The 56822-nt window shown below is 66.4% G+C and carries 48 protein-coding genes and 1 riboswitch (2 of these 49 only partly in view); of the genes, 16 read left to right on the top strand and 32 right to left on the bottom strand.

The features are described from left to right. From EJO66_RS20045 to EJO66_RS20020, 6 genes are all read right to left on the bottom strand, one after another. Positions 1 to 568, bottom strand: partial view of a primosomal protein N' gene (locus EJO66_RS20045; protein WP_125965907.1) — the 5' end (the start) only. Its footprint begins 1535 nt before the window's first position; only the first 568 of its 2103 coding nucleotides appear in the window; its start codon is at positions 566 to 568; its stop codon lies beyond the left edge, outside the window. Positions 569 to 1043: 475 nt separating this feature from the next. Further along, positions 1044 to 2150, bottom strand: a complete 1107-nt coding sequence (gene hemE / locus EJO66_RS20040; protein ID WP_125965881.1) for a uroporphyrinogen decarboxylase — start codon at positions 2148 to 2150, stop codon at positions 1044 to 1046. 20 nt (positions 2151 to 2170) lie between these two features. After that, complete coding sequence (gene tcuC, locus EJO66_RS20035) at positions 2171 to 3535, bottom strand: MFS transporter (protein ID WP_125965880.1); 1365 nt, start codon at positions 3533 to 3535, stop codon at positions 2171 to 2173. A 105-nt stretch (positions 3536 to 3640) separates the two neighbouring features. After that, positions 3641 to 4333, bottom strand: coding sequence for a thioredoxin family protein (locus tag EJO66_RS20030; protein ID WP_206168864.1), 693 nt, complete (start codon positions 4331 to 4333; stop codon positions 3641 to 3643). Positions 4334 to 4425: 92 nt separating this feature from the next. Next, positions 4426 to 6636: a protein-disulfide reductase DsbD family protein gene (locus EJO66_RS20025; protein WP_206168863.1), complete on the bottom strand. Its 2211-nt coding sequence runs from the start codon at positions 6634 to 6636 to the stop codon at positions 4426 to 4428. Positions 6637 to 6687: 51 nt separating this feature from the next. Continuing rightward, positions 6688 to 7437 carry an alanyl-tRNA editing protein gene (locus tag EJO66_RS20020; protein ID WP_125965879.1) on the bottom strand — a complete coding sequence of 250 codons (750 nt, stop codon included), beginning with the start codon at positions 7435 to 7437 and terminating at the stop codon, positions 6688 to 6690. Between the two features lie 163 nt (positions 7438 to 7600). Between EJO66_RS20020 and EJO66_RS20015 the strand changes: the two genes are divergently transcribed. Further along, on the top strand, positions 7601 to 8959 hold the full coding sequence (locus EJO66_RS20015; protein ID WP_125965878.1) for a PQQ-dependent sugar dehydrogenase: 1359 nt from the start codon (positions 7601 to 7603) through the stop codon (positions 8957 to 8959). Between the two features lie 10 nt (positions 8960 to 8969). On the opposite strand, the gene EJO66_RS20010 is transcribed toward EJO66_RS20015, so the two are convergent. Together EJO66_RS20010 and EJO66_RS20005 are read right to left on the bottom strand one after the other, a co-directional pair. Continuing rightward, on the bottom strand, positions 8970 to 9539 hold the full coding sequence (locus EJO66_RS20010) for a GNAT family N-acetyltransferase (RefSeq protein WP_125965877.1): 570 nt from the start codon (positions 9537 to 9539) through the stop codon (positions 8970 to 8972). 14 nt (positions 9540 to 9553) lie between these two features. Continuing rightward, a complete protein-coding gene (locus EJO66_RS20005) occupies positions 9554 to 10564 on the bottom strand; it encodes a zinc-binding alcohol dehydrogenase family protein (RefSeq protein ID WP_125965876.1) in 1011 nt (336 codons plus the stop codon). Between the two features lie 97 nt (positions 10565 to 10661). Between EJO66_RS20005 and EJO66_RS20000 the strand changes: the two genes are divergently transcribed. Next, a complete protein-coding gene (locus EJO66_RS20000; RefSeq protein WP_125965875.1) occupies positions 10662 to 11588 on the top strand; it encodes a LysR family transcriptional regulator in 927 nt (308 codons plus the stop codon). Here EJO66_RS20000 and EJO66_RS19995 read toward each other — a convergent pair. The 5 genes from EJO66_RS19995 to pgaA form a co-directional block, all read right to left on the bottom strand. Beyond that, positions 11572 to 12369: an SDR family oxidoreductase gene (locus EJO66_RS19995; protein WP_124959841.1), complete on the bottom strand. Its 798-nt coding sequence runs from the start codon at positions 12367 to 12369 to the stop codon at positions 11572 to 11574. The genes EJO66_RS20000 and EJO66_RS19995 overlap by 17 nt on opposite strands. Positions 12370 to 12451: 82 nt before the next feature. Continuing rightward, entirely contained in the window at positions 12452 to 13003 is a 552-nt protein-coding gene (locus EJO66_RS19990; RefSeq protein ID WP_125965874.1) for a PgaD family protein, read from the bottom strand. Then, positions 12987 to 14270, bottom strand: coding sequence for a poly-beta-1,6-N-acetyl-D-glucosamine synthase (gene pgaC / locus EJO66_RS19985; protein WP_125965873.1), 1284 nt, complete (start codon positions 14268 to 14270; stop codon positions 12987 to 12989). Before pgaC ends, EJO66_RS19990 begins: the two co-directional genes overlap by 17 nt. Further along, a complete protein-coding gene (gene pgaB, locus EJO66_RS19980; protein ID WP_124959838.1) occupies positions 14267 to 16330 on the bottom strand; it encodes a poly-beta-1,6-N-acetyl-D-glucosamine N-deacetylase PgaB in 2064 nt (687 codons plus the stop codon). The genes pgaC and pgaB overlap by 4 nt, the downstream gene beginning before the upstream one ends. After that, positions 16330 to 18657 (bottom strand): poly-beta-1,6 N-acetyl-D-glucosamine export porin PgaA, encoded by a 2328-nt coding sequence (gene pgaA, locus EJO66_RS19975; RefSeq protein ID WP_164547861.1) that lies wholly within the window; start codon positions 18655 to 18657, stop codon positions 16330 to 16332. The genes pgaB and pgaA overlap by 1 nt, the downstream gene beginning before the upstream one ends. A 339-nt stretch (positions 18658 to 18996) precedes the next feature. On the opposite strand from pgaA, the gene EJO66_RS19970 reads away from it, so the two are divergent. After that, positions 18997 to 19824, top strand: a complete 828-nt coding sequence (locus EJO66_RS19970) for a creatininase family protein (RefSeq protein ID WP_125965871.1) — start codon at positions 18997 to 18999, stop codon at positions 19822 to 19824. Between the two features lie 421 nt (positions 19825 to 20245). On the opposite strand, the gene EJO66_RS19965 is transcribed toward EJO66_RS19970, so the two are convergent. Continuing rightward, the gene (locus EJO66_RS19965; protein WP_125965870.1) at positions 20246 to 20521 is read right to left on the bottom strand and encodes a hypothetical protein; all 276 of its coding nucleotides are present in this window, start codon (positions 20519 to 20521) and stop codon (positions 20246 to 20248) included. 817 nt (positions 20522 to 21338) lie between these two features. On the opposite strand from EJO66_RS19965, the gene EJO66_RS19960 reads away from it, so the two are divergent. Beyond that, positions 21339 to 22547, top strand: a complete 1209-nt coding sequence (locus EJO66_RS19960) for an MltA domain-containing protein (RefSeq protein WP_338067580.1) — start codon at positions 21339 to 21341, stop codon at positions 22545 to 22547. Between the two features lie 159 nt (positions 22548 to 22706). Here the strand turns inward: EJO66_RS19960 and EJO66_RS19955 are convergent, their stop codons facing one another. The 11 genes from EJO66_RS19955 to EJO66_RS19905 are packed head-to-tail and all read right to left on the bottom strand — an operon-like array spanning position 22707 to position 30532. Beyond that, positions 22707 to 22985, bottom strand: coding sequence for a hypothetical protein (locus EJO66_RS19955; protein WP_125965869.1), 279 nt, complete (start codon positions 22983 to 22985; stop codon positions 22707 to 22709). Further along, entirely contained in the window at positions 22973 to 23440 is a 468-nt protein-coding gene (locus tag EJO66_RS19950) for a chloride channel protein (RefSeq protein ID WP_125965868.1), read from the bottom strand. Before EJO66_RS19950 ends, EJO66_RS19955 begins: the two co-directional genes overlap by 13 nt. 33 nt (positions 23441 to 23473) lie before the next feature. Continuing rightward, complete coding sequence (locus EJO66_RS19945; RefSeq protein ID WP_125965867.1) at positions 23474 to 24106, bottom strand: LysE family translocator; 633 nt, start codon at positions 24104 to 24106, stop codon at positions 23474 to 23476. Position 24107: 1 nt separating this feature from the next. Then, the gene (locus tag EJO66_RS19940; protein ID WP_125965866.1) at positions 24108 to 24800 is read right to left on the bottom strand and encodes a VOC family protein; all 693 of its coding nucleotides are present in this window, start codon (positions 24798 to 24800) and stop codon (positions 24108 to 24110) included. 11 nt (positions 24801 to 24811) lie between these two features. Then, positions 24812 to 25735, bottom strand: coding sequence for a PhzF family phenazine biosynthesis protein (locus tag EJO66_RS19935; RefSeq protein ID WP_206168862.1), 924 nt, complete (start codon positions 25733 to 25735; stop codon positions 24812 to 24814). Positions 25736 to 25740: 5 nt separating this feature from the next. After that, entirely contained in the window at positions 25741 to 26382 is a 642-nt protein-coding gene (locus EJO66_RS19930; RefSeq protein ID WP_125965864.1) for a glutathione S-transferase family protein, read from the bottom strand. Between the two features lie 5 nt (positions 26383 to 26387). Beyond that, positions 26388 to 27059, bottom strand: a complete 672-nt coding sequence (locus EJO66_RS19925; protein ID WP_125965863.1) for a LysE family translocator — start codon at positions 27057 to 27059, stop codon at positions 26388 to 26390. A 22-nt stretch (positions 27060 to 27081) separates the two neighbouring features. Beyond that, positions 27082 to 27714 (bottom strand): DJ-1/PfpI family protein, encoded by a 633-nt coding sequence (locus tag EJO66_RS19920; RefSeq protein ID WP_125965862.1) that lies wholly within the window; start codon positions 27712 to 27714, stop codon positions 27082 to 27084. 23 nt (positions 27715 to 27737) lie between these two features. After that, positions 27738 to 28940: an aminotransferase-like domain-containing protein gene (locus EJO66_RS19915; protein ID WP_125965861.1), complete on the bottom strand. Its 1203-nt coding sequence runs from the start codon at positions 28938 to 28940 to the stop codon at positions 27738 to 27740. Positions 28941 to 28970: 30 nt separating this feature from the next. After that, the gene (locus EJO66_RS19910) at positions 28971 to 29936 is read right to left on the bottom strand and encodes a DMT family transporter (RefSeq protein ID WP_125965860.1); all 966 of its coding nucleotides are present in this window, start codon (positions 29934 to 29936) and stop codon (positions 28971 to 28973) included. Then, entirely contained in the window at positions 29933 to 30532 is a 600-nt protein-coding gene (locus EJO66_RS19905) for a LysE family translocator (protein WP_125965859.1), read from the bottom strand. The genes EJO66_RS19910 and EJO66_RS19905 overlap by 4 nt, the downstream gene beginning before the upstream one ends. A 104-nt stretch (positions 30533 to 30636) precedes the next feature. Between EJO66_RS19905 and EJO66_RS19900 the strand changes: the two genes are divergently transcribed. The 3 genes from EJO66_RS19900 (at position 30637) to EJO66_RS19890 (ending at position 34204) form a co-directional block, all read left to right on the top strand. After that, complete coding sequence (locus EJO66_RS19900) at positions 30637 to 32052, top strand: aminotransferase-like domain-containing protein (protein WP_125965858.1); 1416 nt, start codon at positions 30637 to 30639, stop codon at positions 32050 to 32052. 87 nt (positions 32053 to 32139) lie between these two features. Next, positions 32140 to 32874 carry a PhaM family polyhydroxyalkanoate granule multifunctional regulatory protein gene (locus tag EJO66_RS19895; RefSeq protein WP_125965857.1) on the top strand — a complete coding sequence of 245 codons (735 nt, stop codon included), beginning with the start codon at positions 32140 to 32142 and terminating at the stop codon, positions 32872 to 32874. A 49-nt stretch (positions 32875 to 32923) separates the two neighbouring features. Continuing rightward, positions 32924 to 34204, top strand: coding sequence for an FIST signal transduction protein (locus tag EJO66_RS19890; RefSeq protein WP_124959821.1), 1281 nt, complete (start codon positions 32924 to 32926; stop codon positions 34202 to 34204). A 26-nt stretch (positions 34205 to 34230) separates the two neighbouring features. Here EJO66_RS19890 and EJO66_RS19885 read toward each other — a convergent pair whose 3' ends face one another. Continuing rightward, positions 34231 to 35532 carry a D-amino acid dehydrogenase gene (locus EJO66_RS19885; protein WP_125965856.1) on the bottom strand — a complete coding sequence of 434 codons (1302 nt, stop codon included), beginning with the start codon at positions 35530 to 35532 and terminating at the stop codon, positions 34231 to 34233. 91 nt (positions 35533 to 35623) lie between these two features. Then, a riboswitch (glycine riboswitch) is annotated at positions 35624 to 35730 on the bottom strand. A gap of 228 nt (positions 35731 to 35958) precedes the next feature. Between EJO66_RS19885 and rfbB the strand changes: the two genes are divergently transcribed. The 7 genes from rfbB (at position 35959) to EJO66_RS19850 (ending at position 45235) form a co-directional block, all read left to right on the top strand. Further along, positions 35959 to 37041 (top strand): dTDP-glucose 4,6-dehydratase, encoded by a 1083-nt coding sequence (gene rfbB / locus EJO66_RS19880; RefSeq protein ID WP_125965855.1) that lies wholly within the window; start codon positions 35959 to 35961, stop codon positions 37039 to 37041. Further along, entirely contained in the window at positions 37038 to 37928 is an 891-nt protein-coding gene (gene rfbD / locus EJO66_RS19875; RefSeq protein ID WP_125965854.1) for a dTDP-4-dehydrorhamnose reductase, read from the top strand. Before rfbB ends, rfbD begins: the two co-directional genes overlap by 4 nt. 66 nt (positions 37929 to 37994) lie before the next feature. Then, positions 37995 to 38894, top strand: a complete 900-nt coding sequence (gene rfbA / locus EJO66_RS19870; RefSeq protein WP_125965853.1) for a glucose-1-phosphate thymidylyltransferase RfbA — start codon at positions 37995 to 37997, stop codon at positions 38892 to 38894. Next, positions 38891 to 39439, top strand: a complete 549-nt coding sequence (gene rfbC / locus EJO66_RS19865; protein WP_125965852.1) for a dTDP-4-dehydrorhamnose 3,5-epimerase — start codon at positions 38891 to 38893, stop codon at positions 39437 to 39439. The genes rfbA and rfbC overlap by 4 nt, the downstream gene beginning before the upstream one ends. Before the next feature lie 69 nt (positions 39440 to 39508). Further along, the gene (locus EJO66_RS19860) at positions 39509 to 42421 is read left to right on the top strand and encodes a glycosyltransferase (RefSeq protein ID WP_125965851.1); all 2913 of its coding nucleotides are present in this window, start codon (positions 39509 to 39511) and stop codon (positions 42419 to 42421) included. Further along, entirely contained in the window at positions 42411 to 44360 is a 1950-nt protein-coding gene (locus EJO66_RS33015) for a glycosyltransferase (protein WP_164547860.1), read from the top strand. The genes EJO66_RS19860 and EJO66_RS33015 overlap by 11 nt, the downstream gene beginning before the upstream one ends. Beyond that, complete coding sequence (locus EJO66_RS19850; RefSeq protein ID WP_125965849.1) at positions 44357 to 45235, top strand: hypothetical protein; 879 nt, start codon at positions 44357 to 44359, stop codon at positions 45233 to 45235. Before EJO66_RS33015 ends, EJO66_RS19850 begins: the two co-directional genes overlap by 4 nt. A gap of 335 nt (positions 45236 to 45570) precedes the next feature. On the opposite strand, the gene EJO66_RS19845 is transcribed toward EJO66_RS19850, so the two are convergent. The 3 genes from EJO66_RS19845 to gmd form a co-directional block, all read right to left on the bottom strand. After that, positions 45571 to 46992, bottom strand: a complete 1422-nt coding sequence (locus EJO66_RS19845; protein ID WP_125965848.1) for a hypothetical protein — start codon at positions 46990 to 46992, stop codon at positions 45571 to 45573. A 111-nt stretch (positions 46993 to 47103) separates the two neighbouring features. Then, the gene (locus tag EJO66_RS19840; RefSeq protein WP_125965847.1) at positions 47104 to 47985 is read right to left on the bottom strand and encodes an NAD-dependent epimerase/dehydratase family protein; all 882 of its coding nucleotides are present in this window, start codon (positions 47983 to 47985) and stop codon (positions 47104 to 47106) included. Further along, entirely contained in the window at positions 47982 to 49019 is a 1038-nt protein-coding gene (gene gmd, locus EJO66_RS19835; protein WP_125965846.1) for a GDP-mannose 4,6-dehydratase, read from the bottom strand. The genes EJO66_RS19840 and gmd overlap by 4 nt, the downstream gene beginning before the upstream one ends. 408 nt (positions 49020 to 49427) lie before the next feature. Between gmd and EJO66_RS19830 the strand changes: the two genes are divergently transcribed. Next, complete coding sequence (locus EJO66_RS19830; protein ID WP_240648617.1) at positions 49428 to 53477, top strand: glycosyltransferase; 4050 nt, start codon at positions 49428 to 49430, stop codon at positions 53475 to 53477. 56 nt (positions 53478 to 53533) lie between these two features. Here EJO66_RS19830 and EJO66_RS19825 read toward each other — a convergent pair whose 3' ends face one another. From EJO66_RS19825 to EJO66_RS19815, 3 genes are all read right to left on the bottom strand, one after another. After that, positions 53534 to 54283, bottom strand: a complete 750-nt coding sequence (locus EJO66_RS19825; protein WP_125965845.1) for an ABC transporter ATP-binding protein — start codon at positions 54281 to 54283, stop codon at positions 53534 to 53536. A gap of 3 nt (positions 54284 to 54286) precedes the next feature. Continuing rightward, positions 54287 to 55006 carry an ABC transporter permease gene (locus EJO66_RS19820; RefSeq protein ID WP_240648616.1) on the bottom strand — a complete coding sequence of 240 codons (720 nt, stop codon included), beginning with the start codon at positions 55004 to 55006 and terminating at the stop codon, positions 54287 to 54289. An 80-nt stretch (positions 55007 to 55086) separates the two neighbouring features. Next, positions 55087 to 56505 carry a mannose-1-phosphate guanylyltransferase/mannose-6-phosphate isomerase gene (locus EJO66_RS19815; protein ID WP_125965843.1) on the bottom strand — a complete coding sequence of 473 codons (1419 nt, stop codon included), beginning with the start codon at positions 56503 to 56505 and terminating at the stop codon, positions 55087 to 55089. A gap of 163 nt (positions 56506 to 56668) precedes the next feature. Between EJO66_RS19815 and EJO66_RS19810 the strand changes: the two genes are divergently transcribed. Further along, positions 56669 to 56822: the 5' portion of a glycosyltransferase family 2 protein gene (locus EJO66_RS19810; RefSeq protein WP_240648615.1), read on the top strand. Its footprint extends 1589 nt past the window's final position; 154 of the gene's 1743 nt are visible here — the first part of the coding sequence; it begins with the start codon at positions 56669 to 56671; its stop codon lies off the right edge, out of view.

The raw sequence follows: 56822 nt of genomic DNA, 5'->3' as shown, positions 1-56822 counted from the left end.
CCTGCGCGCCGGGGTCTGCCGCGAGCAGATCGGCCACGCAGCGCAGGTAGACCTCGGTCTTGCCGCTGCCGGTGCTGCCGACCAGGAGGAAGGTGCCGGCATCACCCGCCTCGATGCGGGCCAGCGCGGCGGTCTGCTCCGCGCTCAGCGCGACCGGGTGGGCGGCCTCGGCCGTCTCGGCCACGGGACCCGTCGTCGTCTTGCGCCGGAGCCGGCGTGCCAGCTGCGTTCCGCTCAGGTCGCGCAGCTGCGGCGGCAGGGCGGCCAGGGCGATCTCGCCGATCGAGCGCTGGTAGTAGCGCGCGGCAAAGGCCACGAGGTCGCGCCACGCCTCGCCGAGCGGTGCCAGCGCGTCCAGCGCGGCGCCCACGGGCTTCAGGGCCATGTCGGGCTCGGCATTTTCGAGCGAGACCGGCGGATTCCAGACCACGCCCAGCACCTCGCGCCGGCCCAGCGGCACCCGCACCAGCGTGCCGGGCACCAGGGGGGCGGGGCTGGCATAGCTCAGCAGGTCGCCCAGCGCAGCATGGGCGGGCGTCTGCACCGCGATGTCGAGCCGCCAGGCCATCGCGGCGGGCACGCCCGCCGGTGCCGGGGCGGAGCCGGCCGCTGGCGCTGCTGCTGTTTCGGAGGCGGGGCTGACGGTGGGAATGGGCGTCCTTGTTGGCAAGGTTTGTTAATGCGACTTTGAACAAGATCGCTTAAGTCGTTGATTTTTCAGCGCTTTGGGAGCCGTCCAGAGTTTCTGTGGATAACTTTGTTGACAACCGGGCTCGACACGCCGGCGAGCCTTGAAAATCAAGCCTCTGACTGGATTGCCCTCAAAAAAAGCAAAGTTCAATCTCTATATAAATCAACAACTTAGCGTCGCTATTGGTTTAGGAGCAAAGAGGGGAGACCTACAGATAATCTTGCGCAGTGCAACACGTGTTTTGTGCATAAGTCGGTGGTCCTACACCGTTTTTATGCTTGACAAACGCCAGGAAATCGATTTTTGGGGCCGCGGCCGCGTCCCTGCGCGGCGAGCGGCTCGTTAACCGTTTTTAACCTTTGCGCAGGGCGCGCGATTGTGCGTGCACGGCCTGCACCAGCGCCGCCACGTGGTCCGGCGGCGTGAACTGGCTGATGCCGTGGCCCAGGTTGAAGATGTGGGTCGGGCCTTTGGAAGTGGCATCGGCATGCGGCTTGCCGAAGGCCTGCAGCACCTTCGCCACCTCGGCCTCGATCTGCGCGGGCGGCGCGAACAGCACGTTGGGGTCGATGTTGCCCTGCAAGGCCTTGGCGCCTTCGCCTTCGCCGACCAGCCGGCGCGCCGCCGAGAGGTTCACGGTCCAGTCGACGCCGAGTACCTCGCAGTCGAGCTCGCGCATGGCTTCGAGCCACAGGCCGCCGCCCTTGGTGAAGACGATGCGCGGCACCGGCTGGCCGTCGGCGCCGTTGCGCTTGAGGCCGGCCAGCACCCGCGCCGTGTAGGCGAGGCTGAATTCCTGGAACGCGCCGTCGGCCAGCACGCCGCCCCAGCTGTCGAACACCATCACGGCCTGCGCGCCGGCATCGATCTGCGCGTTGAGATAGGCGGCCACCGAATCGGCATTGACCGCGAGCAGGCGGTGCATCAGGTCGGGGCGGCCGTAGAGCATGCTCTTCACGAGGCGGTAGTCGCTCGAGCCCGCGCCTTCCACCATGTAGCAGGCCAGCGTCCAGGGGCTGCCCGAGAAGCCGATCAGCGGCACACGGCCGGCCAGCGCCTTGCGGATCGACGCCACGGCGTCGAACACGTAGCGCAGCTTGGCCATGTCGGGCACTTCGAGCGCGGCCACCGCCGCTTCGCCCTGCACCGGGCGCGCGAAGCGCGGGCCTTCGCCGGCCTCGAACGAGAGGCCCAGGCCCATGGCGTCGGGCACGGTCAGGATGTCGGAGAACAGGATGGCCGCATCGAGCGGATAGCGCGCGAGCGGCTGCAGCGTGACTTCGGTGGCGTAGTCGACGTTGGTCGCCAGCCCCATGAAGCTGCCGGCCCTGGCGCGGGTGGCTACGTACTCGGGCAGGTAGCGGCCGGCCTGGCGCATGAGCCAGACGGGCGTGTGGTCGGTGGCCTGGCGCCAGCAGGCCCGCAGGAAAGTGTCGTTTTGCAAGGGGGCGAAGGGCATGCCCCGATTGTCGCAGGCCCCTAAACCACCGGCACCCGCCGCGCATCCGCCGGGTCCGCGTTGCGCCGATAGAGCACCAGCGTGGCCACCAGCCCGCAGACGGCGGCGGCCGTCATCCACAGGCCCGGCGCGCCCTTGTCGCCGGTCATCTCGATCAGGCCGGTGGCAATGGCGGGCGTGAAGCCGCCGAACAGCGCCGTTGCGAGGCTGTAGGCCAGCGAGAAGCCGGCGGTACGCACATCGACCGGCATCACCTCGGTGAGCGCCACCACCATCGCGCCGTTGTAGCTCGCGTAGAGGAACGACAGCCAGAGCTCCACTTCGAGCATGCGCGCGAAGCTCGGCGCGCCGACCAGCCACTTGAGCGACGGGTACGCGGTGAGGATGGCCAGCACCGTGAACAGGACCAGCAGCGGCCTGCGGCCCACGCGGTCGGACAGCGCGCCCATGACCGGCAGCCAGATGAAGTTGGAGATGGCCACGCACAGCGTGACGACCAGCGCGTCGGTCGTGCTCAGGTGCAGCACCGACTTGCCGAAGGTGGGCGTGTAGACCGTGATCAGGTAGAACGACACGGTGGTCATCGACACCAGCATCATCCCGGCCACGACGAGGCCCCAGTTGGCCACCATCGACTGGAAGATCTCGCGCGCATCGGGCCGGTGCTTGCGCGCCATGAACTCCTCGGTCTCCTGCAGCGAGCGGCGGATGACGAACAGCACCGGCACGATCAGGCAGCCGACGAAGAACGGAATGCGCCAGTAGAAGTCGCCGATCTGCTGCGGCGTGAAGGTCACGTTGAGCCAGTAGCCGAGCGCGGCGGCCACGATGATCGCCACCTGCTGGCTGGCCGACTGCCAGCTCACGTAGAAGCCCTTGCGGCCCGGCGTGGCCATCTCCGACAGGTAGACCGAGACGCCGCCCAGTTCCACGCCGGCCGAGAAGCCCTGCAGCAGCCGCCCGGCAAGCACCAGGAGCGGCGCCGCGAAGCCGATGGTGGCGTAGGCCGGCACGCAGGCGATGAGCAGCGTGCCGAGCGCCATCAGCGCGAGCGTGGCGATCAGGCCCTTGCGGCGGCCCACGCGGTCGACGTAGGCGCCCAGGAAGATCGCGCCCAGCGGCCGCATCAGGAAGCCCGCCCCGAAGGTCATGAAGGTCAGCATCAGCGAGGCGAACTCGTTGCCCGCCGGAAAGAAGGCCTTCGAGATCTGCGTGGCGTAGAAGCCGAACAGGAAGAAGTCGAACATCTCCATGAAATTGCCGCCCGTCACGCGCAGCACGGTGGCGAATTTCGAGGAGGCAGAGGCGCTGGAAGAAGCGGTGCCTGGAGCGGCACGGGCGGCGGCCGTGGCCGGTGGTTGCGCGGCGGATTGCGCAGGATTCATCTCGTTGTCCCCTTGGGCGGTGTCGTTCGCCCGAGGGTAGGCCGGGGTTCCCGACCACTGCCTGACCGCGCGAGTCAGGTACCTGTCACTGCCCGTGGGGCTTCGTCAGCTCTTGTACTTCACCGAGCAGCCGTAGGGCCGCGTGGAGGCCGTCGAGATCGGCTTGCCGCCGAAGGCCTCGCCCAGCGCCTGGTTCACGTAGTTGGTCGCGGTCTTGATGTCGTCGGGCCGGGCCGAGGCGATGCTGTCGATGCCGCCGGCATACACCAGCATGCCCTTGGGATCGATGATGAAGATGTGCGGCGTGGTGCGCGCGCCGTAGGCCTGGCCGATCACGCCGTCCTCGTCCATCAGCACCGCGGTGGGCGCGGCTTTCTGCGACTTCATCCAGGCGTCGAGTGCGGCGGGCTGCAGGTAGTCGCTGGCGGCGCGCTCGGTGGAATTGACCGACAGCCAGACCACGCCCTGGGCCGTGGCGGCCTTCTGCGTGGCGGGCATGTTGCCGCTGTTGTAGTGTTTGCGCACGAAGGGGCAGCCCGGGTTGGTCCACTCGAGCACCACGAACTTGCCGGCAAAGTCGGACAGCTTGTGCTTGGCGCCGCTGGTGTCCACTGCAACGAAATCGGGCGCCTGCTGGCCCACGGCGGGCGCGGCGAAGGCATTGTTGCCCATCAGGAAGGTGGCGCCCAGCGCCACGGCGGCCGCCACCACGGCGCGGCGCGAGGCGCGGCTGAGGGCTGCGCGTGCATGGCGCGCGGCACGAATGGAACGCGAGTCGGACGATGGCGAAAGTGTCATGGCCAGCTTGAACTCCAAAAGAAAAACGAACAACGGCGACAGCTTAGGGCGCTTTGCTCATGTGCATGTGACAACCCATGTCGCGCCGGGGGTCAAAGCGCGGCGAGCGCTGCGCGCACCTCGTCCTTGCCCAGGATCTCGGTCAGCACGACCGGCGCCTTGCCGGGCGCCTGCAGCACGTAAAGCGGCACGCCGCTGCGGCCGAGCGCCGTCAGCGCGGCGGTGATGGCGGGGTCGCGGCGCGTCCAGTCGGCGCGCAGCATCGCGACCTTCTTGCTGTCGAAATCGGCCAGCACCTCGGCATCCGCCAGGGTGGCCTTCTTGTTGTACTGGCAGGTCACGCACCAGGCGGCCGTGAAGTCGATGAACACCGGCTGCCCGGCGCCCGTGAGCTCGGCCACGCGCGCGGCCGACCAGGGCTGCCAGCGCTCTCCGGCGGTGGCAGCCAGCCTGGCCGGCTCCACCGTCTGCAGCACGTTGCGTCCGATGGCGGCGGCCAGCACCGCGGTGAACGCGACCATCAGCGTGGCGATCACCAGCCGCGTGCGCCCGCGCAGCGTGAGCGCCCAGACGATGGCGGCCATGCACACCAGCAGCGCGAGCAGCGTGCCCGCGCCGTCGATGCCGCTTTGCTGGCCCAGCACCCAGACCAGCCAGGCCACGGTGGCGAACATCGGGAACGCCAGCAGCCGCCGCAGCGTGTTCATCCAGGGGCCGGGCCTGGGCAGCAGCAGCGCCACGGCCGGGATGAAGCCCGCCACCAGGTACGGCAGCGCCAGGCCCAGGCCCAGCGCGGCGAACAGCAACAGCGCCTGGGACGCGGGAAGCCCGATGGCAAAGCCGAGCGAGACGCCCATGAACGGCGCGGTGCAGGGCGAAGCGATCACCACCGCCAGCACGCCCGAAAGAAAGTCGTTGGCAACCGGATGGCGGGCCTGGGCCGAACACAGCGACAGGGGCGCCGCGCGGCCGAACTCGAAAACGCCCGCCAGGTTGAGCCCGATCAGCGTGAACAGCGCCGCGAGCGCCGCCACCACGGCCGGCGATTGCAGCTGGAAGCCCCAGCCGAGCTGGGCGCCCGCGGCGCGCAGCGCCAGCATGGCGCCGCCCAGCGCGAGCATCGAGAACATCACGCCGGCGGTGTAGGCCAGGCCCGCGGTGCGGTGCGCGCTGTGGTTGCCGGCCTGCCGCGCAAAGCCCAGCACCTTGATCGCGAGGATCGGGAAGACGCAGGGCATGAGGTTCAACAGCAGTCCGCCGAGCAGCGCGCCGAGCAGCGCGGCCATCAGCGTGACCGTGGGTTGCGGCGGCAGTTCCGAAGAAGGCGAGGAAGGAGCGGCGGCCGCATTGGCGGCAAGGGCCGCCTGCAGCGCGGGCGAAACCTCCGCGCGCGGCGCCGCGGCGGGCCAGCTGCCGCTGACGGGCGCCTCGACGCGCCAGGCCACCGGCTGGCCCGGCTGCCGGTCGGGCTCGGCCAGCGCCACCACCAGCGGCAGGGTCGTCGGGCTGGCGCTGCGCTGGTCGGCCAGCGGCAGCGTGGCGGTCCAGGTGCCGCCTTGCCAGCTCTGGGTCCAGTCCTTGCCCGATTCGGCGGCGGTGCGGATCAGCTCGGGCGTTTCGGGGAAGAAGCCCAGAGTCTTGCCGTGGACCGAGGCGGGCAGGCCTTCCAGCCGCACCTGCAGCGCATTGCCGCGGACCTCGACCGCGCCCGGGTTGCCCAGCGGCTGCGGCTGCGCGGCCTGCGCCGCGTCGAAGTCGGCCTTGTGCAGCGCGGTCGAGCCCTGCAGCGGCAGGGCCAGGGCGAATTCGCCTTCCTCGGGGATGCATTCCTTGCGGCACACCAGCCAGCTGGCCTTGAGCCGCACGTCGAGCGCCGATGCGCCGGCGCCAAGGGCCAGCGGCGGCTTGAAGCTGCTCGACACCTCGAGCGGCACCGGCAGCAGCACCGTGCCTTCGTAGCCATAGTTGGCGAGGTTGCCGACCGGAATCTTGCGCGGCACGGGCCAGGCGATCTCGCCGGCCGCCACGCCGCTCGGCAGTGTCCAGTTCAGTTCGGTGGGCAGGCCCGAATCGCCGGCGTTCTTCCAGTAGGTGTGCCACTCGGGCTGGTGGGTGATCTGCAGCCCGACCCAGACCGGTGCGCCCGGCGAAACGCCTTCGGGCGCGTGTGCCACCAGCTCGGCGCGCACGTGGGGGGTGGTGACCACCGCTCCCGGCCTGGATGCCAATTGGGCCGCAGCCGGCATGCAGGCTGCGGCGGCTGCTACCAGGAACGTAGCGATGTGAAAGCGGAAAAAGATCATGCCGTCAGTCGGAGCAGGGGAGCGGTGCGAAGTTCCGATGGTTGCGGCGGCTCAGGCGGCCCAGCCCAGCACCACGCGGCGGCTGTTGGCGCTCTTTTTCTCGATCTTGGTGACCATCACCGCGCCGATCTCGGCGGTGTTTGCAACATGCGTGCCGCCGCAGGGCTGGAAATCGATCTGCGCCTCGCCCTCGCCGCCGATTCGGATGGTGCGTACCGTGCCCGTGCCGCGCGGCGGCTGGACGCTCATGCTCTTGACCAGCGCCGGGTTGGCGTCGAGCTCCTCGTCGGTGATGGCGCCCACGGTCAGCGGATGCGCGGCTTCCACCAGCCGTGCGAGGCCGGCCGTCAGCGCTTCCTTGTCGAGCGGATCGGTCATGTGGAAGTCGATGCGCGCGTAGTCGGGCGTGATCGAGCAGCCGTTCACCGGCACGGGCACCAGGTGGCAGAGCAGGTGGCTGGCGGTATGGAAGCGCATCAGCCGGTGGCGGCGCTCCCAGTCGAGGCGGGCGGTCACGGCGCTGCCGGGCTCCAGCGCGGCGAGCAATTCGGCCTGGCCGGGCGCCGGCACGTGGACGACTTCCTGCGTGGGCTGGCCTTCCTCGTTCTTCGCCTTGCGCGTGTCGGCAATGGCCAGTTCGCGCCCGTCGGCCAAGGCCAGCACGCCGGTGTCGCCGGCCTGCCCGCCGCCCAGCGGATAGAACACGGTGCGGTCCAGCACGATGCCGGTATCGTCGATGCGCAGGATGCGGGCTTCGCAGGCGCGCAGGTAGGCGTCGGCACGGAACAGGTCGTCGGTCATGCGGCCGATGGTAGCGGCGATGCGTGAATGGGGTGCGCCCACGCCAAAAAGCGCCCATGGCCGACAGTCCCTGCGGGCGCCGTCCTCATGATTTGCCGAAGGAACGCCGAAGCGAACGAACGAAGAAAGGCGGCCCCGTGCCGCAACAAACCAAGGAGCGCGAATGAAGGTACCGAGCATCGCCATTTCCCCGCTGGCCGGGGTGGCCGCCATGGCTGCCGCGCTGGCGCTCGCCGGCTGCGGCGAAACCGCCAAGCTGGCGCCCGAGGCCACCATCGGGCCGCGTCCGCAACTGGCCGAACCCAACAAGACGCTGATTCCCACCGTCAACGTGGCTGCGGCGGTCGGCTGGACCGACACCGCCGCCCCCAAGCCCGCCCAGGGCCTGCGCGTGAGCGCGCTGGCGCGCGGGCTGGACCACCCGCGCTGGGTCTACACGCTGCCCAACGGCGACGTGCTGGTGGCCGAAAGCAACAAGCCGCCCAAGCCCGAAGGCAGCAGCGACGGCGCCAGCGGCCCGATGGGCAAGATCCGCAACTGGGTCATGGGCAAGGTCATGGGCCGCGCCGGGGCGGGCGTGCCGAGTCCCAACCGCATCACGCTGCTGCGCGATGCAGACGGAGACGGCGCGGCCGAGGTGCGGCAGGTGTTCCTGTCGAACCTGAGCTCGCCGTTCGGCATGGCGCTGGTGGGCAGCGAGCTGTTCATCGCCAACGCCGACGCGCTCGTCAAGGTGCCCTACACCGAGGGCCAGACCTCGGCCAGCGCAGCGCCCACGGTGGTCACGCCGCTGCCCGCGGGCATCAACCACCACTGGACCAAGAACGTGATCGCCAATGCCGAAGGCACCAAGCTCTACGTCACGGTCGGCTCCAACAGCAACATCGGCGAGAACGGGATGGCCGCCGAAGAAGGCCGCGCCGCCATCTGGGAAGTGGACATGAAGAGCGGCGAAAAGCGCCTGTTCGCAAGCGGCCTGCGCAACCCCAACGGACTGGCCTGGGAGCCCGAGACCAAGGCGCTGTGGACCGTGGTCAACGAGCGCGACGAAATCGGCAGCGACCTGGTGCCCGACTACCTGACCTCGGTGAAGGATGGCGCCTTCTACGGCTGGCCCTGGAGCTACTACGGCGGCCATGTGGACGCGCGCGTCACGCCGCAGAAGCCCGACATGGTGGCCAAGGCCATCGCGCCCGACTACGCGCTCGGCTCGCACGTCGCGCCTCTGGGGCTGGTCTTCTCGGACGGCCGCGGCATGCCGCCCCAGTTCGCGGCCGGCGCCTTCATCGGCGAGCACGGCTCCTGGAACCGCAAGCCGAAGTCGGGCTACAAGGTGGTGTTCGTGCCGTTCTCCGGCGGCAAGCCGAGCGGGCCGCCGGTCGACGTGCTGACCGGCTTCCTCTCGGCCGACGAAAAGGCGCACGGCCGCCCGGTGGGCGTGGCGCTCGACAAGAGCGGCGCGCTGCTGGTGGCCGACGACGTGGGCAACGTGGTCTGGCGCGTGTCGGCGCAGGCGAAGTAGCGCGCGGCCCTCATCCTTGCTTCGGCCGGGCGATGCTATAGAGCCTGTGCCGCCGCAGCGCATGCCCCTCGGGCACGGCCGGGTGGTCGAAGGCGCCATCCAGGTCCTCGCGCATGCCCAGGCGCTCCATCACCGCCGCCGAGCGAAGATTGCCGAGCGCCGTGAACGCCACGATCTCGTCGAACCCGAGCCGCTCGAAACCCACCTGCAAGGCGGCGTGCGCGGCCTCGGTCGCGAGCCCCTGGCCCCACCACTTTCGGGCGAAGCGCCAGCCGATCTCGACGCAGGGCGAAAAGGGCAGGGCGGCCAGCGGCACGTTCAGGCCCGTGAAGCCGGCGAACTCGCCCGATGCCTTGTGCTCCACGGCCCAGAAGCCCCAGCCCTGCTCGGCGATGCGGGCCCGGATGCGCGCGGCCAGCGCATCGCTCGCGGCCCGCGTGGGAAGCGGCAGCAGGAACTCCATCACCAGCGGATCGGCCGCGAGCGCGGCAAAGGGCGCGAGATCGCTCCCCTGCCACTGGCGCAGCCGAAGGCGCGGGGTTTCGAATTCGATCGGGGGCTGGATGCTGTCTTCGGCCATGCGGCCGATTGTGCTCAGAACCCCGCGAGCACCACCTTGCCCTGCGCCTTGCCGCTTTCGATCAGCGCATGCGCCTTCCTGAGGTTGGCGGCGTTGATGGTGCCGAAGCCCGCGTTGGCGGTCGTGCGGATGCGGCCCGCATCGACCAGCGCCGCCACCTCGGCCAGCAGCGCGCCCTGCTCGGCGATGTCCGGCGTTTCGAAGCGCGAGCGCGCGAACATCATTTCCCAGTGCAGCGAGATGCACTTGGTCTTGAGCGGCATCGCGTCGAGCGACGGCAGGTCGTCGATCACCGCGAGCTGGCCCTGGGGCTTGAGGCTTTCGATGATCTGCGCGTAGTGCTGGCCGGTCTGCGTGAGGCTCGCGACCATGTCGACCTCCCCGATGCCCGCGGCCTTGAGTTCGGCCGCGAGCGGCTTCGAATGGTCGATGACCGCGTGGGCGCCGAGCGCCAGGCACCAGGCCCGCGTCTCGGCGCGCGAGGCGGTGGCCACCACGCGCAGTTGCGTGAGCTGGCGCGCAAGTTGAATGAGGATCGACCCCACGCCGCCGGCCCCGCCGGTGACCAGCAGCGTCTGGCCCGCGCCGCCGTTCTTCGGCACCCGGAGGCGGTCGAACAGCAGCTCGTAGGCGGTGATGGTGGTCAGCGGCATCGCGGCGGCCTGCGCATCGTCGAGGCTCGTGGGCGCGAGCGCCGCGATGCGCTCGTCCACCGCATGCAGTTCGGCGTTGGCGCCGGGCCGCACGATCGAGCCGGCGTAGTACACGCGGTCGCCGACCTTGAAGTTCTTCACCCCGGCGCCGACGGCCTCGACCGTGCCCGCGGCATCCCAGCCCAGCACCTTGGGCTGGCCGGCTTCGGGCGCCATGTTCCTGCGCACCTTGGTGTCGACCGGGTTGACCGAGATCGCCTTCACGCGCACCAGCAGGTCGCGCGGGCCGGTCACGGGGGCGGGCAATTCGATGTCCTGCAGCGACTCGGGGTTGTCGATGGGCAGGGGTTGGTAGTAGCCGATGGCTTTCATGGGGAGAACCTTTCCTTGGGTGTTTCCTGAACGATGGCTCGACTGTAGGATGACAATCAAGAATTGATAAGACCATCTTGATGAGCAACATTTTCAAATGAGAATTGAAAATTTCTCGGACCTCCAGGTGCTGGTGCAGACCGCCCGCGGCGGCACGCTCACGGCCGCCGCCCATGCGCTGGGCATGACGCCGGCGGCGGCCAGCGCCACGCTCAAGCGGCTGGAAACGCAGCTCGGCGCCCGGCTGTTCGAGCGCTCGACCCGCGCCATGCGCTTGACCTCGCAGGGCCAGACGCTGCTCGACTACGCGGTGCGCGCCTTCGAGCTGCTGGACGAAGGCGAGTCGCTGGTCACGGCCGAGCGCGGCGAGCTGGTCGGCACCCTGCGCGTGGCCGCCCCGTCGGACCTCACGCGCAGCACGCTGCTGCCCTGGTTCGACGAATTCCTTGCGCTGCATCCGGGCGTGCAGCTGTCGCTGTCCGTCGGCGACCGGCTGCTCGACGTGACGCGCGACGAGGTCGACGTGGCGCTGCGCTACGGCGCGCTGGCCGATTCACGGCTGGTGGCGCGGCCGTTCGCGCTGACCAATCCGCTGCTCACCGCATCGCCCGCCTACCTGCGCCGCCACCCCGCGCCGAAGACGCCGCAGGACCTGGTGCATCACAACTGCCTCACCTTCGACCGCGGCGGGCGCCGCCATCGCACATGGCGATTCACGCAGAACGGGCAGTGGACCGAAGTGCGCGTGAAGGGCGACCGCAGCGTGGACGACGCGTCGCTCGCGCGCGAGTGGGCGGTGGCGGGGCGCGGCATTACGCTGAAGTCAGCGCTCGACGTGCACAACGACATCGCGAGCGGCCGGCTGGTGCACCTGCTGCCCGAGTGGGACACCGAGCCCTATCCGCTGCACGCCCTGTTGCCGAGCGGGCGCTTCGTGCCCGCGCGCGTGCGGGCGCTGGTCGATTTCCTGGCGCTGAAGTTCGAGGCGCTGACCACGGCCACCGCCCTCAGATCATCGGCGTGACCGCGCCGTCCATCGCGACGATCGCGCCCGTCACATAGCTCGCCTTCGGCGACGCCAGGAACACGACCGTGTTGGCAATTTCCTGCGGCGTGGCGATGCGCCCGAGCGGCAGCCGGGCCGTGGCGCGCTGCAGCGCCTCGTCGCTGCCGATGCCCTGCAGCTTCGCGTCCGCCTTCATGCCTTCCTGCAGCCGCTCGGTCAGCGTGAGGCCGGGGTTCACCGCATTCACGCGCACGCCCCTGGCCGCATAGGCCGCGGCCATGCCGGCGCTCACCAGCATCAGCGCCGCATTGGCCGCGCCGCCGGCCATGTGCACCGGGCTCGCGACCTTGCCGCCCTGGCCGATCACGTTGACGATCGCGCCGCGGCCGCGCCGGCCCATGCGCTTGACCACCGGATCGATCATGTGGATGTAGGTGAAGTACTTGGCGTCCATCGCGTCGTGCCAGGCGGCGGCATCCAGCTCGTCGGGCGGCGTGCGGCGCGCGGCGCCGGCCGAATTGACCAGCACGTCGACCGGTCCGAAGGCCTGCTCGGCCGCATCGAGCGCGGCCACGGCGCTGGCCGGATCCTTGAGGTCGGCCGCATGCACCGAGACCCGGCCCTCGGCCTCGGCGAACGCTTCGGCCAGGGTCTTGCGGCCCCGCTCCAGGTTCTGCAGGTCGCGCGACACGAGGCTCACGCGCGCGCCCTCCTGCAGGAAGCCCAGCGCGCAGGCCAGGCCGATGCCCTTGCTGCCGCCGGTGATGAGAACGTGCTGGTCCTGGAGCTGGAGATCCATTGAAGAGTCCTTGAAGGGTTGCTGCGAACCGGAGCGATTGAATCACCGACGCGAAACCCCTGCAGGGATGCGGCCGTACCGCTCAGCGCGCAGCGGCCGCCGTTTGCAGCGCGGGCTGCGGCAGGCCGAGTGCCGCGTCCTCGGCATGGCGCAGCTGGCCGTCGCGGTCGTGGTGCACCAGCAATTGGCGGGCGCGCTGCCAGGTGGACAGGCGTGCCGGCGGCACGGCGATGTAGGAGGCCAGCGCGAACAGCGACGACTGCTCCTGGTCCGGCGGCGTTTCGCGCAGCTGCTGCAGCCGGCGGAACGGCGCCATCAGCAGCATCGAGACCAGGATCACGCCGATCACGGTGGCATAGAGGCCGAGCAGGTGCAGCACCTCGGGCTGCGAGCGCGCGCCGAGCACGTAGGGCCATGCGTACCAGACCGCGCAGAACCAGATCGCCACGGTGACGGCCGGGCGCAGCACGCGCAGCCACAGGTACATGGCCAGCGTGCGCTGCGGCGAGCGGCCGCTGCCGAAGGCGCGCAGCGAAATCCGCGCGGCGTCGATGATCGGCTCTTCCCCCGCGGGCTGGCCCCAGGAGCGGCGCCGCACCGGCGGCAGGGTGTGGGATTCAGGGTGGTGGTGCATCGGAAACTCCTCGGTCAGGGCTCGTCCACACCGCACGCTTGCCGCGGCGGCGCATCAGGGCTTTGGGAAGGGCGATGACGGTGGCCGCCATCGTGATGGTCCAGAAAGCGATCGGGTACCAGATCGTTCCGGCGAAATAGCGCAGCAGGTCGCGGTCGTAGCGGCGATCGATCCACAGGCTCAGCAGCATCTGCAGGATGCAGGTCATGGCAAGCAGCGTGCCCTGCCAGTGCGGCAGCAGCGCCGAATGCCACGCCGACGCAGCGGGCAGCAACGGCCGCAGAAAGCCGATGAGCAGCACGAGCGCCATCGCATAGGCCCACACCACGCTGACCATGTACTCGGCATAGACCAGCCACATGCGCCACTGCCGCGGCCGCAGGATGCGCGGGGTGTAGCGCAGCATGGTCTGGATGCCGCCGACGGCCCAGCGCAGGCGCTGCTTCCAGAGGCCGCGCAAGGTCTCGGGCATGAGGATCCAGCACAGCGCGCGCGGCTCGAAGCGCAGCTGCCAGCCGCCGAGCTGGAGCTTCCAGCTCATGTCGATGTCCTCGGTGAGCACGTCGGGGCTCCAGAAGCCCACGTCGATCACGGCGCGGCGGCGGAACATCGCGATCACGCCCGACACCGTGAACAGCGTGCCCACCAGCTGCTGCGAGCGCTTGATGAGCCCGATGATCGAGGAGAACTCGCCCACCTGCATGCGCCCGAGCAGCGTGGTGCGGGTGCGGATGCGCGGATTGCCGGTCACGGCGCCGATGCGCTCGGACTCCAGCATCGGGTTCAGCATCCAGGCAATGGCGTTGGCGTCCACCAGCGCATCGCCGTCGATGCCCAGGATGTACTCGCCGCGCGCGAGCTGGCAGGCGGTGTTCAGGCCCACGGCCTTGCCCTGGTTGCTGGCGTTGTGGATCACGCGCAGGCGGCTGTATTCCTGCGTCATCGCGTCGAGCAGCTCGCCCGTGCCGTCGGTGCTGCCGTCGTTGACGGCGATCACCTCGAAGTTCGGATAGCGCGTGCGCATCAGCTGCTCGATCACCTCGCGCAGGTGGGGCGCTTCGTTGAAGCAGGGCACCACCACCGTCACCAGGGGCTGCGACGCAAGCACTTGCAGCGGATCGATCTCGACGTCGCGCCGGCGCTCGAACACCCAGGCATGCGACAGGCCGCCCGCCATCCAGACGTACGCCATGAAGAAGGGGTAGTAGAAGACGAAGCCGAACAGCAGCGGCGGCATCGCTTCGGACAGGGCGTGGAGGGTGGTCATGGCGAGCGGCCTTCTTCCGCGGATGCCGCGGATGTCGCGGCGGACGTTGGCGCTGGCGCGGGCAGCGCGCGCGGCAGCAGCGCGCGCACCGAGATCGCGCGGCGCACCACCTCGAGCGAGGGCTGGTTGGCCAGGAAGTCGTCGGGGTAGTAGCCCAGGTGCCGCACGCCCATGCGGTGCAGCAGCGCCCACTGGCGCGCGAGTTCCTCGTCGGGCACGGGCCGGCCGGTGCGCCAGTCGCGCGCCTGCAGTTCGAAGACGGTGCCGTCCAGGCCGCGCGGCGTGCCGGCCGCGCGGCGCGCAAGGCGTGCGAGCCAGGCCTGCGCATCGGCCTCGCGCTCCATGCGCGGCATGGCCATCAGCGCCACGTAGTCGTAGGCCGCGAGCGAGGCTTCGTAGTTCTGCGCGAACCATTGTTCCGCCGCGGGTTCGAGCACCGGCCGCGCATAGAGATTGCGCGCGGTTTCCAGTCCGGGCCGCCACGCGCCTGCGCGCGCGGCGAGCTCCCGGGTGAATTCCGTCAGGTACCGCGTCTTGGCGCTGGTCCAGCGCGCCATCAGGGCCGGGTCGGCGCGGATGGCGGCCACGTCGGCCGGCAAGCCCCAGCGGCCGTATTCGGCGAGCGCGGGCGGGCTTGCGTCTTCGTCGTCCGAAAGCATCGCGTCGTCGTGGAACAGCAGGCCCTCGAAGAAGGCATGGCGCCCGAGGTCTTCGTAGATGCCGCCGATCAGCGCGCGCACTTCGGGGTCGAAGGGCGACAGCCGGTGGTAGCGGTCCGCGGGTGTGCCGCCGTCCATGGTGCGCACCGTATGCGTCGCGAGCGGGTGGGGCGCCGGCAGGCGAAACGCCATCACCGGCATCCATGCATAGACCTTCACGCCGGTGCGGCTGCGCAGCTGCCAGGCTGCGCGGCTGAAGAGGTCGGCGCGCATGGGCAGCTGGCGGTTCGGGAAGTAGAGCGCATCGGCCACGCCGTCGCCGTCGGGGTCGGCATAGGCCTGCAGGAACACCGAGCGGGGCCGGATGGCCGCGACGCGGTCGAGCAGGGCCGAGAGGTTGCGCTCCTGCTGTGCCGGATCGGGGTCGTAGACGTAGTCCAGGTCGACGTGCATCACGCGGTTGACCGGCCGCAGCTCGCCGCCCACGGGGCTGCTCAGCAGCCGGGCGTATTCGGGTGCCTCGTTGTCGTAGGCCACCAGCGCACGGCGAACCTGCGAGAGCGGCACCGAGGCCGTGTTCGGCCCGTCGTCGAGCGTGAACGTGACGGGCATCCCCGCGCGCTCGGCCGCCTTCAATGCCGCGCTGTTGTAGGCGCCGTAGGGCCACACCATCGCGCGCACCTTGGCGCCGGTGCGGGCCTCGATGATGCTGCGGCTGCGGCGCAGGTCGGCTTCGATGCGCTGCGCGTAGGCGGCGTCGTCCTCGTAGCGGCCCGTGGCCGGGTCGTAGCGGTGCGTTGCGGCGGACGGCAGCAGGTTGCCCTGCGGATTGGCCTGCACGCCGTTGTGCATCGCATGGCTGTGGCTCGCCAGCTCGACCAGGCCGGAGCGCGCCATTTCGGCGGCCTCGCTCCAGCGCAGGAAGTCGTCGCGCGGCGCCGGCTTGTCGCCATAGGGAACGCTTGCGCCCTCCGGCACGTCGAGCCAACTGGTCACCAGCGCCAGCAGCGCGGGATAGCCGAAGCGCTTGAGCAGCGGGAAGACCTTGGTGTAGGCGCTGCGGTAGCCGTCGTCGAAGGTCAGCAGCACGGGCTTCGGGGGCAGCGGCTGGCCGCCGGCGCGCGCATCGATCGCCTGCTGCAGGCTGATGGGGTGGTAGCCGTTGTGCCGCAGCCAGGCGAACACCTCGGCCAGCGTGCGCTCGTCGATGGCGGTGCCGTCGGGCGAACTCTCGAAGCTCGCGCGCACATTGCTGCGCACGTCGTGGAAGGAGAGCACGCGAAAGCTCACGCCGTCGTCGGGGTCGGCGGGCGGCAGCGGCTGCGCCGCGCCGGGAAGCGCGAGCGCCAGCAGCAGCCAGGCCATGGTGGCGCGCAGGAGGATGAACAGGTCGGTTCGCATCAGGGCAGGGGCATCGAAAGGTTCAGGAAGACGCTGCGCTGCCGTTCGCGCACGCCGTCGTAGGGATGGCTGGAGATGCCCAGCCCGTAGCGCAGGCTCAGCTTCGGGCCCAGGTTCCACCTGTGTTCGTAGCGCACGCTCCACAGCGGGCCGGTTCCGAAACCGGCCTGGCGATAGCTGCCGCCGCCGATCTCGATGGCCTGGAAGAACTGCCTGTCGTCGCTTTTCCAGTTGAGCCATTGCGCGCGCACGGTGAGCAGGGCGCTGGCATCGCGGGGCGGGCTGAAGTACGCGGCCTCCTGCTGCCGGCCGCGGCTGGTGCCGGCGCCGAGCCGCGTCTCGAGCTGGAAGCGCGGCGTGCTGACCCAGCGTTCGCGCCAGCTGAAGTCGAGGCCGTTGCGCAGGTTGCCGTCGCTGAAGTCGAGCCGCTGCCATTGCAGCTCGAAGCGGCGCGCCTCGTTCACCACATGGCTCACGCCCAGGCTGGTCTCGCGTGCCCCGATGCCTGCGATGCGTGCCTTCCAGGGCAGCTCCTTGCTGTCGCCGTCGAAGGTGGCCGAGAGCCGCCATGCGTCCCCGGCGCGGTAGTCGATGCGTCCGGCCGCGCTGGTGCGGTAGGGCCCGGTGTTGGCATGCTGCAGGGCGCCCTCGGCCAGCCAGCGGCCGCGCTGCCAGGCAAGGCCGATGCCGCCGCGCGCCCAGTTTCCGTTGCCGTCCGAGGTGTCTGCGCGGCCCAGCACCTGGTCGTAGAAGACGCGCCATTCGTCGTCGATCAGGCCCGAGCTGAGGCGGCTCGCCACGCGCCATTCGCGGTTGGCGATGGCGGCGCCGCCGGAAGCTGCCTCGGCATCGAGATCGAGCCGCGGGCCGGTGGCTGCGCGCCGCTTGCGGGCCAGGTCGCGCACCTGGGCGGTGTCGGGCGCGTCGGCCTCGAGCGATTCGGCGCGGCGGCGGGCCTCGCGGAATTCGCCCGCGTCGAGCAGCGCCTCGACGTGGCCGGCGCGTGCGCCGATGTCATGCGGGTGGTCGGCGGCCAGCGCCTCGTAGCGCGCGAGCGCCGCCTCGGGGTGATCGCGCAGCCGTTCGGCCAGGCCCGCGCCGGCCGCAAACTCGGCGTTGAGAGGCGCTTCGCCTGTGAGCAGCGCGAAGCGCTGCTGCGCGAGCGCGTGCCGGTCGCCGTAGAGCAGCAGCATGGCGCGGATGCCGTTCGCTTCGGTGTACTCGCCGTTCGGCAGGCCCGCTTCGGGCGCGAGGCGCAGCGTGGCGGGCGTGGCGCCTTCGATGCGCGCGAGCAGCGCATCGGCTTCCTCGAAGCGGCCGGTATCGAGGTAGGCGTAGGCCAGCCCCTGGTAGATCGGGTCGGCCGCCGGCAGCGCCGGGCCGCTGCCGGCCACGGCCGCCTCGAACAGCGGCACGGCATCGATCGAGCGGCGTTCCTGCGCGAGGGCGCGGGCTGCGGCACCGAGTGCATAGGGCGGCAGCGCCGATCCGTCGGCGTGCAGTGCCTCGTACAGCGCAATGGCGTCGGCGGGCCGGCCGCGCTCGACAAGCGCCAGCAGCCGGTCCGACTGCAGCCGCAGGCGAAGGGAGCGCCATGCCTCGGCATCGACCGGGTCGGCGTGCAGTGCCGATGCATTGAGCCGGGCCCGCGCGATCTCCTGCTGCGCCAGCACCTTGTCGAGCGCGGCCACGCGCGCCGCGCCGATGCGCTCGTCGCGCTCCAGCACCGCCCAGCGCAGTTGCTGCGCGAGCGCCTGCTGCTGCAGCGTGGCCAAGGTCAGCGCCGTGAAGGTGCCGGGATTCGCGCGCTCCGCCGCTTCGGCTTCCTCGAAGGCCGCGGATGCGGCGCCGCTCGACGCCAGCAGCAGTTCGGCTTCGCGCTGCGCATCGCGCGACGCCGGCAGGCGCGCCCGCCAGACGGCGATGGCCTCGCCCTGCAGCGCGAGGTCGTGCGTGCGGCGTGCCGCCAGGGCCAGCGGGCCGAGCGCGTAGTCGTGCAAGCTGGCAGGCGGCCCTTGGCGGCCCAGGGCCGCGGCTTCGGCGAACTGGCCGTCCGCGGCCGCGATCGCCACGGCGTCGGAGACGACGCGCTGCCGCTCGGCATGGCCCAGCGCCGTTGCGAGCCACGCCTTCAACTGCTGCAGCGCTTGCGGCGGCGCGATGCGGTTCGCGCGATACGCGGCAATGAGCGCATCGTGCCGTTGTGGATCGTAGGAGGAGGCTGCGGTGCGATCGGCCGCCGCGGGCGATGCAATTGCAACCGGTGCCGCAACCGCAGCGGAGGCGCCGAACGCCAGCAGGCAGACGACCGGAGGCAGCTTCCGCACAGCCTGTGCGAGGTATCGAGGCCACGGGCCGGCCGGCGCCGAATTGCGCCCAGCCACGACCGTGCCTCCATCGTTCTTGTGGATTGGCACTCTGCTCCCTTTGATTGCGCTCCCTGCACGGCGAAACGCCATTCAGGGCAGAACTTTTCAAGCCACGAGAGCTGTATTGAAAAGTTCCTAAAAAGTGACTCTATGGGAGTTTGTTAACAAATGGCTCACAAGCAGCGAAAGATGTGGCCTGAGCGTGAACTGCGTCGCATATCGACGGGCATGAAGGCATCCGCGTGCCCATCGCGCGGCCATCTGGGCGCCGGCGGCGCGTCAGCCTAAGATCGCAAGATGCACGCACAACCGGCCTCCTTGCCCCGCTTCTGGTCCCAACTCACCACGCGCGATTTCGCGGCGCTCGACGCGGCCGCCACGGTCGCGGTGCTGCCGCTCGGCGCCACCGAACAGCATGGGCCCCATCTATCGCTGGGTGTGGACACGGTGCTGGCCGACGGCATCGTGGCCGCATCGCTGCCGCTGCTGCCGGCCGGACTGCCGGTGCTGTTTTTGCCGACGCAGCAGATCGGCCTGAGCCCCGAGCACGCGCGCTTCGCGGGCACGCTCACGCTGTCGGCCGAAACGGTGATCCGCATGTGGAAGGAAATCGGCGCCGGTGTGGCGCATGCCGGCGTGAAGAAGCTGGTGCTGTTCAACGCGCACGGCGGCCATGTGGGCGCGATGGACATCGTGGCGCGCGAACTTCGCGCGGCGCACGGCCTCATCGTCTACAGCGTGAGCTGGTTCAACCTGCCGCTGGGCGATGCGGGCGCGCAGTTCGGCGCCGGCGAGCACCGCTTCGGCGTGCATGCGGGCGAGATCGAGACCTCGATGATGCTGGCGCTTGCGCCGCAGCAGGTGCGCATGGGCGAGGCGAAGAATTTCCGCTCCACCTCCGAGCAGCGCGCGGCCGGCTACGCGATTCTCGGCAACGGCAAGAGCGCCAAGCTCGGCTGGGCCATGGAGGACTACAACGCGCAGGGCGCCGCGGGCAACGCCGCCGCCGCGACGGCGCCGCGCGGCCAGGCGGTCGTCGATGCGGCTGCGGAGCAGCTCGCGCTGCTGCTGGCGGAGGTGTCGCGCCTGCCGCTGGACACGGCCAATACGCAGCCGCTTCCCTGACGCCTCGCTCGATTGCCTGTGCGTGGGAAAGACCGGATGCGGACTCTTCCCTCTGTGCGTGCGCGCTGATCGGCACAGGATTTGCGCTCAGGGACGGGGTTCGCCTGTGGCGCGGTATCGATCGAACGCTCTGTCGCTTCGATTGCGCCCCACTGGTTTCGGGCGAGAACGATCCCGTACTTCTGCGGCCATTGCTTGCCGATGGTGCGCTCGATGCAACGCTGAACGTCGAGGTAGCGCTCGGCCATCCTCGCCGCCGCTATCGGCTCCGCCCATGCCGAAGAGGCACACCAAGCCAAGCGAAAAGGGCAAGGGAAATCAGAGGAATCGGTCGAATGGGCATTGAAATTCGGTGCTGCGGGCAGGCGCGGCACTCTAGCCAGATCCCTTCGGAGGGAGCCGAACCTTGCGCGTCGCGCACCTACTCGCAGTGAAACACCGCCTCGGCCTCCGGCTTGTGGCTGAAGAGGGTGAGGCCCTTGGAGGTCACTTCGACGATGCGGGCGTGCTTGCCCTGCGCCCCGCACTGCCGGGACGCTTCGAGGATGGCGCGGGTTCTCAGATCGATTGCAGACTCGCCGATCACCTGGACAGAGCGGATATCCGAGGATTGCCCCTGCGCCTTGCCGGCGATCAGCCCGCTTCCCGCGCAGGCGACCAGCGCGAGAAGCGGGCTCAGGGCAAAAATTCGATTCATGTTCTGGTGCCTGCATCGCGTGTCTGAACAATCCGCCATCTTGAGCAATCCGGCTGGTACTTTCAACCGGGGAGATCACCACCTTGACGGGACACGGACGTGCCGCTTCGCGCCATTTCCGTACCGAGAGCCATTCCCTAGATCGTTCGTGATAGATCGTCGTACAGATGGTCAGATTTGCGAGTCGTCCCTATCCTTGTCTGCCGTGTCGACTCTCGGCCTTGATTGCCAGGTGCCAGCCTTCCTCCCGTGGGTCGGATCTTCGCGGTGCGGCAAGAAACGTATCGCTGGACATGAGCCGGTAGCGCACTCTCGGTGCGGGCGCTGCAGATGATCACCTCCGTGCCAAGGACCTCCCATGAAATCGCATCTCTGCTTCTCATCCGCCCGGTGGCGAATTGGAAGCGTGGCGCTCGCAGCCGCGCTTGCCAGCTGCAGCACGATCGGGACCTGGATGCCATTCGCCGCCCCTGTTGCGGCACCTGCGGCCGCGCACTCAACACCGCCGCCTCCTGCGTTGCCGCCGCCTGCGAGCACACCCTCCGCGGGGGTAGAGCCCGGGCAATCGCCTCCCGCCCCCTCTGCCGCGGCTGCGTCATCGCCGGCGAGTGGCAATATTGCCGGCCGAGCGCGTACGTTCTCGACTCGACTCGCCACATACACATCGGTTGGTTTCGACTTGGTCCCCGGGTGGCGGCAGGATGACTTTTCCGAAAGCTGGCCGGCGTTCCTGGGCAGCTGCAAGGTGTTGACGGGGCGTGGCGCCGAATGGCGGCAGGTGTGTGATCGCGCGAGAAGCGTGGGCCACAACAATGACGTGGCGATACGCAACTTCTTCGAGCGCGAGTTCTCCGCCTATCAGATTCGGGACGACGACCGACGCCCCGATGGCGTGGTCACCGGCTATTTTGAACCCGAGATCGCCGGCAGCCGACAATATGAGCCGCCCAACATCTACCCGGTGTATGCGCAACCGCAGGACTTGCTCTTTGCAGATGCACGCAAGCTGCCTGCGGGCAACGGCGTTGTGGCCGCACGCGTGAAGGGCCGCAACGTGGCCGTTCAAGGCGGATTGAGCACGCGGGACATGGGGGCGCCAGGCCTGTATGCACTCGACCTGTCGAGCATCACGCGAGACACCCTGGATCGCAAGGTTCGCCTTCGCATCGAGGGGAATCGACTCCTGCCCTATTTCACCCGTGAAGAGATCGAGACCAAAGGCGCGCCGAACGCCAAGGTGCTCGCGTTCGTGAGCAGCGCGACAGCGCTCTACGAGATGCAGATCCAGGGGTCCGGACGCATCCGCCTGAACAACGGAGAAGTGATCCGCGTCGCGTACGCGGAGCAGAACGGACAGCCGTTCAGGCCCAGTCTGGCGCAATCGGCATCCGGCAAGGCTCGCAGTCCGGTCAAGGTGCGCGGCTCGTCAATCGAGCTCGAGTTGGACGATGGCGATGAGGACGATGGTGTGGATGGCGATACCGACGTATCCGTGATCCGCACGCGTGGCTTCACGCTTGCCCTTCCCAAGACCAGCGGCGCGGTGATGGTGCCGGGACGGCGCAACGCCGGCAAGGCGACCGGCTCTGGAATCAAGGATCCAAGCTATGTTTTCTTCAAGGAGGCCAGTGCCATGGCGGGTGGTCCGGTTGGTGCGTTCGGCGTGCCGCTGTCGGCGGGGCGATCGATCGCGGTCGATCCACGCAGCACGCCTCTGGGCTACCCCGTCTTCGTCTCGACGCGTGCGCCAGGGAGCGGCGCACCGATGCGGCGTCTGACGATTGCGCAGGATACGGGCGGCGCGATTCGTGGTGCTGTCCGGGCAGACTACTTCTTCGGAAACGGCCAACAGGCCGCGACCCAGGCGCGCCGCATGAAGGAGCGGGGCCAGCTGTGGATATTGCTGCCGCGCGGCCTGGCGGTGGCCGCTGCCGCCAGCTCCACCATCCGCACCCGGGGAGGGGCCGTGGGAGCCGACCTGCCCGAATGCCTCGTGCCCGCGGAAGACAGTTGCGTCAACGACTGACAAGGCTTGCGCGAGTGGCAGCGCAGGGGAACCGGTCCATGTGGAGTCCAGGAATGCAATCCGTTGTCGAGAGCTTCCCGGGATGGCATTGCTCGCTGAGGCGCGCGTAGGTTTGAAGCAGGGCGGTCTTGTGAAGCACGCCAAGGAGCCCGGGATCATTCACGCTTCGCACGACGGGGAGGCGTCGCCCTGATGCTCGATGAAGCGCTGCAGCGCAGTTCCAAGGTTCACGTCCTGGGTGATGGGAGGAATCTCGCGGCTGAGAAAATCGCTGGCGCATCGGCCGTGGCCGGACGCCGTGCCTTTGGCCGTCATGTCGGACGCGCGAAGCCGCTCGCGCTCGGTCTGCCGGTGTTCGGTGATCTCGTACATCGAGCCGGACCGGGTCGACCGCACGATGAAGTACGCCACCACGCTGGCGGCCATCAGCGGCAGCATGATCTGATTGCCGCCAGCTGAACCATCGAGCCCTCGCGGCCGATGGAACCACCGCTGGCGATGCTGGCCAGCGAGGAGGCGCTGCGCGCCATGGTCTGTGCCGCCGGGATCCGCCCGTCCCCGAGCACGATCGCTTCCATGCAGTCGGATTTCGTCTCCGGCTTGCCGAGCCGGCGCGCCAGCACCAGGAGCGCGCCGGCGATCAGCCCTCCCGCCGCAGGCACTGCCACCCGCGCCCATGCCGGAAGACTCTGCGCCAGGGCCACCAGGCCTTCGCCCTGGCCCAGCACGGCAAGGTCGAGCCAGTGCAGCAGCAGCCGGAAGGCTTCGGTCGCTGCGGTACCGAGCAGCCCGGCCACGGCGGCCCAGGCCAGCATCGACTGCCATTCGGGGATGCGAAGGAGGCGTTTCAGTCGGGCGCGCTGAACAAGGAATCGGGAGGCGGACCAACTCATGCCACAGGATTATCCGGCCGCCAGATTGCGGTCCTACCTGCGTTCCGTCAGCGCCACACGCACCGCCAGTGCCGCCAGCACGCTGCCCATGACGTAGCGCTGCGCGCGCAGCCAGCCGGCGCTTTGCGACAGCACGGCCGTGATGCTCGCGGCGCCGAGGATCACCGCGGTGTTGACCGCGGCGCTGCTCGCCATCTGCGCGATGCCCAGCTGCATGCTCTGCAGCAGCACCGAACCGCGCTCGGGGTGGATGAACTGCGGAAAGAACGAGAGGTAGAACATCGCGACCTTCGGGTTCAGCAGGTTGGTGAGAAAGCCCATGCGAAACAGCTTGCCCGGCGGATCGGCCGGCAGCACGCGCGCCTCGAAGGGCGCATTGCCGCCGGGCTTGACCGCCTGCCATGCGAGCCACAGCAGATAGGCGGCGCCAGCCAGCCGGATCGCGTCGAACGCGAGCGGCACCGCCAGCAGCAGCGCGGTGAGGCCGAGTGCGGCCGCGAACAGGTGCGCAAGAAAGGCCAACATCACGCCGCCGAGCGAGACCAGTCCGGCGCGCCGGCCCTGGATGAGCGTGCGCGACACGCAATAGATCATGTTCGGCCCCGGCGTGAGCGCCAGCAGCAGCGAGGCGAGTGCGAACCAGGCGATTTCGGTCAGGCTCAGCATGTCAGAGTCCTTCGGATTGAAGCGTGACGGGGCCGCGGGGCGTGTCGAGCACGGCCACCAGATTGGGCGCGCCGGCTTGCACCGCCATGCCGGCCATGCCGATGGCCGACAGCGCCGCGGCCAGGTCGGCCGCGCGCGGATGCGTGGCCTGCAGCGAGCGCATCGCGAGGCCCGAGCCGGGCATGGCGTCGGTGGGATGCACGGGGCCCCACTGGATCAGCGTGGGCAGCGCGCCGTAGAAGAGGCGCTGGCCATCGTCGCGCACCGTGATCTGCCATTCGAGCCGGCCGGCGGGCGTGTCGCGCGAGGCTTCGAGCAGTTGGCCGCGGTCGATGTGCGCGTGCTCCTCGCGCGCCAGCGCCTGCAGCGCGGCCCGCGCATCGGGCACGCGCGCAACGAAGTGCACCAGCCGCGGCCCGTGTTGTGCGAGCCCGGCCTGCAGCACGGGGTCGTCGAGGTCGAACCAGCGACGCGTGCCGGGGCGCGATGGCTGCTTGCCGGGCTCGATCGCGATGATTTCCAGGTAGGCCTGGGGAAAGGCGGCGGTCGCGATGTTCAGCAGCCGGTTGTGCGTGCCCATCAGCGGATGCGAACCGCCGGGGCCCGGCGTCACGCCCAGCGTGGCCTCGCACCAGGCCACGCCCTCGGCCAGCGAGGCGGCGGCGATCACCAGGTGGTCGAGCTGTGCGTGCATGGTGCCTTGCCTTACAGCGTGACCTGGCCGTCGATGCAGGTCGCGGCATCGCCGCCGACCCACACCTTGCCGTCGGCGTCGCGCTCGATGTACACGCGCCCGGAACGGCCGAGGCACTGGCCCTGCGCGGCCACGTAGCGCGCGGGCATGTGGCCGTCGGCAATCAGCCATTCGGCGAGGCTGGCGTTGAGGCTGCCGGTGACCGGATCTTCTTCCACGCCGATGGGCGCGGCGAAAGCGCGCACCTCGAGGTCGATCTTCGGGCCGTCGTCTTCTTCGACCGCGGCCTTGCCGCCGAAGGCGCGCGCCTCGCGGTTCGAACGGCCGATCAGCATCGACGAGCCTTCTGCCGCAGGCATGCCCGCCACGCCGGCCTTCACGCCCAGTTCCTTGAGCATGCGGTGGTCGGGCACCAGCCGGAGCACGGTGTCGGCATCGCTGAGCAGCAGACCGAACCAGACCGGGCCGTTGTCGAGCACCTGGGCCGCGACGACCTGCTGCGCCTTCAGGCCCAGCGCACCCGCCACCTTGGCCAGCAGCGTGGGGCTCGGCGCGCTGCGCTTGAGCGGCGGGGCCGAGAAGGCCAGGCGCTCGCCTTCATGGCGCAGCGGCACCAGGCCGGCCGCGCACTGCTGCACGATCCGGCCCGCCGCCTTGGGCTTGCCGCCGGCCTGCAGCCAGGCGTGGCAGCTGCCGATGGTGGGATGGCCCGCGAAAGGCAGCTCGCCGCCGGGCGTGAAGATGCGCACGCGGTAGTCGGCCGAGGGCTCGGTCGGCGGCAGCAGGAAGGTGGTTTCCGAAAGATTGGTCCACTGCGCGAAGCGCTGCATCTCGGCGTCGCCCAGGCCGCTGCCGTCGAGCACCACGGCGAGCGGATTGCCGAGGTAGGGCGTGGCGGTGAAGACGTCGACTTGTTTGAACGGGCGGGGTTTCATGCTTTTCATTCGAGCGGGAGATCGAGCACGCCGCGCGTGCCCGGCCGGGAGATCAGTTCGCCGTACCAGCGTTCGAGGTTCGGCCAGCTCGGGCGCTGGTATTCGGCCGGCGGCAGGCCGAACCAGCGGTGCGCCTCGCAGCCGATGGGAATGTCGGCCATGGTGAAACGGTCGCCGGCCATGAAGGGCTGCCGGGCCAGGTGCGCGTCGAGCATGGCGAACAGCGCCTCGCTCGCACGGACCGAGGCCGCGATCAGCGCCGGTTCGCGCTCGGCCGGCAGCGTGCGCACCCATTGCACGAAGGCATCGCGGCTCGCGCGGTTGAGCGTGGTCTGCTGCCAGTCCATCCAGCGCTCGGCATCGAAGCGCGCGGGCAGCTCGCTCGGGTAGAACTTGCCGTGCGAATGCCTGGCGCAGAGATAGCGCACGATCACGTTCGATTCCCAGAGCGTGACGCGATCGCTGCCTTCGCCGTCGTCGATGGTGGGCACCATCGCGTTCGGGTTGAGCGCCAGGTACTCGGGCGTCTGCACCACGCCGAACCGGCCGCCGGCCTCGGTGCGTTGAAAGTCGAGCCCGAGTTCCTGCGCGCACCAGACGACCTTGCGCACGTTGATCGAACTGATGCGGCCCCAGATATTGAGCATGGTGTTCAGCTTCCTTGGACAGGTGTGGCGGACAGGGCGGATGGCACGGCGGGACGGTCGAGCAGCAGCAGGCGGATCGCCAGGCCGACCATCACCAGGGCCAGCAGGCCGCGCTGGAACTTTTCGGCCCCCGGGCGGCGCTGCAGCCAGCGGCCGAGCTGCCCGCTGCAGGCGCCGAGCAGCGTGTTGAACGCGAGCGCGGCTGCCGACAGCATGACGCCGAGCTGCACCAGTTGCAAGGGCACGCTGCCGCGCGCCGGGTCGACGAACTGCGGCAGGAACACCATGAAGAACAGCAGCGCCTTCGGATTGACGAGGTTGTTCAGGAAGGCCATGCGCACGATGCGCGCGAAGGCGGATGGCTGCGCACGCGCTCCCGCCGGGAGGCCGCTGCTGCTGCGGAGGGCCTGCACCGCGAGCCACAGCAGGTACAGCGCACCCGCATAGCGCAGCAGGTCGAAGGAGGGCGGCCAGGCTGCCACCAGCGCCGTGACGCCGGTGGCGGCGAAGAGCGTGTGCACCAGGTCGGCCGAGGAGATGCCCAGCGCCGCCGCGAAGCCGCCGCGCGGGCCGTGGGCCACGCCGTGCGAGAGCACGAAGGCCATGTTCGGCCCAGGCGACAGGAACAGCGCGAGAACGGCCAGCAGGAAGAGCGCGAGCGTGGCGAGGCTGATCATGGTGTGTCCTGCAGTGCTTCCTTCAGGCCGCATCGGCCGTGGCCGCTGGAATGGAGGGGAGATAGGGCGCGATGTTGCGCAGCGCGCGCGCCACGTAGTCTTCCTTCTCGCCCACCGGCGCCACGTAGTGCAGCGCGCTCTTCGCGGCCTCGATGCCTTCGCTGCGTGCGATGAGCCAGGCCGCGAGGTAGGGCGCCGACAGGCAGCCGCCGGCCGTCGCCACGTTGCCCTTGGCGAAGAAGGGCTGGTTGAGCACCTCGACGCCGGCCTCCTGCACCCAGGGCTTGGTCGTGAGGTCGGTGCAGGCCGGCACCGCGCCCAAGAGGCCCAGCTTGGCGAGCAGCAGCGTGCCCGAGCACTGCGCGCCGATCAGCTGCCGCCCCGCATCGAGGCGGCGCAGCACGCCCATGATGGCCGGATCGGCCGCGATCTCGCGCGTGCGGATGCCGCTGCCGACGAGCACCGCGCCGGCCTCGGCAGCGGCCTCGAGCGTGGAGCTCGCATGCACGGTGACGCCATTCATCGAGGTGACCGTGGCGCTGGGCGCGGCCAGCGTCACGCGCCAGCCCGGCCGCTTGATGCGGTTGAGCACCCCGAGCGCGATCAGCGAGTCGAGTTCGTTGAAGCCGTCGAAAGTCAGGATGGCGATGTGCATCGTGGTCTGCCTCGTGCTGCGGCTCAGACGGGTTCGGGCGCGAGCCTGCGTTCGCCCAGCAGCGCCAGCTCTTCGCGCAGCGTCAGGGCCAGCGCGGAGATCGCGGTGTCGATCTCCTCGACGCTGGCGGTCACGAACGACAGCCGCAGCGTGCGCGGATCGCCCTGGTCCGCATAGAAGGGCGCGCCCGGCACGAAGGCCACGTTGCGCTCCACCGCCTTGGGCAGCAGCGCGACGGTGTCGATGCCCTCGGGCAGGCGCGCCCACAGGAACATGCCGCCCTTGGGCGCGTTGAACTTCACGTCCAGCCCGGCCATCTCGCGCGTGAGCGCGGCCATCATCGCGTCGCGCTGGCGCTTGTAGAGCGCGCGGATGGTGGGCACATGGCGCTCGAGGAAGTTGTCCTTCATCACGGCCGAGACCATGCGCTGCGTGAAGATCGGCGTGTGCAGGTCGACCGCCTGCTTGGCCTGCAGCAGCTTCGGAAAAATGGCCTTCGGCGCCACCAGGAAGCCCAGGCGCAGGCCCGGTGCCAGCACCTTCGAGAACGAACCCAGGTAGATGCAGCCCTCGGGGTTGCGCGCGGTCAGCGGCAGCGGCGGGGCTTCGTCGAACCACAGTTCGCCGTACGGGTTGTCCTCGACGATCGGCAGGCCGGCGGCGGCCGCGGCGACCGACACCGCCGCGCGGCGCGCCTCGGTCATGGTGCGGCCGGTGGGGTTCTGGAAATTGGGCAGCAGGTAGATGAAGCGCCCATCCTTCGCCTTGGCCACCAGGTCCTCGACGATCACGCCCTCGTCGTCGCTCGCCACGCTCACCGGATTCGGCTCCATCGGGCCGAAGGCCTGCAGCGCGCCCAGGTAGGTGGGCGTCTCGACCAGCACCTTGCTGCCCGGATCGATGAGCACCTTGGCCACCAGGTCGAGCCCCTGCTGCGAGCCGGTGGTGATGAGCACCTGCGCGGGATCGACGTTCCACGGCAGCATGTCGGCCACCGCCTGGCGCAGCGGCGCATAGCCTTCGCTTGCGGCGTATTGCAGCGCCGCCTGGCCGTCGTTGTGCAGCACCTCGGCGCAGGCGTCGGCAAAGGCCTGGATCGGGAAGGTCTTGGGCGAGGGCAGGCCGCCGGCCAGGCTGATGATGCCGGGGCGCTCGGTGACCTTGAGGATTTCGCGCAGCACCGACGGATTCATCTTGGCGGCGCGGGCGGCGAGTTTCCAGTTCATGGGGTCTTCTTTCAGTCGGGTGGGGTGTGATCAGGATTGTTCGGCATTCGCTGCGCGCGGCGAAACGGCACGAACGGGCTGCGCGGGCTGCGGCTGCGAAAGGCGCTTGCCGAGCACCACCGTGCAGACCACGGCCATGGCAAAGCCCAGCGTGACCACGTCGAGCGGTTCGCCCAGCAGCGGAATGGATGCAAGGATGGAGAGAAAGGGCTGCAGCAGCTGCGTCTGGCTCACGCGCAGCGCGCCGCCCAGGGCCAGGCCGCGGTACCAGGCAAAGAAGCCGATCCACATCGAGAACACGCCCACGTAGACGAAGCCCAGCCAGGCCGAGGTGGCGATGGGCTCCGCGGGCCACATCGCCAGCGTGGCGGGCAGCGTCACCGGCAGCGCCATCACGCAGACCCAGCAGATCACGCGCTCGGCGCCGAGCGATGGCGTGACCTGTGCGCCGTAGATGTAGCCGAACGAAGCCGCGACCACCGCGCCGACCAGCAGCAGGTCGGCCCATTCGAAGCCGAAGCCATGGCCGCCCTGGTTCGCGCGCAGCACCGAGAACAGCACCACCAGCACGCTGCCCGCGATGGCGCAGAGCCAGAAGCCGAGCCGCGCGCGCTGGTGCAGCACCCAGGCCGCGACCGCCGCGGTCACGAGCGGCAGCAGCGCCGTCACCACCGCCGCGTGGCTGGCCGTGACCACGCGCAAGGCGTAGCCCAGCAGCAGCGGATAGCCGATCACGTTGCCGAGCACCGCCATGCCAAGAGGCTTCCACTGGTGCGCAGCGGGCCGCGGCGAGCGCGTGGCGAGCAGGAAGACCATCGAGAGAACGCCCGCGAGCGCGGCGCGCCCGAGCGTGACGAACCAGGGCGAGAGCTGCGGCGCGCCCTGCGTGCCGGTGGCCAGCCGCGTCATCGGCAAGGTGATGGCGAACAGCGCCACGCCGATCACGCCAAGCCACATGCCCAGTGTCTCGTCCTTGATAGGGAGGCGACTGCTCATACGCCCAGCATCCACCAGGCCGTGAGCACCAGCACCAGTCCCATCGCGCGGTTGAACCACAGCAGGCGCTTTCCCTTGGAGAGCCATTCGCGCAGCAGTGCGCCGGCCAGCGCATAGGTGAAGTTGCTGATGAAGGCGTAGACCAGCATCACCGGCGCGACGATGGCGAAGCGCCCGAACGCATCGGGCTGCCCCGCGATCCAGCCGGCCACCAGCGTGAGCGCGAGCAGCCAGGCCTTGATGTTGACGAACTGCAGCATCACGCCCTGGCTGAAGCCGATGTTCAGGCTGGCGCCGTCGGCGCGGCCGAGCGTGCCGCTGCCGCTCAGTTTGTACGCCAGCCAGAGCAGGTAGCCCACGCCCAGCGCCTTGATGCCCAGGCGCAGCGAAGGCACCGCCACCACCAGCGCGCCGATGCCGGCCGCGCACAGCACCAGCAGCAGCGTCCAGCCGACCGGCACGGCCACCACGAAGCGCATGGCGCGCGGCAGGCCGCCGTTGGCCGCCAGGGCGGTGGAAAGCGTGGTGTTGGGACCGGGCGAGAAACTCATCGCCGTGGCCAGCACCAGCAGCGCGGTGAATTCTTGCCAGTTCATTGCATACACTCTAAACTTTCACACCATTACAGTTCCAATACAGTTGATCGAACATATTCGAAATCTGTATTGGTCTTTCTTTCGACACAGAAGCCGGGTCCCAGATGCTGACACGAACCTCCACCCAGTCGCTCACGGGGCAATTGGCCGACCGGCTGGCAGAACGCATCCGCACCCGGCTGCTGCCGCCCGGTGCGCGCCTGCCCTCGGTGCGCGAATGCGCGCGCCAGCAGGGCGTGAGCCCCTACACGGTGGTGGCCGCCTACGACCAGCTGCTGGCGCAGGGTTTGGTCGAGGCGCGCCGCCAGCGAGGCTTCTACGTGCGCGACTCGGCGCCGGTGCAGGAGGGGCGCCCGCCCAATGCGGCGCCCATGGTCATCCAGATGATGGCCTCGCGCGTGCCGGCCGATGCGAGCTCGCTCATCCGCAGCATGTTCCACCGGCCCAGCGACAAGCCGCAGCCGGGCATGGGCGTGTTTCCGCCCGAATGGATGTCGTCCACCTTCATGCCGACGGCCGTGCGCCGCATGACCAGTACAGCGGCGCTGCAGGAGCTGTCGCTCCAGTACGGCGAACCCTCGGGCGACGCGGCGCTGCGCCGCAGCCTGTCGAACAAGCTCGTGGGCATCAACGTGCCCGCCGCGCCCGACCAGATCGTGACCACGGTGGGCGCCACGCACGCGCTCGACATCGTGAGCCGCACGCTGCTGCGCGCGGGCGATCCGGTGATGGTCGAGGAGCCCGGCTGGGCGCTGGAGTTCGCGCGGCTCGAGGCGCTGGGCATGCGCATCCTGCCGGTGCCGCGCCGCGCCGACGGGCCCGACCTGGAGGTGATGGCGCAGTACTGCCTGCTGCACAGCCCCAAGCTCTTCGTGAGCGTGAGCGTGCTGCACAACCCGACCGGCTACAGCCTCACGCCCGGCAGCGCGCACCGCGTGCTCAAGCTGGCCAACGAGCACGACTTCCACATCGTCGAGGACGACACCTACAGCCACCTCGCGCCCGAGCACGCCACGCGGCTCAGCGCGCTCGACGGGCTGCAGCGCACCATCTACGTCAGCGGGTTCGCCAAGATCCTGGCGCCCAACTGGCGCATCGGCTTCCTGGCCGCCTCGCCGGAACTGAAGGAGCGGCTGCTCGAGACCAAGCTGCTGGCCACGCTCACCACGCCCACGCTGTTCGAGCGGGCGCTTTCGTGGTGCATCGACCAGGGGCAACTGCGGCGGCATGCCGAGCGCATACGCATCCGGCTCGACGGCGCGCGCGGCCGCGCGGTGAAGCTCGCCATGGCGCATGGCTGCAGCTTCGCGTCGGAGCCGGCGGGCCTGTTCGGCTGGGTCGATACCGGCGTGGACACCGACGCGCTTACGCAGCGCATGCTCGACCAGGGCTACCTGCTCGCGCCGGGCTCGCTGTTCCATGCGCGGCGGCCGCCGAGCACGATGATGCGGATCAATTTCGCGACCTCGCAGGACGCGGCGTTCTGGAAGGTGTTCAGCAAGGTGCGCGCGGAACTTTGAGGGGCGGCGGGGAGGGCGTGCGGGCCCAAAACGGCGGTGCCTTGGAGTAAGCTGGCATCACAAGAAAACCCAACCGGAGACCTCCGCATGAACAACGCCAGCCAACCCTTCGACTTCAGCCAATTCGTCCCCGGATTCGATTTTCTGAAGAACCTTGCCGGCGGTGGCGCCGGCGGCGCGGCGGGCGGTGCGGTGCCCGGATTGCCCAGCCTCGCGAGCTGGGTGGCCCCCACGCTGAGCGTGGAAGAGGTCGACAAGCGCATCCAGGAACTCAAGACGGTCCAGTATTGGCTCGAGCAGAACGGCCACGCGCTCAAGGCCACCATCCAGGCGCTCGAAGTGCAAAAGATGACGCTTTCGACCTTGCGCGGCATGAACGTGCGGATGGAAGATATCGCCAGCGCGTTCACCAAGCAGGCGGCTGCAGCGGCCGCGCCGGCGCCTGCAGCGGCCGCTGCGCCAGCCGAACCGGAAGCCGAGCCCGAGGAAGAAGCCCCGGCCCCGCCAAAGAAGGCGCGCAGCAAGCCGGCCTCGGCCACTGCCGCTTCGGGCGGCAATGGCAGCGCCGCCGGCGTGATCGATCCGATGCAATGGTGGGGCTCGCTGACCGAGCAGTTCCAGCAGATCGCGAGTTCGGCGCTGCAGGATGCGGCCCAGCTCAAGGTGCCGGCCATGGCCCAGCCATTGGCCGATGCGGTGGGCAGTGCCATGGGCAAGCCGGCGGCGGCTCCTGCAGCCTCGAAACCCGCGGCCAGGAAGGCGGCAGCGCCCGCCGCCGCAAAGAAGGCCGCCGCGCGCAAGCGAACGGCCGGCCGTCGCTGACGACATACACACACATTCCTAGATTGAAGAGAACGGGTTGGCACGCATCATGAAGCTGTTTCCTTCCGGCCACGCCACCCACCCGCAATGGCGCATGGCAGCCGGCCTCGTGCTGGCCCAGTTGCGCGCGCAGATGGCGCTGCCCGACTACGCGCCGTCGCCCACGCTCGGGCTGCTCTACATCACCGACCACTACGCGTCGGACGCGCAGGACATCCTCGACCACCTGAGCGCCGAACTGCCCGAGGTCACCGACTGGTCGGGCACGGTCGGCATCGGCGTCTCGGCCAACAACGCCGAATACTTCGACGAGCCCGGCCTGAGCCTGATGCTCTGCGCGCTGCCGAGCGACCAGTACCGCGTGTTCTCCGGCGTGGCGCCGCTGGGCAATTCGGAAATGAGCGGCTTCGAGGCCCATACGGCGCTGGTGCACGCGGACCCCGCCACCCCCGACCTGACCGAACTCATCGGCGAGATGGCGGGCCGCACCGACACCGGCTATCTGTTCGGCGGGCTCTCGTCGGGCCGCGGCGGGGCGCTGCAGTTCGCGGTGGGCGGCAACGGCAACATCCGCGGGCACGGCGCAGCGGGCGGCGTGTTTTCGGGCGGCTTGTCGGGCGTGGTGTTCGGCGAGGGCGTGCGGCTGGTGTCGCGCGTCACCCAGGGCTGCCAGCCGCTGCGCTCGGGCGCGGGGCGCGAGCGCGAGATCACCGAAGCCGACGGCAACCTGTTGCTCAAGCTCGATGGCGAACCCGCGCTCGACGTGCTGCTGGCCGACCTGCAGGTATCGCTCGAGCGGCCGCAGGAAGCCATCGACGCCGTGCGTGCCACCCTGGTGGGCCTTGCCGACGCAGGCAGCGACGGCATCCGCCGCACCGGCGACCTGGGGGCCGACGTGCTGGTGCGCCACATCATCGGCCTGGACCCCACGCGCCGCGGCATCGCGATTGCCGACGTGGCGGAGGCCGGCATGCGCCTGACCTTCTGCCGACGCAATGCGCAAGCCGCGCGCGCCGACCTGATGCGCATCTGCGCGGAAATCCGGGAGGAACTCGAGCCCGAGGAGCAGACGCTGGCCACCGCGCGCGCCGTCGCGGCCGGCGAGGCCGAGGCCGCGCCGCATCCGGCGCGCCGCATCGCGGGCGCGGTGTACGTGAGCTGCTCGGGACGCGGCGGGCCGCATTTCGGCGCGCCGGGCGCCGAGCTGCAGATCGTGCGGCACGCGCTCGGCGACGTGCCGCTGGTCGGCTTCTTCGCCGCGGGCGAGATTGCCCGCCACCACCTGTACGGCTACACCGGCGTGCTGACGGTGTTCACCAGCAAGGACTGAGCTTCCCTCGCCCTGCCCGCCGGCGTTCAGGCCGGCTGCAGCACGCGCGCCGCCGGCGCAGGCATGCCGGTGAACGCAAAGTCGACCTCGGGCGCGAGCCCGCTCACGATGCGCGCGATCGACCTGCCTGATCCGCAGGCGTGCGTCCAGCCGAGCGTGCCATGGCCGGTGTTGAGGAACAGGTTCGGCAGTTTCGTCTTGCCGATCAGCGGCACGTTGCTCGGCGTCGCGGGGCGCAGGCCGGTCCAGAACTGGGCCTGCGTGGTGTCGCCGGCACCCGGGAAGAGTTCTTCGACGCGCCGCACGATGGCTTCGCAGCGCACGCGGTTCAGGTCGCGGTCGTAGCCGTTGAGCTCGGCCGTGCCGGCAATGCGCAGGCGATCGCCGCTGGCCGAGGTGTAGCGCGAGAACACGAGCTTGTATTCGTCGTCGGTCAGCGAAACCTGGTGGGCCTTGGAGGCGTCTTTGACGGGCAGCGTTACCGAATAGCCCTTGGCCGGATAGATCGGCAGCCGAATGCCCAGCGGCGCGGCAACGATCGGGCTCAGCGAGCCCATCGCGAGCACGAAGGCGTCGCCGCGGATGCGCTGGAAGCGGCCTTCGCTGTCGGTGGCTTCGACGTGGTCGATGCTGCCGCCGGCCTCGCGCAGCGCCGTGACCGTGTGGCTCATGAGGAACTTCACGCCGGCCGCGGCCGCGCGCTTTGCCAGCTCGCGTGCAAAAAGATTCGCGTCGCCGGACTCGTCCTCCGCCGTATAGGTGGCGCCGGCCAGCTTCGGGCGGATGTGGGCGAGCGCGGGCTCGATCTTCACGGCCTCGTCGGCCGAGATCACCTGGCGCTCGCAGCCGAGTGCGCGCATCTGCTCGGCGGGCTCGAGGGCGCTGTCGAATTCTTTCTGCGTCGTATAGAAATGCAGGATGCCTTGCGTGCGCTGGTCGTAGTCGAGGCCGGTATCGCGACGCAGCTGCTGCAGCATTTCGCGGCTGTAGGTGCCCAGGCGCACGATCTGCTCGATGTTGTGCCTGGTGCGCGCCGGCGTGCATTCGCGCAGGAACTGCAGGCCCCAAAGCCACTGGCGCATGTCGGCGCGGATGCGAAAGAGCAGCGGCGCGTCTTCCTTGCCCAGCCATTGCAGCACCTTGAGCGGAGCGCTCGGATTGGCCCAGGGCTCGGCATGGCTGACGGAGATCTGCCCGCCGTTGGCAAAGCTCGTTTCGGCGGCCGGCGTGGCCTGCCGGTCGATCACGGTCACCTCGTGGCCGAGTTGCTGGAGGTAGTAAGCAGAAGTCACGCCGAGCAGGCCGGCGCCAAGAACGATCACACGCATTTCAAGTACCTTTAGAAGATTGGCACTTGAACGGCGGACTTGGTGTGCTACTGATTCAATAGCAAGCAACCGGACGACCGCCGTCCAAGTTGCCGCTCCCCCTGTCCTTGGTACCTGAGAGATTCACCTGTTGCACCTTGCAACGGGTTTGCTCCTTCGGTGCATCACGCGAGGTGATGGCTCTCCAGACGGCTTGTCAGTTGATGCAGTACATGCCGCGAAACTCTTTGAAAGAGCTTCAAAGAATCTGTTGGGCCGACCTGAGCGTTTATGGGAGTTTGCGCCTTCGGTGGAGTAGCAATAAGCACTACTCGCTCTCCTGCAGTGAAACGATTGTAGGCGGGGACCGCAAAGCCGCCAACCATGAATTTTGACAATTCGGACCAATGGGATAATTGTCATTGATTCGAAACTTCGGGGAGACTCATGATCCTGGTAACCGGCGGCGCGGGCTTCATCGGCGCCAACTTCGTACTCGACTGGCTGGCGCAGAGCGACGAGCCCGTCGTGAACCTCGACAAACTGACCTACGCCGGCAACCTGGAGACCCTCGCGTCGCTCAAGGGCGACCCGCGGCACCTCTTCGTGCAGGGCGACATCGGCGACAGCGCCCTGGTCGACCGCCTCCTGGCCGAGCACCGGCCGCGCGCCATCGTGAACTTTGCCGCGGAATCGCATGTGGACCGCTCCATCCACGGCCCCGAAGACTTCGTGCAGACCAACGTGCTGGGCACCTTCCGCCTGCTCGAGTCCGTGCGCGGCCACTGGAGCGCGCTGCCGGCCGAGCAGAAAGCCGCCTTCCGCTTCCTGCACGTGTCCACCGACGAGGTCTACGGCTCCCTCTCCAAGAGCGACCCCGCCTTCACCGAAGAGAACAAGTACGAGCCCAACAGCCCCTACTCGGCCAGCAAGGCCGCCAGCGACCACCTCGTGCGCGCCTGGCACCACACCTACGGCCTGCCGGTCGTCACCACCAACTGCTCCAACAACTACGGGCCCTTCCACTTCCCCGAGAAGCTCATCCCGCTCATGATCGTCAACGCCCTGGCCGGCAAGCCCCTGCCCGTGTACGGCGACGGCATGCAGGTGCGCGACTGGCTCTACGTCAAGGACCACTGCAGCGCCATCCGCCGCGTGCTCGAAGCCGGCCGGCTCGGCGAGACCTACAACGTCGGCGGCTGGAACGAGAAGCCCAACATCGAGATCGTCCACACCGTCTGCGCGCTGCTCGACGAGCTGAGCCCCCGCGCCGACGGCCAGCCCTACAAGGCCCAGATCAGCTACGTCACCGACCGCCCCGGCCACGACCGGCGCTACGCCATCGATGCGCGCAAGCTCGAGCGCGAACTCGGCTGGAAGCCCGCCGAAACCTTCGACAGCGGCATCCGCAAGACCGTCCAGTGGTACCTGGCCCACGGCGAATGGGTGCGCAACGTGCAAAGCGGCGCCTACCGCGCATGGGTCGAGAAGCAATACGACGCCGCCCCCGCGGCCCAGGCGGCGGCATGAAGCTGCTGCTGCTGGGCAAGGGCGGCCAGGTCGGCTGGGAGCTGCAGCGCAGCCTCGCGCCGCTGGGCGAGCTGGTCGCGCTCGACTTCGACAGCACCGACTTCCACGCCGACTTCAGCCGCCCCGAGCAGCTGGCCGAGACGGTACTCCAGGTGCGCCCCGACGTCATCGTCAATGCCGCGGCCCACACCGCCGTCGACAAGGCCGAGAGCGAGCCCGAGTTCGCGCGCAAGCTCAACGCCACCTCGCCCGGCGTGGTGGCCCTGGCCGCGCAGCAGATCGGCGCGCTCATGGTGCACTACTCCACCGACTACGTCTTCGACGGCAGCGGCCGCACGCCCTGGAAGGAAGACGACGCCACCGGCCCCCTCAGCGTGTACGGCCGCACCAAGCTCGAAGGCGAGCAGCTGGTGGCAAAGAACTGTGCCAGGCACCTGATCCTGCGCACCAGCTGGGTCTATGCCGCGCGCGGCGGCAACTTTGCCAAGACCATGCTGCGCATCGCCAAGGAGCGCGACCGCCTGACCGTCATCGACGACCAGTTCGGCGCGCCCACCGGCGCCGAGCTGCTGGCCGACGTCACGGCGCACGCCATCCGCGCCACCCTGCAGGACCCGGCCAAGGCCGGCCTGTACCACGCAGTCGCCGGCGGCGAGACCACCTGGCACGGCTATGCCCGCTTCGTGATCGCGCAGGCCAAGGCGGCCGGCGTCGAACTCAAGGCCGGACCCGAAGCGGTCGACCCCGTGCCCACCAGCGCCTTCCCCACCCCCGCCACGCGCCCCGCCAACTCGCGCCTGGACACGCGCAAGCTGCAGTCCACCTTCGGGCTGGTGCTGCCGCACTGGCAGCAGGGCGTGGCCCGCATGCTGCGCGAGACCCTTTGACTGGCGGCAGAACAAGCGACACACGCAAGCAAGCAGCAAGCAGCAAGAAGCGGAGAACACAACACAATGACCACGAAGACCACCCAACGCAAAGGCATCATCCTGGCCGGCGGCTCCGGCACCCGGCTGCACCCCGCCACGCTCGCGCTCAGCAAGCAGCTGCTGCCGGTGTACGACAAGCCGATGATCTACTACCCGCTCAGCACGCTGATGCTCGGCGGCATGCGCGACATCCTGATCATCAGCACGCCGCAGGACACCCCGCGCTTCCAGCAGCTGCTGGGCGACGGCAGCCAGTGGGGCATCAACCTGCAATACGCGGTGCAGCCCAGCCCCGATGGCCTCGCGCAGGCCTTCATCATCGGCGACAAATTCTTAGGCAATTCGCCGAGCGCGCTGGTGCTGGGCGACAACATCTTCTACGGCCATGACTTCGCGCATCTCTTGGCCGATGCCGATTCGAAGCCCTCGGGCGCCACCGTGTTCGCCTACCACGTGCACGACCCCGAGCGCTATGGCGTGGTGGCCTTCGATGCAAACGGCAAGGCCAGCAGCATCGAAGAGAAGCCGGCCAAGCCCAAGAGCAGCTACGCTGTCACGGGCCTGTACTTCTACGACAACCAGGTGGTGGAGATCGCCAAGGCCGTGAAGCCCAGTGCGCGCGGCGAGCTGGAGATCACGGCCGTGAACCAGGCCTACCTCGACCGCGACCAGCTCAACGTGCAGATCATGCAGCGCGGCTATGCCTGGCTGGACACCGGCACGCACGAGAGCCTGCTGGAGGCCGCGCAGTTCATCCAGACCCTGGAGCACCGGCAGGGGCTCAAGATCGCCTGCCCGGAAGAGATTGCATGGCGCAACGGCTTCATCGACCGGGAGCAACTGGCCAGGCTGGCCGTGCCGCTGCAGAAGAACGGCTACGGCAAGTACCTGAACCATCTGCTGGCCGAGGAGGTGCGCTCGTGAAGGCCACGCCGACCGCGATTCCCGAGGTGCTGATCATCGAGCCGAAGGTCTTCGGCGATGCGCGCGGCTTCTTCTACGAGAGCTTCAACGGCAAGGCGTTCGACGAGGCCGTTGGCCGGCACGTGGAGTTCGTGCAGGACAACCATTCGCGCTCGGCCAAGGGCGTGCTGCGGGGCCTGCACTACCAGATCCAGCAGCCGCAGGGCAAGCTGGTGCGCGTGGTGCGCGGCGCGGTGTTCGATGTGGCGGTGGACATCCGCAAGTCGTCGCCGACGTTTGGGAAATGGGTGGGGGTGGAGCTCAGCGAGGACAACCACCGGCAGCTGTGGGTGCCCGAGGGCTTTGCGCACGGCTTCCTGGTGCTGAGCGAGACGGCGGAGTTCTTGTACAAGACCACCGACTATTACGCGCCGGCGCATGAGCGCAGTATCGTGTGGAGCGATGCGACGATCGGTATCGAATGGCCGGATGCCGGCATGGGCCCTGTGCTGTCCGCGAAAGACGAACTCGGTGTTTCATTGAGTCAAGCCGAAACCTTCGACTAAAAGACAGGCGAAGATCTGTTGCCCATCTATAAATACGGCGCCAGCACGAGCGCCAGAGTGAGGAACTGAATGTCGATCGAAGGGCTGCAAGAAACTTCAAAATCTCCTGTGACAAACACGGGTGCCGCACGCCAAAGGGTCAGTGGCGTCGTCATCGCCTACAACCGAGTTGATCTGATAGGTACCTGCCTCAGGGCACTGTCGTTTGTCGACGAACTCCTGGTAATTGACAAGTCTTCAACAGATGGAACCGCGGAGCTTGCGGCGCAGTTTGCGGACCGCGTGATCGTCGTGCCCTGGTCACCTGTGGTTGAGGAAACCAGGGCGTTTGCGGTCGCGACCTGCAAGCACGACTGGATCGTCTGCATGGACGATGATGAATGCCTGAGCGTCGAGGCTGTTCGCTTCATCGAGCGCGAACTCATATCTCCCCGCGCGTCTGTCTACTTGTTGCCGCAACGGCACTACATCATGGGCCAGCACGACGAGCGTGCCTACTACTGGCCTGAATTCCAGCCTCGGTTTTTCTCAAAAAAGGCAATAACCTTCCTTGAGACGGTGCATGGCGGTATGAAGTACGACGAGGCGGCTGCCTACGTCGTTCCTTACGAGGACGGTACCTGCATCCATCACCTGTCGCACAAGAACGTAGAGCAGTGGATCGAGAAGGCCAACCGCTACACGTCGAGGCCGGACCGCGTGCGAGTCCCGCATGCCGGTGATGATGTCGTGGCGTTCTCGCACGAGAATATCAACCGATATGTCTCCGTTACCAAGTCGAGTGAACCGGGAGGCTATCCACGCGCTGTGGCCGTGTTGCGCGCGCTGTACGACATCCTCGATCGCCTCAAGACGTGGGAAGAAGAGGAGGGTGTCGATGGCGATGCGGCATTTCAGGCGATTTGCCGCCAGCTCGATGCAGCGTATGCCCGCGAGCTCCCACTTCGAAAAGTTGCGGCACCGCAGATCGATACCTCGCAACTGGCAGCGTTGGTAGTGCCGCCAACTAAAGCACCCGAGCGCAACGCAGTCATCAGCGATGACCTGCCGCTCGAGACATTGCGTCGCGCAATCGAAGCATTGCGCGAGTCGTTGCGCCACGTGCGCGCAGCAGCAGAGGTCGAACGACGCGGCGCCGCCGCGGCACTTGCGCACGAGCGCCATTTGTTGGCGGAGAGCAGCAAGCAACTGGCTAACCGAGAAGCCAATCTGGCGGATATGCGCGAGCAACTTGTGGCGCAGGAAACCAAGCTACAAAAGGAGGCTAGAGCGAGTGCAACTCTGCATGAAGCGCAGATACAGCAAGCATCCAGAGACCTCAGACTCGCGCGTAGCGAACTACAGGTCCAGTACGACCAGACTCTAGTGCTTAGACGGCAGATTGCAGCGGTGCAAGCGGAAGCGGATCAGTTAAGAGCGGACGCTGCGAGCGCGCGCCAGCAATTGCATGCGGTCTATGCCTCCGTAAGCTGGAGGCTCACAGGCCCGATGCGTGGCATTGCCTCGCGTCACCCGAAGGCGGTGGCTGGGCTGCGCGAGTTCCTCAGGCGGCATCCGAAGCTCAGGCGTGCGGCGGTGGGAACCGTCAAAGCCGGATGGCGACTCATCACGCTTCGTCAGGGGAAGACGCCAGTATCGCCGGCGCCGGCGCCCGAAGGCAAACTGTTGCCCGCACTAGCTCCGAGTACGGATGTCGAGAGGCGCTTTGATGTGCGGCGCCTCGATGTTCCTTCGGTCGCACGCACTCCTGCTTCAAAACGCCGTGTGCTTTGTGTCAGCCATGTGATGCCATACCCCCCTCGTGCTGGCAACGAGTATCGAATTCATCAGCTGCTTACGTGGCTGTCGAGCGCTGGCTACAGTCCGCTGGTCGTGATCTGCCCGCTCCCGCACGAGGTACCTTCCGATAAGCAGATTGCAGTGGCCGCCTCGGTCTATCCGAATTTCGTCGTGTGTGGTCGCGACGGCGTGATCCATCACAATCTCGACGAAGATTCGCCGCTTCTCGAAGGGCTTCATGGTGGAGTAGCCCGCGACTTCGCTGCGATGCTTGGCGAGCAAGTGCCTGCGACTCAACGCGAACGGGACTTGCTGGGTACCATGCGCACCTTCTGTCCGAACATACTAATCGAACTGCTGGTGAAGCTCGATGCAAATTGGAGACCGGACATTCTTCTGGCCGAGTACGTGTTTATGACGCGCGCATTTGCCGCGATGCGCCCAGAACTATTGAAGGTGATCGACACCCACGATGTCTTTTCTACCAAGGCGCGCAAAGTGCAGCAGTACGGTGTGACCGATGGCCTCGCACTGAGCGATGCCGAGGAAGCCGCTTTGCTCAAGCGGGCTCAGCTACTTATAGGAATTCAGCCCGCAGAAACCCGTGATCTCATGCGGCTTGCCCCGGAATGCAACGTGGTAAACGTGGGCGTCGATTTCCAAGTGAATACGAAGGCTGTGGTACCACCACCTCGACCGATCGCTCTGCTGGTGGCCTCTAACAATCCAATGAATGTCAAAGGGACGAAGGACTTCCTGAGCTTTTCATGGCCGATCATCCGTAAGGAAAGGAGCGATGCCGAACTGCACATCGTCGGCGACGTGGGCCGATCGATTGCTATCGTTCCCGATGGTGTGAAAGTGCTTGGCCGACTCGACGACCTGAATGCTGCATATGCGAGTGCCACTGTTGTCATCAACCCAACTGTGGCCGGCACGGGCCTGAAGATCAAGACAGTCGAGGCAATCTGTCAATTGCGGCCGGTGGTCGCATTCCCCGCGGGGGTTGATGGCATCAGTGCCGCGGCGAAGCCGCTGCTCCACGTAGCCTCGGACTGGTTCCTCTTCGCCCAGCACGTCTTGCGTGTCCTCTCGGAACGGCCAGACGCCGAGATGCTCGCCGGACTTGGCACCACGCTCGCCCGCGAATTTTCGCCCGAAGTTGTCTATGCGGAGCTTGCCGGTGCACTTGATGAATTCTGAATCGATGACGGCCTCCTCCGTGACCTCCGCCGGGTCTTTTATTGTCGGGCCCTACGATCTGCTGGTTGATCTGTCTGCCTGCGCGCTCGATCAGGCAGGGCTTGATCAGCACGTTGCCAAGCTTCTGAAGTACTGCGGCTTTGGCGACGTCGTGGATCGACTAAGTGTCGTAGTACCGCCGAGACTTGAACTTCAGCCAAGACCAGATTGGAGCGGTGCGCTGCAAGCCAATGCCGACGGCGCTGTATTGTTCGACCTTGCCGTCGAGGAAGCCGCCATGCGGCGCCGGGCCTTGTTGGTTGTCATTGGACCATTGCTCCCGTCCAACGAAGTGCTCCTGCACCTTTGGCGTGCCATTCATTCAGATCCATTGCTGGGTGTTGCTCAACCACGCTTCGCCGACGCGAGAACCGATGGCATCTTTCCATTCCCGTATTCAGCGGAGGTCCCAAGCCATGGGCTCACCTCAAAAAGAGCGCTGGCGGAGTTGCCAGAGATCGCGATCACGGCAGAGCTGCTGGCCTCGTGCCTTCTACTGCGCCGCGAAGTCGTGGCCGCACTCGGGCCCTCCGGGCCATTTCGCAGTTTGACTGGTGCGCTCGCCCTGGGGTTGTGCCGGGCAAGACGCAAGGGCTACCGAAATGCGGTCTCCAATAGGGCGGTTGTCACCCTGCCCGTGGATTCCAGCGAAGATGCGCACCGGCTGGCCTACCCGCAACTCGAATCAGCCGACATGGCGACACTGCTCGACAGGTATCCTGACCACATACGTGCAGGTGCCGAGATCGAACGCCGTGCGCACCGGCGGCTGGAGCAACTCTTGGCTGCAGCGCATCCACCAGTGCGCCAGCCGAAGCGCCTTCTGCTCGATTTCCGTGGCATGTCCGCCATTCACAACGGCACATCGCAAGTGATGCTGGGTTTGCTCGACGGCCTTTCGTCGGTCGAACACCCATCTTGGGAAGTTGTTGTCCAAAGCCAGTCCGAGGCTGCGAGATTTCACGGTTTGGCCGAGCGTTATCCCAGTCTTGTCCATGCGCATGGCGATATTGCAGGCGCATACGCGGCGGCCCTGATGCCCAATCAGCCGTGGGCGCTGGAAACCGTGGCGCAGCTGCATCGCCACGCGCTGGTCAATATCTTCAACATCCTGGACACCATTGCCTGGGATGTGCTGTATGCAGTCGACCTTCGCGTGGAAGAAACTTGGCGTTTCATCGCCGCGCACGCGGATGGGCTTGCCTACATTTCGTCTTTTAGCCGCCAGCGGTTCCAGCCGAGATTTCCGGTGAAGCCGTGCGTGCAGGAGAGAGTCATCCACCTGAGTCTCGATGGCAACGACCACTCGGATCCTGCAGTTGGTGCGCACGCGCCACTCGATCATGTGCTGCTGTTTGGCAACGACTACGACCATAAGGACCTAGTGCCGACATTGCAGATCTTGTCGGATGCCTTCCCCTTGCAGAAATTCATGGTTCTTGGTGCGGCCTCTTGTGCGCTGCCGCGGGTCGAATACGTGCCGAGCGGACAGGTATCGGGCGACGAGGTTCACAGGCTGATCGCAACTGCGCAGGCGGTGGTGTTTCCGTCGCACTATGAGGGCTTCGGGCTGCCGGTGGTGGAGAGCCTTGCCTACGGACGTTCCGTGCTGGTTCGAAAATCCGCCTTATGGGACGAGATTGCTGCGCATTCATGCTTGCCCGGCCGGATGATCGAGTTCGACGATAAGGTTTCCTTGGTCGAGGGCCTGGGCCGAGTGTTGGCGGGCTTGCCGGTGAACGAACTGTCTTGCGCTACCGCACTCACCAATGGCGTGCGTCCCCCGAACTGGCACAGCTATGCGTTGGACCTGCTCGATTTTGTCGAGGAATGCCTACATCGCACCGACATTGTGCGTTGGACGGAGCGAGAACATACCTTGACATGGATGAAGCTATGACCCCAAAACTGCGGATTGCCACGCTTATGGCCCGCCACGGCACCGCTAAATATCAATCCGCTGTGGCCGATCTTCGGGCGCTGTTCGAACAGCGCCTCCCGCAGATCGAGCATACCTTCATCGTCGTTGACAACGCGCTGCCCCCGTCACACGAAGAACGCCTTGATGGCGGCGTGACACTGATCGGTGGATCCAATGCTGCCTGGGAATTCTCTGCCTGGGATAGTGCCATCGCTTACCTAGGCTCGCGCCTCGACGACTTCGACTTCGTGCACCTTGCCACTTCCGCATTCAGACAGCTGTACGTGGACTACCTAGATCGCTTCAGCGAGCGGATGTTGAACCTCATGCGGGGGCGCAGTGTGGCGCTGGGCCATGTTGACTACTACAACGAGTCGGTGACGCTGCTGGGCGTGGGTTCTCAGTCGTGGCTCAGAACATCATTCGTCTTTCTTCCGCCTGCCGAGATCAGACTCTTGAGGTCATTGGTAAGTGTGACCAGCAAGGAGACCTTTTTTTCGGGAGATCCCACGGAGCCGTTCTTGAAAGAGGCGCCAATTTCGCCCGGCTATCGAAAGAACATTCTTGGCTGGCTGACAGGCGACGGTACCGAGCAGGGGGTCGAATGGCACTCGCGCTTCAGGCTCGACGCTACGACGTTGCCTTTTTTCGAGAGCAAGGTGCTTGCGATTTTCAACGAGCAGATGCTCAGCAATCGGCTGAGGGCACAAGGTTGCGCGGTAGTTGATGCCACTTGGGCGGCTACTGTGGTCGAAGACCTCGGACATCGAGGTGGGCCGTTCTCCATTCCCCGCTGGCAGGAGCAATTGGTGGCACGCGACAGCGTCGCGGCGCCGGTGAGCGTATTGGTGTAGCTCAAGCTTCAAGAAGCCTGCTGTTGAAGTCGGGGGCTCGCATTGATAGCCGTAGCCTGCCCGGCGTCAACTACTTTGAGCCGCCGCCGCCGCTCAAGATAATTGTCGCTGGCCACCGTAGCCCTAATTTTTCGCTTTCATGCCCATCCTAGACTCTCCACTCGAGCGGGCCAACAAATCGCTTTGACGCAGACTCACCAACTTTTACGACACACGCCTGCCGCACCGGATCGACGGAACGATGAACGAGACGGGCAGCATGACCGTGGTCACAAAGATGGTTGAAATTCAGCCGTCGCTCGGTGTGAAGGAGACCTAGTGCAGAGTGGGACGCCTCATGTTTTGAGTGCAGTGGTCGCCTTGACCTCCGAAAGAACGAATCGGCAAGCTTCATCCACTGAGACAATGGTGTAGTTCTCGTGTCTGAGTGCGTCAGCGAGAGCGCCGTGTGCATTGCTCGCTTCGTCCTCGATCAGCTCGGCAGGAAGGTATGACGGAGGTTGGCCTCCTTCGGTCTGCGCGGCTACGGAGAGGGCTGGTTTCGACTGCGCTACCCGCGTATTGGCATGCACCACGCCCGGCACACAGGTGAACCATCCGATCTTGTGCTGCACAGTACCGTGGTGACAAACGTAGAAGTCGCAGGTTCGCGCCAACGCCAAGGCCTCGGACAAAGGACGCCCCGCGGTCTGATAGATTTTTGAATTCCGGTGCACGAGGCGGTTAGTCACCTTTGCTGCCACATCTGCATCAGCGGCCGCAATGGCGTGGTTGGAACTGTCGCCCAGCTCAACCAAACGGTAGTCGTCTTCGGATAGCGAATGCCCATCGAGCACGATATCGCAACCCGGGTACTCATCGATCAAAGAGTGCGCTAGTTCAGTGAGAAACTGCACTTGATTGGTGATCGTGCGATTGCGTGTGCGAATACTCAGCCAAAAGCGGCCGACCGGGTTGCGCCGAACGGCGGCTTCGGGGAGGTCGACTGTGCGCTCGACGTATCTAAATACACGAGCTTTGGCGCCTTCCGTGACCAGCATTCCGGCGAGCTGCACGAATAGGGTGTCACGACAGTTCAATTGCTGAATCTGAGATGAGTGCACGTATCTGATCTCCCAGTTCGGGCAGTCGTCGAACAATTCCGCCAGTGGGCCGAGCGGCTCCTGCACCACCACTACATTCGTTGTCTCTAACGCAAACTCAGGCTCATCTGTGATCAGCCGGTCCAATGCGCCGAGCTGATTCCAGATGTGATGTGCGAAGCTGGCATCGCCCGTCACTAGATACGGGGTCGGACCACTGATCCGATCCATGTCAAGCGGCAGCCCGTTGAAGATCGTCATGGCTTTGCGGACGTGGCCCTCGTTCACACCCCAGGCTTCATCCCCAAGATTCACCAGGATCGCCCTCTGGGGAAGGTAGATGCCCTGAATTGGCGCACCCTCTCCGAGAGAGCCGGCGAACAGCCAGAAGCTCAGAGCAGACCCGAAGCCATAGGCGATGGTCTTGTCTTCCAGCAGAACGGACTGGGTAGCCTGCACTGGCTCGTTGTCCCAAACAGAGCGAACAACAAAACGGCCTTTCCGCAGCAAGTCTCGCTGATACCAGCGACCGATGCACTCCCTGTGCTTGGCCTGCTTTTCCTCAAGATCATCGATCAGATGAGCTAAATAGGGGGCACCCAGTGCGGCTATTTCGTGGGGATTCCTGCGAGATGGCGCGGCCTGGATGACGCGGAGTGCATCGCTGTTCATCATCGGCAGGAGGATACCGCGCTGACATTGCTCCAGCCTTCGCGCTGGGACTCGCCCTCACTGCGGATGACGCCCCCGCGCAGCACAACAAACCGCCAGCGAGCTTGGCCGATCCTAGGTCTTGAGCACGCTGACTGCGGCGGCGGCCAGCATGCGCTTTAGGGTGTCCTCGAGATGTGGTATTTCGAGCTTGGCGCCATGGCGCTCAAGCAGCGCGTCGAGCTTGGCGGGATTGCCGCAGAGCCTGTGCACCTCGTTCGCCCGCACGAAGGCCGGGTTGACCTCGATTCGTGGAGTATGGCCTGTCATACGCATGAAGGTATCGAGCACGTAGCGAAGCGTGTAGGGATGCCCGGTACAAATGTTGTAGCTTTCGCCCGGCTCTCCGTGAGCGAGAAGCAAAAGGTAAGCGTCGCAGAGCATGCGCACGTCGTTGAACTCACGCTCTACGTCGAGGTTTCCGAGCTCGATGGCCGGTGCGCGCTTCGCGAAGTGAAGTGCGAGCTTGGGAATCAGGAAGCTCGGGCTCTGCCCGGGACCTGTGTAGTTGAAGGGCCGCGCGATCACCAGGTCGAGGCGACCTTCATAAGTGCGCGCCATGTACTCCATGGCGAGCTTGCTCATGGCGTAATGATTGACCGGCGCGGGCGGCTGGGTCTCGCTGATCGGTGACTGTGTCGTGTTGCCGTAGATGTTGGCGCTGCTAGCCAGAAGCACGCGTTGAGGCCGAGCAGGCAGCCTGGCGAGCGCATCGAGCAGGTTCGCGGTGCCCACCACGTTGACGGCATAGAACGCCTTCTCATCCGCATGCCCGACGAAGCTGATCGCCGCCAGGTGAACCACTGCATCAGGTGACGTCTCAAGCACTTCCCGGCGGAGCGCATCGCTGTCCGTCAGATCAGATCTCAACGCGATGACTGCATGTCCCTCGGCCGATGCGCGTTCAGAGAAATGTCGGCCGGTAAAACCTTCGGCGCCGGTTAACAGAATTCTCAAAACGAGAAGCCCTGGCGATTGCGTCGCAGGTCTGCCTCGACCATCATCTGGCAGAGTTCCTCGAGCGTGGTCTTTGGCTCCCAGCCGAGCTGGGTCTTTGCCTTGGCCGGATTTCCGATTAGCAGTTCGACTTCCGAGGGTCGATGGAACTTCGGGTTGATGCGCATGACGGTCTTTCCGGTCGCCGTGTCCACGGCCGACTCGCCTTCGCCGCTGCCATTGAAATCCACGGCGATGCCTGCGCCCTTGAACGCCATGCTCACGAAATCGCGGACGGTTTCGGTGCGGTTGGTTGCCAGCACGTAGGTGTCGGGCGCATCGGCCTGGAGCATCCGCCACATTCCTTCGACGTATTCCTTCGCAAACCCCCAATCGCGCTTGGCGTCGAGATTGCCGAGTTCAAGGGTGTCGAGCTTGCCAAGCTTGATCTTGGCGACGCTGTCCGTGATCTTGCGAGTCACGAACTCGCGCCCGCGTAGTGGGCTCTCATGATTGAACAGAATGCCGCTGCAACCGAAGATGTCATAGCTCTCGCGGTAGTTGATGGTCATCCAGTGGGCGTAGAGCTTGGCAACGCCATAGGGACTGCGCGGATAGAAAGGTGTGTCTTCCACCTGCGGAATGGCTTGCACTTTGCCGAACATCTCGGAGGTGGACGCTTGATAAAAGCGAATCTTCGGGTTGACGAGTCGGATAGCCTCGAGCAGGTGCAGAGCACCTACGCCCGTGATCTGCGCGGTCGCAACGGGCTGGTTGAAGCTCACGCCCACAAAGCTCTGGGCGGCAAGGTTGTAGACCTCGACCGGCTCCGCTTGGCGAATCAGCTCGATCGAACTCCCCAAGTCGGTTAGGTCGTACTCGACCAGATGCAGGTCGGGGTTGTTCTGAATGCCCAGTTCCTCGATGCGCCAGAAGTTGACCGAACTGGTGCGCCGATAGGTGCCATAGACGACGTATCCCTTGGCGAGCAGCAACTCGGCCAGATACGCGCCGTCTTGACCCGTAATGCCCGTTACAACGGCATGTTTCTTCATGAGAACCTTTTCTGTATTGTCCAAAAAATCGCAAAACACGGCGATCTGCGCCTGTGGGCAGGAGCCGTGAGTGGAGATTGGATTGGACTTGTGGAAGTCTAGATTTTGCCAAATCGGGCGGCTCGGAAGTCACGGCATGTTTGGTTACGTATCTTGCCTGCGTTCGAGTATCAAGCGGTTCCAGAGATCAACGAAGAGGCGCCCGAATTCTTATAGGCAGAACGAAGCGCGCGCCGCACTCAAGTGCAACAACGATGCTGATTTGCGTGGCTGAAAGCCAACAGTCGACGGTGATAATAAATGTGAAATGTGCCGGACAGAATGCCAGCGGCCAAGTCTTATGGAGGGGCAGAAACTGGGGGCTCGAAGGGCAGGAGTCCGCAGTGCTCCCTGATAAACGAAGCAAGTATGAGTGACACACCACGAGACGCAGAAAGACTCGCCGAAGCGGAGCGGCAGATCGCTGCACTTAAATTGCGATTGGAGCTGCAGGGACGACTTGTACTAAGCAGCGACGATGCGCGCGAGGCCCAGATCGAATCGGCAAATCAACGCGCGGCGCTCGCGCTGCAGCAGCAAAACGAGTTACTCCGATCAGCGTCCTGGCGACTGACAGCCCCGTTGCGGAGGGTGTCGGCGGCGATTCCTTCGTCCTGGCGCGGGTATCTGCGTCGCGCAGCCAAGGCAACGTGGTGGGTCGCGACGCCTTGGCGCACGCAGCAGAGGCTGCAGTTTCTCAAGGAGCGTCGCCGAACGGTTGACGCGAATGTCTCTCGCGTAGCGCCCGCCGCCGGCACTGATGTCGGCTGCGACAGCCAGAATGCCTATCGGCAATGGATCGCCGAGAACGAGCGTCGCTCGACCGCGCTTGTGGAAGGGGCTCCGAGTCCGCGGCTGAGTTTCCTGCTTTGTGCAAGTGGCGCGCAGCTTGAGATGCTGAGCGAGACTGTTAAGTCGATTCGTGCGCAAGACCTGCCCCAGTGGCAACTCCTCGTCGCCGACACGAGTGACCATGCTGGCGCGCTTAATGAGCCCCTTCGCGCGTTGCAGTATGAAGAGCCGCGCGTCATCCCGGTACCCGCGCATGGCAAGAGCCGCGCCGAAGCGCTGGCCGCCTGCCTTTCACATGCCGAGGGCGATTTCATCGCGATACTGGACGCTGGCGATATCATTCCATCGGCCGCTGCTATCGAGATCGCAAATGCGCTGGCCGAGGCGCCGGCCAGCGATATTCTTTACGGCGATGAGGACGAACTGTCGGCCGAAGGCGGCCGAATTCGGCCCTACTTCAAGCCGAGTTGGTCGCCGGAATTGCTCTATGCCTTCAACTACTTCGGGCGCTTGACGCTGCTGCGCCGGCAACTCGTCGAGGTCGCGGGCGGCATCGACCCCGAAGCGGGCGCCGGCTTCGAGTGGGATTTGAATCTGCGTGCGAGTGACATCGCGCAAACCATCACCCGCATTCCCAAGGTGCTGTGCCACCGCGCGGCCGATGGCCATCGAGACAGGCCAGCCGCCGATTCGGCGGAGGCTGCAGCACAGCGCGCGGCATTGCGCAAGTTCTGGGCGCAAAAGAGCATTGACGCTTCCGTTCAGACGCAACCCGATGGCACCCAGCACGCGACCTGGACGATTGACCAGCCACCGTTCGTCTCGATCGTGATTCCTTCCAAGAACAAGGACCATTTGCTGCGAATGTCTGTCGGCGGGTTGCTGCGGGGAACGGCATACGCGAACAAGGAAATCATCATTGTGGATACCGGCTCTACCGAGCCGGAAACGCTGGCGTATTACGCCGAGCTCGCATCGGAGCCAAGCGTTCGCATCGTTCATTTCAACAAGACCTTCAACTATTCCGCGGCGTGCAACTACGGCGCTACGTTCTCGCAAGGCGAGATCCTGCTGTTCTTGAACAACGACATCGAGGTCACCTCTCCCGACTGGCTGCACGAAATGGTGCGCGTCGCGATGCGCCCGGGCGTCGGAGTGGTCGGCGCCAAGCTGGTCTTTCCTTCGGGCGAACTGCAGCATGGCGGCGTGGGCGTCGGCATTCACCTGTGTGGCCTGATGTATCGCAGCGCCGAAGGGCGCGGCTGGGGCGTGTTCGGTTCTCCGGACCACGCCCGCAACTGGCTCGCGATCATGGGCGCATGCCAGATGGTGCCGCGCGATGCCTTCGAACGCGTCGGCGGCTTCGACGAGTCGTACCTGATCGCAATGAGCGACGTCGCACTCTGCCTGAATATCTGGCGCGCTGGCTATCGGACTGCCTACGTACCGCAGGCCCGTCTCGTGCATCACGAAGGCGCGACGCGAGGCAACAGCAACCCCGGGGTCGACATGTGCCGGGTGGCTGACGACATTCGTGCACTGGGCATCGACGAAGACCCTTATCTTCATCCCGAGTTGGATGCGAACCACGCGATTCCGGTCCTTCGAGTCGGCACGGCGCCCGCGGTCCGCGAGAAGCTCAAGGCCAGCCTTCGCGAGTTCGGCTCGCCAAGGCCGCAGCCACAGACCCTCGATCTGTCGAATGACGGCGCATGCCTGGCCGTTGCCATGCTGCCGCGCGAGAGCGTGATCTGGGTACCCCAGCCTGTGCACGGCGTGCGCGACGTCTGGTCTGCGGCCAGGTGGTGTCTGGATCTCTTGCGTACGCGAGCCGATGTTCGCCTGCGTTTCCCCGCTGCGCTGTCCGAAGGCCCCAATGGCGCATTCTGCCGCTGGCTCGAAGCTGAAGGCGCGAATCGTTTCGGGCTCACTGAAGACGCGCTCGCCTCAATCCGTATGCTGTGGTCGGAAGATCTCGCAGCTCGTGCGCGACAGGTGTTTCTCTTTCACTCGGAAGTCAGGGCCGTGCTGCCTCATGGCCTGCTGCCCATTGGCAAGCGCGAACTGTTCCACTGGTTCATGCAGCACGGCCGGCGCAATGCGGGCCTGAGGCTTGAGGAAGTCTGGTGGCTGTTCTGGACGGCCGCGGAAACACCTGAGGCCGAACTGGTCAGGGCCTACGAATTCACGGCGGACTGGCAAAAGCTCTATCCCGACGGATTGACGGTTTTCGGCCGCCGCGCGTTTGCCTCCTGGTTCTGCGCGAATTACCGCGTGACCGAGCTGTGGGCCGACCCGGAACGCTGGCCGGTCGACATCCCGCCCGCCCGGCAGCTTCGATCGGCCTATCGCGCGCGCGAGCAATGGCAGCGCGCGCATCCCGAAGCGCTCGACCAGCTCGAGGCCGCCAAGGCGCTGATCGAATGGCTCCAGTTGCCCGAAGCCATGCAGCCCGAGACGGCGCGGGCCTGGTGCGCGGGTCTCGACAAGGAGGCCGTGGCGGCCGAGATGACGACGCTTGGCGTCAACGTCATCGGTCATTTCTCGTATCCGTCGGGCCTGCGCGTTTCCGTGGAGGCACTGGCGAAGGGCTTGAGGAGTGTGGGCGTGCAGACGGCGCTGCGCGACCTCCGCACTGATAAGAAAGACGACCCGGTCCATGCGCAGTTCCGCGACTTCGAAGACTTTGAAACAACCATCATCCACACACAGCCAGAGCCGTTTTTCAACGAAGCCTACAGCCGCAGCGATCTGAGCGAACGCGTGCCGCACACTTATCGAATCGCGTACTGGTACTGGGAATTCGACTCGATTCCCGACTCGTGGCTCGATGCGGCTGCAAAGGTCGACGAAGTCTGGACGGCTACCGAGTTCGTTGCCAAGGGCCTGCGCGAGCGGCTCTCGATCCCGGTCCGGACGATATTCCCCGGCGTCGCGCTTGGTACTTATCAGCAGCGAGAGCGCAAGTACTTTGGCCTGAAGGACGGGAGTTTCACGTTTCTATTTACGTTCCACATGATGAGCGTGATGGAACGCAAGAATCCGCTTGGCCTTGTCCAGGCATTCAAGACGGCGTTCTCTGCGCAGGACGATGCGACCCTGGTGCTGAAGACGTCATTCGGTGACCGTCATCCGGCGCAGTTGCAGGAATTACGCGCCGCCGCAGAAGGCCACAACATCGTGGTGATCGATCAGGTCTACAGCCCCGACGAAGTGTTGTCTCTGATGAACGCGTGTGACGCCTATGTGTCCTTGCATCGCAGCGAAGGGCTTGGTCTCACGATGGCCGAGGCCATGCTGATGGGCAAGCCGGTGATCGCCACCAACTACTCGGGCAACGTCGATTTCATGAGCGAGGCAGACAGCCTGCTGGTGCCCTACAAGTTGGTGAAGCTCGGTCGCCCGATTCCTCCTTACGATGAGAAGCTCGAGTGGGCGGAGCCGTCGACAGAGCATGCGGCCCAACTCATGCGGCGCCTATATGAAGACCGCGAATGGGCGAAGCAGATCGGTGCGCGCGGCAAGGCCCGCGCGGCCATCGACCTGTCTTTGGAAACTGCGGGCCATAGGGCCGCTGCACGGTTGGCCGAGATCCGGATGCTTCTTCGGACGGGTTCGAGGAACTGAGCCAGGGCGCCCGGGCGACGCCCGCGGCGCGCAATGACGCGTGACTAATCAAACGATCAGGCGGTCAATCGGCGTTCGGCCACTTCAGCCATGTACTCTTCCATATCCACCGCCTCGAGGCGGCCGTGGTTGAGCTTCACAACCTTGTTGCACTCTTTCGCGATCAAATCAGGCGAATGAGAGGCAAGCACCAGAATGCCCGACTTGGACACCACATCGCGCATCCGCTTCTCGGCCTTTTCGGTGAATTCCGCATCACCTACCGACAGCCATTCATCCATGAGCAGGATGTCTGCCTCGACGCTGGTGGAGATCGAAAAAGCCAGGCGCATCATCATCCCGGTGGAGTAGGTACGCACGGGCATGTCCACATACTGGCCGAGTCCGCTGAATTCGCAGATCTCGGGCGTACGCCGGTCGATCTCTTTCTTGCTCATGCCCATCACGAGGCCGCGCAGCATGATGTTCTCGACACCCGTCGCGTCGACCTCGATGCCCAGTGATGGATCGATGAGGCTCGAGACGCTTCCCTCACGCCGGAACTCACCTGCCGAGGGCTCGTAAACGCCAGCCAGGGTGCGCAGCAAGGTCGACTTCCCAGCACCGTTGTGGCCGATGAGTCCCAATCGATCGCCGCTGCGAAGTTCTAGGTTGATGTCGCTCAGTGCCTGGACGACGGTGACGCCCGTCTCCTTGCCGAACCGTCCGCCCGTGACAGATGCCGCAAGCGTCTTCTTCAGCGAGGCCGCGCCTGCACCATAGATGGGAAAATTGACTGCGACGTTCTTGAGTGAGATGGATGCCATATATCAGAGCCAGTAAACGACGCGCCGACGGTACTTGATGAAGAGCAGCGAGGAGGCGACAACGCTCACGACTGTCCAGGCCAGGATGCCGAGCCAGCTATGCATTTCCGCCACGCCGCCCATCAGCGGAGTGCGCAGCAGGTCGAGCATCTGTGCAAAGGGATTCCACAGGATGTACTGAGCGCGCCCTGGAAGACTCTCGGGAAGCCAGAAAACGGGCGTCAGAAACATCAACATCTGCATTACGCTGGTCACGATCTGGGTCACGTCTCGGTAGCGCGTGCAGACCAAGCCGAGCAGCAGGCCGAGGGCATGCGCATTGATGACCAGGATCGCGAAGGCCGGCAGTACGAGCAGTGCCGACCACGACAGCGAAATGCCGGCCCAGAGCGCTACTGGGATATACAGCACGATCTGGTGCGCGAACTGAATCAGGTTGCGTGCAATGCTTCGCCAGACGAAAAGACTGATAGGGAAGTAGCCCTGCTTCAGGTAGTTGGATGAGCCCACGAATGCGTTGCACGCCTCCGAAACTACGCTGGAGAAGAAGCCCCAGAAGATGATCCCGAGTGCGAGGTGCGGGAAGAACTTGGACAGCTCCGTGCCAAAAAGCGAGCTGTACAGCGGACCCATGCCGCCGATCATTGCGCCCATGCTCAGCGTGAGCCACAGCGGCCCCAACATCGAGCGCCGGTACCGCAGCACGACGTCGAACCAGGCCAAGGTCCACCAGATGTCTGTTCGGCGGGTGCCTTCCCACCAATCAGAAAGCGCGCTTCGATGAAGATTGGAATGAACTTGACTCATGCGCGTCCGTAGGTGTCTGCGAGACGAACGATGTCGTCTTCGCCAAGGTAGTCGCCACACTGGACTTCGATGAGTACCAGCTCTTCTTGGCCTGTATTGGTCAAGCGGTGTTTTTCTCTCAATGGAATATAGCGGTACTGGCCGGGAAGGGTCTCATGCTCCACTTCGCCGATTTGCACGATGCCGCGCCCCTGGACCACAACCCAGTGTTCTGCGCGTTGATGGTGAAACTGCAATGACAGCGATTCACCGGGTTTCACGGTGATGCGCTTCACTTTATAGCTGTCCTCTTCCTTCAAGGCAGCATAAGTCCCCCAGGGGCGATGGACCACTGCGGGCAGGGTGACGGCTTCGTGCTTGCGTTCTTTGAGGATGTCGACGATTTTCTTGACTTTCTGGGCGCTGCTTTTGTGGGCGACCAGCAGTGCATCAGGCGTGTCGACAATCACGAGGTCGTGCACGCCCAACGTGGCAACCAGCTTGGGACCGTGGCTGTCGACTTGCACGTGGGTGCCCGTGGTGTCGATTGCCACGGCGTCCGAAGGCATGGTGTTGCCGCTCGCATCAGGGGTATGCGCGCTGGCAACTGCCGGCCAGGAGCCCACGTCGCTCCAACCGAATTTGGCCGGCACCACATGAACGTTGTCTGCCGCTTCCATGACGGCATAGTCAATGCTGATGTCCGGCTGAAGTCCAAAGGAGTGCAGGTCGAACTGCATGGCGCCGTTGGCTTCTTGTGCCGAGTCGAGCGTTCTGCGCGCTGCCGCCAAAAGCTCCGGCGCATACTTTTCGAAGGCTGCGACGATGGCATCGGCCGTGAAGCAGAACATTCCGCTGTTCCAGTAATAGCGGCCGGTGGCCAGATATTCCTGCGCGGTCTCGAGATCGGGTTTTTCCACGAAGCGCTTGACTGGCTGCGCTTCTCGCGAAACCTTGGCAACTTCGACATAGCCGAAGCCGGTGTCCGGACTGGTCGGGTTGATCCCGAAGACCACCAGGGCACCCCGCGTTGCGAGACGGAATGCCTGCTGCGCACTGGCCACGAAGGCCTCGACGTCCGGCACCAGGTGGTCGGCAGAGAGCACCAGCATGACCGTGTCGCCGCTGTACTGGCGGATGCATTGCAACGCCGCAAGGGCGATCGCCGGACCCGTGTTTCGGCCCTTTGGCTCGAGCAGCAGCGTCGTTTGGGGCGGGTCTACCATCTGCCCCAGCACGTCCTTCGTGAGGAACACATGATCCTTGTTGGTGACGATCATGAGATCGCCGGTTCCGCACGCCTGGCCGCGCTCGACGGCCTGCTGTAGCAAGGTCGACTCCCCAAGCTTCATGAAAGGCTTGGGAAAAGCCTGCCGCGATGCTGGCCAAAGCCGGGAACCGGCCCCTCCCGAGAGCACAACTGAAAGGACGCGCATTTTTTATAGGTGTGTGAAGAAGAGGATAATTTTACCGGCTCCGGTTTCCGGGGCCGGTAACCAGTGGAAGCCGCTTCTTTCGTGATGACCTCGAGCAATGTTCAGTAAGCCCACGCTGCCAGCCGCGCAGCCCCATATCCGGCGACGGGGGCTTGAGAGCGGCTTGAGCAGTGCGCAGCTTCAGCGCCAGATCGCGTTGCTCGAGCACGAGACGAAGTCCCTGGAAGCGCAGATCCTGGGGATGCAGCGGTCGACCAGTTGGCGCATCACGGCGCCGCTGCGCTGGGCGAGCCGGCATTTTCAACGCATCGTGCGGG

This window comes from Variovorax beijingensis (genome assembly GCF_003951285.1).
Lineage (GTDB): Bacteria > Pseudomonadota > Gammaproteobacteria > Burkholderiales > Burkholderiaceae_C > Variovorax > Variovorax beijingensis.
Note: the sequence above shows the minus strand (reverse complement) of the source record. Positions and strands in the feature narration are given on the sequence as shown.

What these genes read in the sequence shown, in the direction of transcription:
- EJO66_RS19955 (WP_125965869.1), bottom strand. Translation starts at nt 22,985, where the DNA reads ATGCTGCCGCTGATGGCCGCCAGCGTGGTGGCGTACTTCATCGTGCGG.
- hemE (WP_125965881.1), bottom strand. Translation starts at nt 2,150, where the DNA reads ATGCCCTTCGCCCCCTTGCAAAACGACACTTTCCTGCGGGCCTGCTGG.
- tcuC (WP_125965880.1), bottom strand. Translation starts at nt 3,535, where the DNA reads ATGAATCCTGCGCAATCCGCCGCGCAACCACCGGCCACGGCCGCCGCC.
- EJO66_RS19830 (WP_240648617.1), top strand. Translation starts at nt 49,428, where the DNA reads ATGAGTGACACACCACGAGACGCAGAAAGACTCGCCGAAGCGGAGCGG.
- EJO66_RS20020 (WP_125965879.1), bottom strand. Translation starts at nt 7,437, where the DNA reads ATGACCGACGACCTGTTCCGTGCCGACGCCTACCTGCGCGCCTGCGAA.
- EJO66_RS19920 (WP_125965862.1), bottom strand. Translation starts at nt 27,714, where the DNA reads ATGCACATCGCCATCCTGACTTTCGACGGCTTCAACGAACTCGACTCG.
- pgaB (WP_124959838.1), bottom strand. Translation starts at nt 16,330, where the DNA reads ATGCGAACCGACCTGTTCATCCTCCTGCGCGCCACCATGGCCTGGCTG.
- EJO66_RS20030 (WP_206168864.1), bottom strand. Translation starts at nt 4,333, where the DNA reads ATGACACTTTCGCCATCGTCCGACTCGCGTTCCATTCGTGCCGCGCGC.
- rfbB (WP_125965855.1), top strand. Translation starts at nt 35,959, where the DNA reads ATGATCCTGGTAACCGGCGGCGCGGGCTTCATCGGCGCCAACTTCGTA.
- EJO66_RS20000 (WP_125965875.1), top strand. Translation starts at nt 10,662, where the DNA reads ATGAGAATTGAAAATTTCTCGGACCTCCAGGTGCTGGTGCAGACCGCC.
- rfbA (WP_125965853.1), top strand. Translation starts at nt 37,995, where the DNA reads ATGACCACGAAGACCACCCAACGCAAAGGCATCATCCTGGCCGGCGGC.
- EJO66_RS19815 (WP_125965843.1), bottom strand. Translation starts at nt 56,505, where the DNA reads ATGCGCGTCCTTTCAGTTGTGCTCTCGGGAGGGGCCGGTTCCCGGCTT.
- EJO66_RS19845 (WP_125965848.1), bottom strand. Translation starts at nt 46,992, where the DNA reads ATGATGAACAGCGATGCACTCCGCGTCATCCAGGCCGCGCCATCTCGC.
- EJO66_RS19910 (WP_125965860.1), bottom strand. Translation starts at nt 29,936, where the DNA reads ATGAGCAGTCGCCTCCCTATCAAGGACGAGACACTGGGCATGTGGCTT.
- pgaC (WP_125965873.1), bottom strand. Translation starts at nt 14,270, where the DNA reads ATGACCACCCTCCACGCCCTGTCCGAAGCGATGCCGCCGCTGCTGTTC.
- EJO66_RS19945 (WP_125965867.1), bottom strand. Translation starts at nt 24,106, where the DNA reads ATGCTGAGCCTGACCGAAATCGCCTGGTTCGCACTCGCCTCGCTGCTG.
- EJO66_RS19970 (WP_125965871.1), top strand. Translation starts at nt 18,997, where the DNA reads ATGCACGCACAACCGGCCTCCTTGCCCCGCTTCTGGTCCCAACTCACC.
- EJO66_RS20010 (WP_125965877.1), bottom strand. Translation starts at nt 9,539, where the DNA reads ATGGCCGAAGACAGCATCCAGCCCCCGATCGAATTCGAAACCCCGCGC.
- gmd (WP_125965846.1), bottom strand. Translation starts at nt 49,019, where the DNA reads ATGAAGAAACATGCCGTTGTAACGGGCATTACGGGTCAAGACGGCGCG.
- EJO66_RS19995 (WP_124959841.1), bottom strand. Translation starts at nt 12,369, where the DNA reads ATGGATCTCCAGCTCCAGGACCAGCACGTTCTCATCACCGGCGGCAGC.
- EJO66_RS19950 (WP_125965868.1), bottom strand. Translation starts at nt 23,440, where the DNA reads ATGAGTTGGTCCGCCTCCCGATTCCTTGTTCAGCGCGCCCGACTGAAA.
- EJO66_RS19860 (WP_125965851.1), top strand. Translation starts at nt 39,509, where the DNA reads ATGTCGATCGAAGGGCTGCAAGAAACTTCAAAATCTCCTGTGACAAAC.
- rfbD (WP_125965854.1), top strand. Translation starts at nt 37,038, where the DNA reads ATGAAGCTGCTGCTGCTGGGCAAGGGCGGCCAGGTCGGCTGGGAGCTG.
- EJO66_RS19890 (WP_124959821.1), top strand. Translation starts at nt 32,924, where the DNA reads ATGAAGCTGTTTCCTTCCGGCCACGCCACCCACCCGCAATGGCGCATG.
- EJO66_RS19965 (WP_125965870.1), bottom strand. Translation starts at nt 20,521, where the DNA reads ATGAATCGAATTTTTGCCCTGAGCCCGCTTCTCGCGCTGGTCGCCTGC.
- EJO66_RS19905 (WP_125965859.1), bottom strand. Translation starts at nt 30,532, where the DNA reads ATGAACTGGCAAGAATTCACCGCGCTGCTGGTGCTGGCCACGGCGATG.
- EJO66_RS19915 (WP_125965861.1), bottom strand. Translation starts at nt 28,940, where the DNA reads ATGAACTGGAAACTCGCCGCCCGCGCCGCCAAGATGAATCCGTCGGTG.
- EJO66_RS19825 (WP_125965845.1), bottom strand. Translation starts at nt 54,283, where the DNA reads ATGGCATCCATCTCACTCAAGAACGTCGCAGTCAATTTTCCCATCTAT.
- EJO66_RS20005 (WP_125965876.1), bottom strand. Translation starts at nt 10,564, where the DNA reads ATGAAAGCCATCGGCTACTACCAACCCCTGCCCATCGACAACCCCGAG.
- EJO66_RS19940 (WP_125965866.1), bottom strand. Translation starts at nt 24,800, where the DNA reads ATGCACGCACAGCTCGACCACCTGGTGATCGCCGCCGCCTCGCTGGCC.
- EJO66_RS19925 (WP_125965863.1), bottom strand. Translation starts at nt 27,059, where the DNA reads ATGATCAGCCTCGCCACGCTCGCGCTCTTCCTGCTGGCCGTTCTCGCG.
- EJO66_RS20015 (WP_125965878.1), top strand. Translation starts at nt 7,601, where the DNA reads ATGAAGGTACCGAGCATCGCCATTTCCCCGCTGGCCGGGGTGGCCGCC.
- EJO66_RS19895 (WP_125965857.1), top strand. Translation starts at nt 32,140, where the DNA reads ATGAACAACGCCAGCCAACCCTTCGACTTCAGCCAATTCGTCCCCGGA.
- EJO66_RS19850 (WP_125965849.1), top strand. Translation starts at nt 44,357, where the DNA reads ATGACCCCAAAACTGCGGATTGCCACGCTTATGGCCCGCCACGGCACC.
- EJO66_RS19990 (WP_125965874.1), bottom strand. Translation starts at nt 13,003, where the DNA reads ATGCACCACCACCCTGAATCCCACACCCTGCCGCCGGTGCGGCGCCGC.
- EJO66_RS19930 (WP_125965864.1), bottom strand. Translation starts at nt 26,382, where the DNA reads ATGCTCAATATCTGGGGCCGCATCAGTTCGATCAACGTGCGCAAGGTC.
- EJO66_RS33015 (WP_164547860.1), top strand. Translation starts at nt 42,411, where the DNA reads ATGAATTCTGAATCGATGACGGCCTCCTCCGTGACCTCCGCCGGGTCT.
- EJO66_RS20025 (WP_206168863.1), bottom strand. Translation starts at nt 6,636, where the DNA reads ATGATCTTTTTCCGCTTTCACATCGCTACGTTCCTGGTAGCAGCCGCC.
- EJO66_RS19935 (WP_206168862.1), bottom strand. Translation starts at nt 25,735, where the DNA reads ATGAAACCCCGCCCGTTCAAACAAGTCGACGTCTTCACCGCCACGCCC.
- EJO66_RS19885 (WP_125965856.1), bottom strand. Translation starts at nt 35,532, where the DNA reads ATGCGTGTGATCGTTCTTGGCGCCGGCCTGCTCGGCGTGACTTCTGCT.
- EJO66_RS19900 (WP_125965858.1), top strand. Translation starts at nt 30,637, where the DNA reads ATGCTGACACGAACCTCCACCCAGTCGCTCACGGGGCAATTGGCCGAC.